Consider the following 57,671-nt stretch of genomic DNA (forward strand, 5'->3'; position numbering starts at 1 on the left):
GGAATGTCAAGACCAGATGTTAGAAATGCATACCCAGAGTATATTAATTCAGATAAGAGTGGATATGAGTATGATATAAATACTACATCTATCCCAGCGGGAACTCAAAATATAAAAGTACAAGCAATAGGAAATGATGGAACTATACAGGAGAGTACTAGTATAGTAAACTTAGAGAAACGTGCAGCCTATACATGGCTAGATGAACCAATAATTAACAGTCCAATAAATGGAAATATAAAAGTAAGAGGCTGGGCAGTAAATGCATCAGGAGTAAAAGAAGTTAAGATATATGTTAATAAAACATATATAGGAAGTGCTAATATTGGTATTTCAAGATCGGATGTAGGAAAAGTGTATCCAGAATACATTAATTCTAGTAATAGTGGATATGAGTACACTGTAGATGTTTCTAATATAGCTCCTGGTATTAAAGAATTATCTATACAATCAATAGGTAATGATGGTTCTTCACAAACGTATACGTCCAATGTGAATATAATTAAGCCAACTCCTAAAACTTATATTGACGAACCAACAATTAATTCGTCAGTTAATAATGATTTGAAGATAAGAGGGTGGGCAGTAAATGCATCAACAATAAAGGAGATAAAATTATATTTAGATAATAACTATGTTGGAAGCACTGGAGTAGGGCTCCCAAGATTAGATGTAGGGAAAGCATATCCAGAGTATAGAAATGCAGGTATAAGCGGGTATGAATATACAATAGATACATCATCTTTGAATCAAGGAATTAAGACGATTAAGGTTCAAGCAATAGGCTATGATGGAACTCTAGATGAGACAACAGTTAAAATTAATATTGTTCATAGTACTACTACTTATATCCCTTATCCAAAATCTTTTAATTCATATGTAGATATTCAAATGGAAAAGAAACCATTAATACAAGATAGAACTGCTTGGAGAGAAGCAACAAAAGATGAGATTTCTTATTATATGAATCCTTTAAATTTTGTTAATGATTCTTATGGAAAGTATATGTTTTTAAAGCTTACTTATAGTGAAGGAATACAAGCTTATCAATTAAATAATGTTTTAAAAGGGAAAGGTGTGCTAGATGGGAAAGGACAGGCATTTATTGAGGCTGGAAGAAGAGCAAATGTCAATCCCATATATCTAGTTGCACATGCATTACTTGAAACAGGAAATGGAACTTCTGCTTTGGCTGGAGGCGAGATTACTGTGGACAAGATTCATGAAGAGTTTGGAAATGTAAAATCACAATCAAAAACTGTCGAACCAAGAGTAATATTTAATATGTATGGAGTAGGAGCTTTAGACAAAGATGCTAATCTGTGGGGAAGTGAAAAAGCTTATAGTGAAGGATGGTTTACAGTAGAAGATGCTATTATAGGTGGTGCGAAATGGATTGGAGATGGTTATATAAATAGTACAACCTATAATCAAAATACATTATACAAAATGAGATGGGATTTCTCAACTAGCTCAATGTGGCATCAATATGCTACTGATATTGAATGGGCATATAAACAGACTGTTAGAATAAAAAGTATAATTGATTCTATGGATAATCCTGTAATTCATTTTGAAATTCCAATATTTAATTAATAAAAGATAAAAGTGTGATGAATCATCACACTTTTATCTTTTAATATTCTACTGCAGAGGGATATTAAAAGATTTTAAGATAATCTTGTAAACTTAACATAAAAGAGATATCATAAACTATGCTTAATAATAATAAAATTATATTTTACATACTATGTGAATTTATATAACAACTGCGAAATGAGTTTGGACAATTGCTTACAAATTTAATATAATGTAGATAGTATTTGGAGGTAAGTTGAATAATCATGTAAAAGGATGTATAAAACTTGAAATTTATTTTAATTATTGAAAAGCTATAAAATTGAAAAAAGAGATTGTTTCTATATATAGGTATAGAACTTAGCAAACCAGTTTATTATCTGGTAGTCATGATTTAAGGGAGGAAATATTGATGAATAAGCTTAGAAGAGCTAGTATTTTACTAGTAGTACTGTTGGTAACCACTATGATAGTCTCGTGCTCGAAATCTAAAACAATTAAATTAGATACAACTCCAGAGGAAGCAACTAAAATGTATTTAGATAGAGTATTTAAAAATGATAAATCTATTAAAGATGAATTAGGATATAATGATGCAGAATATATAGAACTTTTTATGCAACTAGATAAACAATTGGTAAATAAACTTTCAAAAATAAAAGTCGAAGAGTTTGCTGTTACACGACAAGTAAGATATAGAGTAAGAAGTGAATTTTTTACTGGATTATCTAAATTACAATATGAAATATTACCAGTATATCTAAAAGAAGATACTGCAAAAGTTGAAGTTAAGATTAATGCATTTGATTTTAATAAAATAAAGGAAGATAGTTTAGCTAAAATTGAAAAAGAACGTTCTGAAAGCATTTCAATGACAGACAAAGAATATGCAAATTTACTATTTAAAGCTATTGGAGCAAATTTTGAAAAAGGAATTTCATCTGAAGTAAGTACATCTGTTGAAGTTTATCTAACTTTAGAAGACGGTATTTGGGTACCATTAAATAGAGACCTCATGAATGTCATGAAGATGGTTTTACCTGTTTAACATACTAAAATTAAGTATAAGAAATACATATTATTATAAATTTAGAAGCAAATACTACAACGAAATAATCAAAAAAACTTTTATGCGGTTCTAAAAAGGGTAAAATGTTATCCATTTTAGTTTTTCTGAATTAATTAGAAAAATATCTGAAATAGCTGAAAAGTAATCAGTTTTTGCTAATAATTTAAGTGAGATGGTTAAGAGATTTAAAGTTTAAAAGTATTTTTAAAGATAGTAATGGTCTATTTTCGGCTATTGCTATCTTTTTTTATAGTTTGACTTAAAATTTTCCCTATGATAAATTAAAGGTGTTAAGTTTGTGGCTATATTCAAACTTCTTAAATTTCATTTTACAATCTGAATTAAGAGAGGATGTAGTTATGTTAAAAGATGATATTCTTAAATATTTAGAGGTAAAGACAGAGAGTTTTATTAAGGGACATGAAAATGAAGATTATACTGCAAATAAGATCTCTGAGGTATTTAAGGTTAAGAGAAATACTGTCAGCCATTATATTAATCAGATGGTAGAGGAAGGTCAAGTAATAAAGATAAATACTAGGCCGGTGTATTTTCTTCATAGGAGAAAGTTTGAGGAGTGTTTTTTTAAGGTATCGAGAAATATATATTCAAGCTTTGAGGAGCTTTATTTAGAAGAGCCTATAATAGATAGTTACGATATATTTAATAATCTTATAGGTGCTGAAGGAAGTTTAAAAAAGGCTATAGAGCAGATAAAGACATCTATATTTTATCCAAGTGATGGACTTCCACTTATGCTTAATGGACCAAGTGGAGTAGGAAAAAGCTATATAGCGGATTTGATTCATAGATACAGCATAGAGATGGGTGTTATTTCGGAAGATGCACCATTTATAATATTTAACTGTGCCCAATATTATAATAATCCAGAACTATTATCTAGTAACTTATTTGGATATGTTAAGGGTGCTTTTACTGGGGCAGAAAAAAATAAAATAGGTATGCTGGAAGCGTCAGATGGCGGAATATTGTTTTTAGATGAGGTACACAGATTAAATGAAGAGGGACAGGAAAAGCTGTTTACCTTTATGGATCAGGGAGTATTTAAAAGAATGGGAGAAAGCGAAGAATGGCATAAGGCAAAGGTTAGGCTTATATTCGCAACTACTGAATCTCTAACAGATACTTTCCTAAAGACCTTCTTAAGACGTGTTCCTATATTTGTTACAATACCTGGTTTAGATGAAAGAGGAAATAAGGAAAAGCTTCAGTTTATCTATAATTTTTTGATTGGTGAAGCTAAGAATTTTAATAAAACTTTATCTATATCAAAACCTGCTATTGAGTCATTGCTTTCTTATAAGTTTAAAGGAAATGTGGGAGAGCTTGAAAATGCTATAAAATATACCTGTGCTTCAGTATACTCTAGAAATGTTAAAGCTGAAAAGGTTGTGATTAGGCTTAAGGATATGCCAGAGAAATTACTGCATGAGGTAATAGAGCTAAAGAGTTTTAATATTAATAAAAGCAGCGATGAAACCATAATAACACCAAATACAAGGCTTGAGGAACTATTTGAAAAAGAAGAGAGTATACTACAAATTATTAAAAATACCTATAAGCAAATTTTTAGTTTATATAGTGATTATAAAAGAAAAGATGAAACTGTAGAGTTCTTTGAGAAGAATGTTTTTAATGAAATTTATGCTTTAATTGATACCTTAGTTTTTGAGAAGTCTTATACTACTGAAAATACTATGCTTCATTTTACAACTTCTAGTCTACAGGATGTTTTTAGATATATGGAGGCAAGTTATAATGTAAAGTTTAATGGAGATAGCATTTACACTATAGCGTACTTTTTATATTCTAAGGGTTCTGAAATAATAGAGTGGGATAAGGATTCAGAGAAGCTTAAGGAGCAGTTGTATAATTATATACTTTCCAATAATAATGAGGAGTATCAGCTAGTGTCAAAGCTTATAAAGCTTATTTCTAGCAAGATGGATATAAGCTTGAATATGGAGGAGGAGATTTTTCTTTCTTTTTATTTAAAAAGCTTAAATATTGAAAAACAAAACAATTATCCTAAGGCTGTTATACTTGCCCATGGTTATGCAACAGCTAGCAGCATAACTAATGTGGTGAATAGGATGCTTGAGAAAAATATATTTGAGGCTTTTGATATGCCTATAGATATATCTATTAAAGAGATATCCTATAAGTTAATAGAATATATAAAGAATAATGATGTTTCAAAAGGGCTTATTATACTTGTGGATATGGGATCACTTAAAGATATATATTCTAAAATTGAGGATTATATAAATGGACCTGTTATAATCATTAATAATGTTTCTACTCAAATGGCTTTGTATGTTGGAGATATGTTAAGGAGAGAAGTCTACTTAGAAGACATAATAACAAAGCTAAAGGAAAATAATAAAACTGAGTATGAAATAATCTATCCAGTAACCTTTAAGGAAAAGGCAATAGTAACCTCCTGTGCTACTGGTATAGGGACAGCTAAGAAGATACAAAAGCTATTGGAGCAGAGTATACCTAAGGATTTAAGTATAAATATAGTTGTACATGACTACGAAAGGTTAAAAGCTCATGGAACAAAGGAAGCAGTTTTTCAATTATATGATGTTTTAGCTGTGATTGGAACCATGAATCCTGATATTGATGAGATAAATTATATATCTTTAGAGGATTTAATATCTGGAAGAGGTGAAGATAGACTTATTAAGTTATTTGATGGAATAGCTGACGAGAGGATTATAAGAAATATTAATGATAATATAGTCCGTAATTTCTCTCTTGAGAGTGTTGTAAGTTTCTTAACTATTCTTGATACTAATAAGATATTAGAACATGTAGAACAATGTTTAAGCAATCTTGAGGTTTTTATGGGTAAAAGACTTCCTAATGATAAAAAGATAGCTTTATATGTTCATACCAGCTGTCTTGTTGAGAGATTGATAAGGCAGGCACCTATTAAGGATTATCCTGATATAAGCGAGTTTTCAAAGTGTCAAAAAACTATGATTGATTATATACAAAAATCCTTTAGTGTCATAGAAGAGATTTATAATGTCAAAATTAACATTGAGGAAATAGGGTATATTTATGATATACTTTCGGCTAAAATAGAGAGTTTAGAAGAGTTTTAGAAAATTTAAAAGAAGGCGTGCCACTATATTGGCACGCCTTTTGCTATATATAATAATTGTAAAATGAAATAAGAAGTAGAAGTTAGAAAGTAGTAATTAATGATAGAAAGGATGAAGTTTAGTTAATGAGGAGTTTTTTGTTAGCTACCCATGGATATTTTGCAGATGGAATATATAATTCCCTAAAGATAATAATGGGGGAGCAGAATAATGTGTCTACGTTATGTGCATATGTAGATGGAAAAAATGATTTAAAGAAAGAAGTTCTTAAGATAATAAATAAGATGAAAGAAGATGAGGAATTAATAGTCCTGACTGATATTTTTGGTGGAAGTGTTAATAATGAGTTTATGAATTACATTGGGCAGGGAAAAATCCATCTTATTTCCGGGTTAAATCTACCATTGTTAATAGAACTAATATCAAGGCAAGAGGAGGAGGATATTGAACTTTTGATAGAAGATGTTTTGGTGGGCAGCAAAAAAACTATTCAGTACTGTAATAGTATATTAAAGTTTGCTGAAAAAGTTGAAGATGAGGATTTTTAAAGTAAGTATTTTAAGAAAGTGAGGGATTCATATGATAAAGCTATTAAGAGTAGACCATAGATTATTACATGGACAGGTGGCATTCTCCTGGACTAGTTATTTACAAGCAGATTGTATCTTAATTGCAAATGATAATGTTGTTTTAGATGATTTGAGAATGACAACTATAAAACTTGCAAAACCAAGTGGAGTAAAGCTTGTTATAAAGAATATTGAGGATTCAATCAAAGCAATAGTTGAAGGTAAAACAGATAAGTATAAGCTTTTTATAGTTGTTGAATTTTTAGGGGATGCAGCTAAGATAGTTAAAGCTGTAAAGAATATAAAAAGTATAAATCTTGGTGGAACTAAACCAAAAGAAGGAACTATATCTATTTCAAAGGTTGTTCATCTTACAAAGGATGAAATTAAGATGATAGAGGAATTAAATAATGATGGTATTGAGGTTGAGGTTAGACAGGTTCCTAGTGAGAGTAAGGCAAAAGCTATGAGTTTGATAAAGAATAAATAAAGGAGGAATTATTATGGAAACATTATTAATTGGCTTAATTGCAGTTTTCGGTTATCTTGAGTATTTTTTAGGGACACAAATGATTCAAAGACCTATAGTAATGGGTACTTTAGTAGGCTTGGCATTAGGAGATTTGAGACAAGGACTTATAATAGGCGCTGCAATTGAATTAGTATTTATGGGAGTAGCGGCTATAGGTGCTGCTATACCACCAGAGGTTACTGCAGGGGGAATACTTGGAACAGCCTTTGCTATTAAATCAGGAGCGGGAGCAGAAGTTGCACTTGCTTTAGCATTACCTATAGCAACAATAGGTTTGTTAGCTAAGAACTGTATATATTTACTTATTAGACCTATATTAGCTCATAAAGCTGATAGGTATGCTGAGGAAGGAAATGCAAGAGGCATTGAAATGATGCATCTCATGTCAACTTTCGTATTTGTAGTATCTATGAGTTTGATAGTTACAGTATCTTTTAATCTAGGAAGCGGAGTTGTTGAATCTTTCTTAGCAATGGTTCCTAAAGTGATTATAAATGGTTTATCTGTTGCTACTGGATTATTACCAGCTGTAGGGTTTGCTCTTTTAGCTAGAATGATTATGACAAAACAAGTAGTTCCATTCTTTTTCTTAGGATTTGCTATAGCAGCATATTTGAAGGTACCAGTTATGGGAATAGCAATCATGGGTGTTATTGCTGCACTTATAGTTACTAATAATAGCAACAATAATGTAGATAAGGGGGTAGTGGAAGATGACAACGAATTCTAAAGACAATAAGAAAATAACAGACAAGGATTTAAGAAAAGTATTTTGGAGATCTTTTACTCTTGAAGGATCTTGGAACTATGAAAGAATGGCTCATTTAGGATATGCATATTCTATGATACCTGTTCTTAAGAAATTGTATGACAAAAAAGAAGATTTAAGTAGAGCACTTAAAAGACATTTGGAGTTTGTAAACATAACACCACAAATAGTTACCTTATTACTTGGAATATCGACTGCAATGGAAGAACAGAACTCTAATGATGAGAATTTTGATGAAAGTTCAATATCTTCAGTTAAGACTGGACTCATGGGACCAATAGCTGGAATAGGAGATTCTTTCTTCTGGGGAACTTTAAAGATAATAGCAGCAGGTGTTGGTGTTTCCTTATCAGCTCAAGGAAGTATATTAGGACCGATATTATTTTTACTTATATTTAATGTGCCTCACTGGATACTTCGTTATATATGTATGTTTGGAGGATACAGATTAGGAACTGGCTTACTGAGCAAAGTTGAAGAGTCAGGATTAATGGGAAAAGTAACTTATGGTGCATCAATATTAGGGCTTATGGTTATAGGAGCCATGACAGCATCTATGGTAAGCTTTACTCTTCCTTTTACTGTAGGAAGTGGGGATACAGCAGTAGCATTACAGGACATTTTAGATGGTATCATGCCGGCTTTATTACCATTAGGTTTAACAGGGTTAATATACTATCTTTTAGGTAAAGGAGCTAAGGCAACACATATTATTTTAGGACTTATAGTAGTAGGAATAGGAATCGCAGCATTATCATAGCTAATAGTAACTTTTTAAAAAGGAGAAGATTATATGAATGAAACTATGTATACCTATATTTTAGAAGAGGAAGAGGTTTGCAAGAAAGTATTAAAAGAAAGAAAAGAAAAAACAGCTCCTTTTCTAGAAATTCTTAAAAATAACAACAGCAATAAGCTTGTGTTTTTAGCTACAGGTTCTTCAGTAAATGCTCTTAATTGTGCCAAGTATTATATAGAAAATATGCTTAACATAGAAGTACAAATAAAAATGCCTGGTACATTTATATATTATGATAAGGTTTTTGATAAGGATTCTATAGTTATTGCAATATCTCAAGGTGGAAAAAGTACTTCAACTATTGATGCTTTAAAGAAAGCTAAAGAAATGGGAGCAAAGGATGTTTTAGTTGTTACTGGAAATGTTGATAGTCCTATATGCAGCTATGTTTCTAAGGTAATTGACATAAACTGTGGAGAAGAAAAGGTAGGTTACGTAACTAAAGGATTTACAGCTACAGTATTAACTTTAATGCTTATGGCTTTAGAGGGAGCTTATTTAAAAAATAAGATAGATGAAGAGATATATAATTTAGAAATTATGAAGTTAGAGAAGGTAATAAGCAAGATACCGGACAGTATTAACAAGAGTAATGACTGGTATGAAGCTAATAAAGAAGAGTTTGTATTAGCTAAAAGAATGAAAACTGTAGGATATGGTCCAAGCGTTGGGGTTGCTTCAGAAAGCAATACTAAAATAGCTGAAACTGTTAGGATTCCTATATCATCCTTTGAGCTTGAAGAATATACTCATGGCCCTTATTTAGAATTAAAGGATGATCATTATATGTTTTTCCTAAAAACTTGTGGGGATATGAAAGAGAGAATAGATAAATTAGAAGAGTATTCAAAGAGGACAAGCAACTACTGTTACACAATAACTTATGAAGAAACTGCTCATGATAAAAAGACACTAGCACTAGGTTATGATGAGGATGAAGATTTTAGTACATTATTATTTGTTATCCCAATACAAATTTTATCTTATAGATTAGCTGAAGATAAGGGGATACCTTTAGGGATAAGAATCTTTACAGATTTTCATTCATGCTTATCAAGTAAGCTACAATAAAATAACTAGGAGGAAAGAAAATGTTTAATTTTGATGAGAAACACTATTTACAATTAGGAAAGGATGCCTACGCACTAAGACCTGAAGTAGAGAAATTAGCAGATGATATTTCCAAAAAGGGTTTTGAAAATTTATTTTTCATAGCATCAGGAGGCTCACTAGCAGTTACACAAACTTTTGAGTACATCTGGAAAACTAAATCTAAAATTCCTGTTTATTCAGAGATAGCAGCTGAGGTTATATTAAAGGAAAATAAACAATTAACAGAAAAGTCTCTTGTAATATTACAATCAAAATCAGGAGATACAAAAGAAACTGTACAAGCTGCTAAGTATCTTAAAGAAAAAGGAATACCAACTGTAGGTATTGTAAGAGTATCTGGCTCTCCTCTTGATGAGTTAGTAGATTATTCAATAGTAGAGAAAGTAGAAAATTTTGCTGGTAGCGATCCAGAGAATATGATTTTATATTTCTTATTGTTCCGTTTACTACACAACAATGGAGAATTCCCAGAGTATGAAAGATTTGCTGATGAGCTTAAAAATCTTCCAGAAGCTATGGTAAAAGTAAGAGGACAAGCGGATAAAAAGGCAGAAATCTTTGCTGAAAATTATAAGGATGAAACTTATCAACTTTGGATTGGAAGCGGAAGCCTATGGGGAAAAACTTATTCTTATGCAATGTGTGTATTAGAAGAAATGCAATGGATAAAATCAAAATCTATACAAGCTGCTGAGTATTTCCATGGAACTCTTGAAATAGTTGAGGAAGACACTTGTGTAGTACTAATAAAAGGTGAAGACGAAACTAGATTAATATGTGATCGTGTTGATAACTTCACAAAACAGTACACTAAAAAGTTCACAGTAATTGACACAAAGGATTATGAAGTAAAAGGTATAAGTGACGAATTTAGAGTAATAATAGGTCAAATGATAGTTACTGCTGTAGTTGATCGTATAAGTGTGTACTTAGAGAAAAAGAGAAATCATTCTCTAGATACAAGAAGATACTATAGAGTTTTAGAATATTAATATATTGTATGAAATAGGGTAAGAGAAAGAGGCGTTTTGAAATGCAATTAGCATGTCAAAACGTCTTAAATTTTTTTATAATAAAATAAACAAATTTAGAATTATTTGGTATAATATTGGTATAAAAAATAAAATATGTATTTTTATGTAAAAGGAGGGGTTGTTGTGGAGTATTTTAATTTAACACATCCACAGAGAGGTATATGGGAAACTGAAATGGTCGTTAAGGAAACTCCTATTGGGTGTATAGGAGGAACTATATTTTTTAATGAGGAGGTCAATGTAAATGTTTTAGAAAAGGCTATTAATAAACTAATAGAGGTTAATGATTCTATTAGGATTCATATTAAAATGGTTGATTTTAATCCTGTGCAGTATGTTTCTAGTTATAGCTTTAGGAACTTTAAGATGGTTGATTTTTATGGTAAATCTAAAGAGGAGCAGGAAAAGTGGGTTAATAAGAATATGAGGGCTCCATTTAGTTTATATGAAGAAGATTTATTTGATGTTGTTATTATAAGAGCTTTTGATGGGGAGATTGGGTTTTATCTTAAAATTCATCATATTATAGCTGATGCTTGGACTATGGCTTTAATTGGCTCTCAAGTTATGGAGTATTATAAAGTCTTAATGGAGGGAGAAGAGTTAGCTTTTGAGGTTAAGCCTTCTTATATAGAGTATGTGGTTAGTGAAAATAATTATCTAACTTCATCTAAATATGAAAAAGACAAGGAGTATTGGGATGAAAAGTTTAAATATAAGCCTACTTTTTCCTCAATGAAGACAAGGGATAAGGCTTCTTATAGTACTTTGGCAAGTAGAAAAACTTTTATTATTAATGAAGAACGGTTAGATAAGATAAAGAATTTTTGTAGAGAAAACTTAATTTCTCCTGGGGTTTTATTTGAAGCGGCTATAGGAATATATATCGAGAGATTTTTTGATATTAAGGATGTAACTTTAGGAGTTCCTGTTTTAAATAGAAGAGATAAAAGAGAAAAAGCAACAAGTGGAATGTTTGTAAGTACTGTTCCTATGAGAATAGAAATAGATAAAAACAATACCTTTTTGGAGTTATGTAAGATCATAGGGAAGGAACACAGGCAGGTATTTCGTCATCAAAGATATCCTTATAGTGTTTTGTTGTCTGAGATAAGAAAAAAACATAAGATTAAGAATAATCTTTATGATATTAGTGTGTCTTATCAAAATGCTAAGATTGTTAAGTGTGATGAAGGTGATAATTTTAAGACTAAGTGGTATTTTAATGGGCATTTGTTAGAGTCTATTTGTTTACATATAGATGATAGGGATGACTTAGGTGTTTTGGTTTTGAATTTTGATTATTTAGTGGAGTTATTTACAGAAGAGGAGATTGAGGATTTATATAATACTTTAATGCTTTTTATTAATCAAGGAATTGAGATTATGAGCTTAAAGCTTCATGAAATGGAGTTAGTTAATGATAAGGAAAGGTATAATCTTTTATATGGGTTTAATAATACTTTAGCTGATTATCCAAGGAATAAATGTATACATGAGCTTTTTGAAGAACAGGTAGAAAAAACTCCTGATAATATTGCTCTGGAATATGAGGGGAAATTTTTAACCTACAAAGAATTAAATAATAGAAGTAACAATCTTGCTTTAATTCTTAGAAGTAAGGGAGTGGGCTCTAATGTAATAGTGGGATTGTTGTTAGAAAGGTCATTTGAAACTATTATAGGGATTTTAGGAGTTTTAAAAGCAGGAGGGGCTTATCTACCAATAGATCCAGATTATCCTGAGGAAAGAATAAAATATATGATAGAGGATAGTGGAACTAAAATGGTGTTATCTTCTGCTAAGTTTAAAGACAAGCTTTTAAATGTTCAGTGTATATGCATGGATACTCTTAATAAATGTGAAGAAGAGGTTTCTAATTTAGACATAAGTTATGATTCAAAAAATCTTGTTTATTTAATCTATACATCTGGTTCTACAGGTAAACCTAAGGGAGCTATGATAACTCATAGTGGAGTTGTTAATTATATTTTGTGGGCAAAAAAGATTTATTGTGATAATAAAGCTGTTAACTTTCCCTTATTTACTCCATATTCTTTTGATTTAACAGTTACCTCAATTTTTACACCAATTATATCAGGGGCAGCCATAATAATATATAGAAATGAAAATATAAAGAGAACTCTAGATAAAATTATTGAGGAGGATAAGGTGGGGGTAATGAAGCTTACTCCAACTCATTTAAACCTTTTTAAAAATGTGCACACTAATAAGGTTAATAAACTAATTGTAGGCGGGGAAGATTTAAAAACTGAAGTAGCTAAAAAAGTATATAAAGAATTTAAGGGAAATATAGAGATTTATAATGAATATGGACCTACAGAAACTGTGGTTGGATGTATGATTTATAAATATGATTATTTTAGAGATAATAAGGAATCTGTTCCAATAGGGGTTCCTAGTGATAATGTTATGATTTATATTTTGGATAAATACATGAAGCCTGTACCAGTAGGTAAAAAGGGAGAGATGTATGTATCTGGAGCTGGGGTTGGAGCAGGTTATATAAATAACGAAAAAATAACGAAAGAAAGATTTATTGAAAATCCTTTTGTCTTAGGTGAGAGAATGTATAGAACAGGGGATTTAGGAAAGTGGACAAAGAGTGGGGATATAGAATATTTGGGAAGAATAGATAACCAAATCAAAATAAGAGGCTTTAGAGTTGAGGTTGGAGAGATAGAGAAAAAGATTGAGGGATATGAGGGGATAAGTCAAGCTATAGTTAATGTTTATAAGGATAAAAGTGGAAAGAAACATTTATGTGCCTATTATGTTTCTAAAGAAGATATAGAAACACAAAAGGTTAAAGGCTTTCTTAAGGAAACTTTAGCTGAATATATGGTTCCAACATATTTTATAAAAGTAGAGGCTTTTTCTATTACTCCTAATGGTAAAGTTGATAGAAATAATCTTCCAGAGCCAGAAATTAATAATATAAGAACTAAAGCCTTTGTAGTTCCAAGAAATGATTTAGAGAGAAAAATAGCTAGGATTTTTTATGATTTGTTTGATACTAAAAACATAGGTATTGATGATAATCTCTTTGATGATCTTGGTGGAGATTCATTAATAGCTATTCAACTGCAGATTTTAGCTGAAAAGCAAGGTATAAAGGTAGAGATAGAAGAAATCTATAAATATCCAACTATAAGAGAACTTGCCTCTGGATTAAATGAGGGAAAGAGTGAAGTTAATGAGTACGATGACTTAGATTATTTGGATATTTCTAATAGATTTAGGAAGTTTAATAATAAAAAAGAGATGAAAAATGTCTTATTAACTGGGGCAAGTGGATTTTTGGGAACGCATATATTATTTAAACTTTTAAGTAGTTATAAAGATGTTAAGGTAACCTGTTTAGTAAGAGATGAAAAAAGATTTTATAGTTCTCTAGAATATTATTTTGATAAACCAGATGTAGTTAATATGAAAAGGAGAATAAGCTGCGTAAAAGGTGACATAAGGGAAGATAATTTAGGACTAGAATTAGATATATATAATAAGGAAAGAAATGAAATAGATACAGTTATTCATACAGCTGCAAATATTAAGCATTTTGGGGTTTATGAGGACTTTTATAAAACCAATGTTAAAGGAACAGAAGAAGTTATAAAATTTTGCTTAAAGTCAGGAGCTAGGATGTATCACATATCTACTATGAGTGTTTCAGGACAAGGGATTATAAAACAAAGTCAAAAGATGCCAGAGTTTAGTGAAAACAATCTTTATATAGGTCAAGCTTATAAGGATAATGTATATATTCACACTAAATATTTAGCTGAAAAAGCTGTTATTGATTCAATGGAGAAGGGCTTAGATGTTTGTATTTTAAGAGTTGGTAACTTAATGTGGAGAGAGGGGGATGGGAGATTTCAGAAGAATCCTAAAGACAATGGATTTATAAATAGAACCCTTGCAATCCATAAACTAGGAGTTACCTGTAAAGAACTCCAGAATTCCATAATTGATCTTACTCCTGTTGATAAATGTGCAGAAGCAGTGATTAAAATAGCTAAATTTACTGAAAGCTGTGGAGTATTTCACTTAATAAACCATAATGAAATAAGTTATATAAAACTATTTGATATGCTTAATAAGAAATTAAACACAATATCAACGTTAGATTTCTACAATATTGTTAATGCTAATAAAGAAGAGGACAAGGTTGGAGTTTTATATCTATATTTAAATGGAATAAAGGAAAATATGAATACTTTAAGTGTAAATATAAAATTAAACTTCACTAAAGAGTTTCTTAAGGGAGTGGGGTTTGAATGGAACTGTGTGGATGAAGAGTATATTAAGGGGGTTGGGGTGTTTTAGAAACGAGAAGTCGAGAATAAATAAGTTTTTAAGAGTTGCTTTGAAATATTAAGCAGCTCCTGTCGATAGTAAAACTTATTATTTAATATAAATAATTTTGCTCATTATGGTATAATGATTTAAGTATTTACGGATTTATTCTATTTGGAGGTAAAAATGCATAATAAATTAATTTCTATTGTAGTTCCAATGTATTATGAAGAGAAGGTTGCTGACGAATGTTATAAAAGATTGAAAAAAGTAATGAATGATAATGAGATAAATTATGAGTTTATATTTGTTAACGATGGGAGTAAGGATAAGACATTCGAGATTCTTAATAAGATAGCAGAGGAAGATAACAATACTAAGATAATAAGTTTTTCAAGGAACTTTGGACATCAAATTGCAGTTACTGCAGGAGTAGATAAAGCAAAGGGAGATGCTGTGGTTGTAATAGATGCTGATTTACAGGATCCACCAGAACTTATTCCTAAAATGATTGATTTGTGGAATGAAGGGTATAAGGTTGTTTATGCTAAAAGAAAAAAGAGAAAGGGCGAATCTTTCTTTAAACTTTTTACAGCAGGCATGTTTTATAGAATTTTAGATAAGATGACTGATATAGATATACCTTTAGATACTGGTGATTTTAGACTTATGGATAGGGATGTTGTTAATGTTCTTAAAACAATGAAAGAAAATAATAGATTTGTTCGTGGAATGGTTAGCTGGGTAGGTTTTAAGCAAACACCTATTGAATATGAAAGAGATGAGAGATTTGCAGGGGAAACTAAATATCCATTAAAGAAAATGATAAAGTTTGCATCAGATGGTATAATATCTTTTTCAGCAAAACCACTTAAACTTATGGGATCTTTAGGGGTGTTTTGTGTTTCCATATCATTAATTATATTTTTGTATGCTTTAATTAGAAAATTAACCAATGATGTTAATGTGGTATCTGGATGGGCATCTATAATGACTGCGGTAACTTTTTTAGGGGGAGTCCAATTACTAAGTATATCAGTTCTAGGTGAATACATAGGAAGAATATATGATGAAAGTAAAGGAAGACCTCTATATGTAATAGAGAAGGAAGTAAATATAGAATAGTAGCTTGAGGTGGTAAATTGTTGAATTCAAAAAATAAAATAAATCTAATATATTATTCTATAATTTCTTTTATAGAGAAATATTATTTTATATTTTTTACACTTATAATGCTTGTAATAGGATATATATGCTTTAAAAACCTTGGAGCACTTCCTGTACAAGATTGGGATGAAGCTAGACACGGCATTAGTGCATATGAAATGTTTAAGAACAATGAATATGTAGTAAATACATATAATTATACCAATGACTATTGGAACTTAAAACCGCCAATGAGTTTTTGGGCTATAATAATGTTTTTTAAGATTTTTGGAGTTTCTATATTCTCTATGAGATTATATTCAGCTGTATCTATGTTTATAACTATTTGTATTGTAGGATTATTTATAAGAAAAAGATATGGTAGACTTGAATCAGTAATATCCTTAGTTTTATTTGCAGCATCTTCACCACTATATTTAAGTCACATGGGTAGAAGTGGTGATGCTGATGCAATGTTTGTATTATTTTTCACCTTATCTATGCTTTCCATGATGTATATAGAAAAGACAAAAAAAGCATTATATTTTTCAGGACTCTTTTTTTCCTTAGCTTTTTTAACAAAAAGCTGGCATGCTTTTTCAATAGTAGCTATAGGTGGGTTATTTTTAATATTTAGTGGGGAGATAAGTAAATTAAAAATAAGACAATGGATAGCATTTATGACTTCTTTTGTAGCACCAATTTTAGGGTGGATAGTTGCTAGAATTTATAAAGATGGAACTTATTTTTTAACAGAGATGGTTAGATATGATTTGTTAGAGAGGAGCAAAAATCCACTTGAAGGACATACAGGTTCTGTATGGTTTTATTTTAAAAGCATTTTAGATAGTAATAGAGTTTTAATGATTACACTTACAGTAATTATGGCTATATCATTAATATTGTATTATAGAAATATTAAAATTAAAGAGTATGATACAATAGCGCTTATATTATGGATAGTAGTTCCTCTTGCTGTGTTTACTTATGCAAAAACTAAGATAGCGTGGTATATACTTCCGATATATATACCTTTGTATATTGTTGCAGCAAGAGCAATAGGGAAAATAATAAAAGATAGAAGGTCGTTCTTAATTATAAAACTAATTATAATTATATTAATATTAGGAGTATCTGCTAAAGAAATTAAATTTAATATATCAGCGGTTAGAAATCCAGGTGCTGACTTGATACAAAATTTTATATCTAAAAATGTTGCTGAAAATAAGGGGATTCATAGCTCTAATGCATATATAGAAATTGAAAATAATCAATGGTCTCAAGGCAGGCTTTTAGTAGCAGAGTTTTCAGCAGATTTATTATGTAAAAATGGAGGAATTGAAGAATTTATGAAAGAACAAAAAGATAGCATTATAATTATAAGTGAAGATAATTATAATAAAAATAAAGACAGGGTTACTAGTTTGGAAATACTAAACCAGGATAATGGTCTATACTTATTAAAAAATAGATAAATTAAATATTTATTTATTGTAGAAGGTGGAGTAATGACAAGTATAATAAATCTTATTAAAGGAAAAAAGGAATTCATAAAATTCGGTATTGTAGGTGTATCAAACACATTAATAACCTTTGTTGTTTATAATATTCTATTAAAACTAGGAATTAATTATTTAGTAGCTAATATTATAGGGTATATATGTGGAATGATAAATGGATTTATCTGGAGTAAAAATTGGGTATTTAAAGTTAATAATGAGTCTAAGATGTATTTTATAAAGTTTGCTTTGGTCAATTTATTATCTTTAGCAGTTAGTACAGGGATTCTTATGGTTTTGGTTAAACAGCTTAGCTTTAATACTACTATAGCTCAATTAATAACTACTTGTATAACTGTAGTTATCAATTACTTATTAAATAAAATATGGACATTTAAAGTATAAACTTTTACATATTTAAAGTATAAAAGTTGAGGGGTATTATTTAGTTATAGCCTTCAACTTTTTTTATTTATGTATAAAATATATTTAAACCTTTTTCCTATTTCAATCGTATTATTAGTGAAGGGGGAAGTGAAATGATGGATTCTTTTGTGCGCACAAATAAGGAAGTTTCAGAAATATATGAATTAAAAAATTTTGAAAGTTTAAAGCCTAGTTATGGAGCAAAACAAAGAATGTTAGAAAATGTACTGAATAATTCTAATGACAAAACTCCATATATGTTTATATATGCAAAAAGAGCAATTCCGCTATTGATTTTAGTTCTTGTGTTTGGTGGAACATTAGTATTTTATAATTTAAATAAAAAAGGTTACGTAAATGATGATTTTATTATAGAAGACAATATTGCAAGAGTTACAAATCAATTTAAAATGGAGAATAAGACCTATAATATTTTATCAGAAAGCGAAAAATCTGAGTTTAAATTTCCGAAAATAATTAATGATAAAGATATTGGGGATAAACTTACGACTATTTCTACAAGTGTTGATGAATCTTTAATAGGAAAAGAGGTTTATAGATATATTCCAGCTGGTTGTGATGGAATTGTTGCTGTAAAGGTAGATAATGAATATAAACTTTTTAAATTCTTTTGGTTTGATAGTTATATAAATAATAAGGATGAAGATACAAAGGCTTATCTTGAGCTTTATGGGATAAATAAGGGTGAAGATATTTCAAAAATTCAATTTATAAAAAACGGAAACAGTATAATAAATGAAATTACTGATAAATCTAGGATATTGGAATTTTATAATTATTATTCTATAATCCCAGATTCAAGTGATAAATATTTTAATAAATTATTTAACTACAAAAAATCTAAAGAGCAAGTTGTACCAGAAGTAAAAAGTGAACCTAAAGAACTTCCTCCGGATTATAAAGATAATACAAGTTCAAGTAATACTATTACATTTAATAATATTGAAGAAGTTAAAGATATACAAATACCAATTGAAGTAGATATGATTATGAATACTAATGAAATTAAAGATACGCAAAATTCAACACCAAGCTATGAAGGTTCTGTGGGAGATGCTTTAGGAAATTCAGTAACTATTGGAATCTATAATCAAAAAGGTGTGTATTTTACTTCAGAATACTATCCAAATATAAGTTTTATTTCAAGACATGAGGTTAATACGGATTTTAAAAAAATTTTAGATGAATATGTTAAGTAGGATAAAAAGAGTTGCTGTTTAAGCAACTCTTTGTTGCATTATATACTTGTATTTTAAGCGTATTATACTAATATAAGGAAAATGTGTTATTATATTAATAGTAAAGTTATGGAGAAATAGAAGAGAGAATATAAGCTATGAGGAGTGAAATATATGAGGAAATCAGCATTAAGAATAGTTAGTTATTTATTGCTATTTGGACTTATTTCTGTTGTTGGAGGATGTAGTTTAAAAGAAAATACTACTAAAGCTGTGGTGAATGAGATTAAAAAAAGTGATATTATGCTAAAAGATATCTCAGAAGATCTTGAAAGTTTTCAATATTATAAAGCAGAAGAAAAAGATATTACAGATAAGTATGGAGAAAAGTTGTTGACCCCTAAATATTTACCAGAAAGATTTAAAAGTTATGGCGTATATTTAAGTGATTCAGTGAAGGAATTACCTGTGGTAAAGCAAATATGGTATGATCCAGATAAGCTTGAAGTTTTCACAGTTACTCAATCTAAAAAGAATTCTGATCCAGATAGAGAAGATGAAATACATTTTACGGATATGAGAGAAGATGGAAAGAAAATAAGTGATGAATGCACTTGGGCTAAATATGTGACTACTTATGGGTTTAGTCGTGGAGGAACCTTTGGGTATGGGCATATGTTTGTAAATGATGAAAATAATAGAGATGAGTATAATAAAATATTAAAATCTTTAACTCAATAGTTTAAAAGGAGGTATTGTAATAGATGAGAGAAGATATGAAATACAATGATGGACTATATCAACTTAGAGAAAATCAAATAGATTTAATAAAAAGAATTATGATAAATAATAAAGAAGCAATCCCTGGGGGAGTAGTTTTTTATGGGGACTCTATAACTGAGTTATATGATATAGATAAATTTTATACTGAAATAAATATTAAATATAATTCTGGAGTAGGGGGATTTACTTCAGAAACTCTTTTGTGGATTATTGATGAAGGAGTTATTAAATACAAACCTAAGGTTGTTGTGTTAGGGGTAGGGACTAACGATTTGGGTAATGCAAGCATGAGAAGCCCTAGAGATATTTCATATAATATTCAAGAATTAATAAGGATGATTTCTAATAATCTTGAAGGAGTAGAAATAATAGTTTTATCTGTTCACCCCTGCGATGAAGAATCAAATGGTCCAAAGGCAGGTAAAGTTTTAAGAAGTAATAGAATAATAAAAGCTTTAAATGAAGAGATAGAATTGATTTGTAAAAGATTTGATAATGTAAGCTTTAAAAATGTCTTTGATGTTTTATACAATAAAGAGAGTGGTAATATATATGATGAGTACACAACAGACGGATTACACCTTACTGAGGAAGCATATGTTAGGCTTACTAAAGAAATTAAACCTTTAATAATTGAAAAAAGTTTATCTTGAAAAAATATATAAAACCATTTATACTTAAAACAATTAAATATAGATTCTAGGAGAAATTCTAGGAGAGGTTCGTAACCATCCCTCTATAAAAAACTAGGAATTAGCTTAAGCATTTATTTGTGTTTGGCTTTTATTACTTGTGATTTAAGAACCTCTAGGTATATTCCTAGAGGTTTTATTAGTTATGATTAATTTTAGGGATGGGAGACCATCCCTTTTATTTTTATAAAAATTAGGAGAGTGTAAATGAAAAGAAAAGTAATAATTGATTGTGATCCAGGAATTGATGATGCTCTGGCCTTAATTTTAGCCATAAAATCTAATGAATTAGATATCTTAGGTATAACTATAGTTTCTGGAAATGTACCTGCCTTGCAAGGGGCTAAAAATGCTAAAAGGATTTTGAAGCTTTTAGGTAAAGAGGAGATAAAAATATATGTTGGAGAGGAATATCCTTTAGTAAGAAAGTTAGTTACAGCAGAGGATACACATGGATTGGATGGCCTTGGAGAAACTAATTACAACTTTAATGAAGATTTAATAGAGTACGGTGGTGTAGATTTTATTTTAGAAAAGGCTAAAGAAGGAGATGTAAGCATAATTGCTTTAGGACCTTTAACTAATCTTGCAAAAGCTATAGAAAAAGATAAGGAAGCTTTTAATAGTTTAGAAGAAATAGTATCTATGGGAGGTGCTTTTAAATCTCATGGAAATTGTTCACCTGTGGCTGAGTTTAACTACTGGGTTGATCCAGAGGCTGTTAAGGTGGTTTTAGATAACTTGGAGATTCCTTTTACTATGGTGGGATTAGATGTAACTAGAGAGGTGGTACTTACCCCAAACTATATTGAACTTATTAACCAAATAGGTGGGGATATAGGAAGGTTTGTTGTGGATATTACAAGATTTTATGTGGATTTTCATTGGAAACAGGAAAGAACATTAGGTTGCATAATTAATGATCCTTTGGCTGTGGCTTATTTTATTGATAGAAGTTTATGCAAGGGCTTTACTTCTTATATGGATATAGTTACGGATGGAATTGCTGTAGGACAAACTGTTGTTGATGTAGCCAATTTTTATAGAAAAAAGCATAATGTACGAGTATTGACTGATGTAAATTCAAAGGAATTTATGAAGTATTTCCTTAATACTCTTTTTGAAGATTATAAAGAAGAGATAGAAAAAATAGTAGACAATAATTAATTAATAGGAGATAGAAAATGAAAAATAATAATACTTTTAAATTAGTAATAATGGCCTTAGGTGTTGTATTTAATATAGTAGGAGGATTTATAGCTGTAGGGCTAAAACTACCTATATATTTAGACACCATTGGAACTTTTATGTCCGCATTTTTCTTTGGACCAATAGCTGGAATATTAACGGGAGCTGTAACTTCTATAATTAATGGAGTTAGCTTTGACCCTGTATCTTTATATTTTATGCCGGTTCAAATAATAATAGGTTTAACAGCAGGATTGCTTTATAAAAAAGGTTTGTTTAAAGGAAAACTTGCTGTTTTAGGAACCTTGGTCGTGACTTTAATTGGGTCAGTTATGGCTTCATTAATAGCAGCCTATGTTTTTGGTGGAATAACTTCATCAGGAAGTTCATTTATTGTAATGTATTTAAAAGAGGCAGGGGTTAATGTAGTAGCAGGGGTATTTTCAACTCAGATTATAAGTGATATTTTAGATAAAGCTATAGCTGTAGCTTTAGTACTTAAAATAATGGATATAATCCCAAGGGACTAAAAGAGAGAAGTTATGGAGAGATATAATAAAATACCTAATAAAAATAAAAGAGAAATAGTATTACTTAAAGCATTTCCTTGTGTATGGGGAAAGTGTAGTTTTTGTGATTATATTGATGATAATGGACAAGATGAAGAGGAAATGAATAAATTAAATAGAGAGGTATTAGATAAAGTAACTGGTGAATTTGGGGTTTTAGAAGTAATTAATTCAGGAAGTTGCTTTGAGATACCTAAGGATACCTTGTCTTACATCAAAGAAATAATAGAAAAAAAGAAGATTAATAAGTTATTTATGGAAAGCCACTGGTGTTATAAAAATAGACTTGAAGAGATGAAAGAATACTTTAATATTCCTATAATTTTTAAAATAGGGGTAGAGAGCTTCGACTACGATTTTAGAAATAAGATACTAAATAAAAATGCAAGATTTATAACACCAGAGGAAGTAGCAGAAAAATTTCAATCTGTATGTTTAATGGTTGGAATAAAAGGCCAAAGCAAAGAGATGATTAGAAGAGATATAAACATTCTAATAGAGTATTTTAAATATGGAACTATAAATGTATTTGTAGAAAATACTACAGAGATTAAAAGAGATGAAGAATTAGTGAATTGGTTTAAAAAAGAATATTCACATTTAAATGAGAACCCGTATATTGAGGTGCTTTATCATAATACGGATTTTGGTGTGGGAGATTAAAGAGAAAACTGTTACAAGATTTAGCAGTTTTTTGTTTTTAATTAATAAATTCGACATAAATTTTAAGCGCATAAGTTCTTTATGATATATAATAATAGTATTATATAAATATTATGATTGGATATTAGGAATGAAAAAGATTTTAAAAGATAAAACGGATATATTGATTTTTATTACAGTTACTTTTGTAATAAGTACAACTATTTTCTTTATTGCACAATCTAGAAGTACAAATAACATAAAGATTAAGCAGGGATATCTAGATTTAAGTAATGTTAATTTACAGGAGAGCAATCCATTATCAGTAAGTGGGGAATGGGAATTTTATTGGGATAAATTCCTTTATCCAAAAGACTTTAATAATGATATAAAACCTATTTATAATATCGTGCCTAAATCCTGGACTAAATATGTTGATGAAAATGGCAAAAACTATCCATCTAAAGGAAAGGCAACTTATAGACTGAGGGTTAAATTAGATAAAGCCAACCAAAAACTTGGAATAAAGTTTAATAATATATGGGGAAAAGCTAGAGTTTTTATTAATGATAATAATGAAAGCGATATTAAGGCTGTTGAATATACAGATGGAGATAGACTTTTGACATCTGATTTTACATTATTTGATGTAAAAAGTGATAATTTTGATGTAATAATACAGATAGAGAATGAGAATGTTTTAAAAAGTGGTATATTAAAAGTTATCAACATAGGTTCAGCAGACGAGATTATTAATCTTAGGGAAAAATACTTATTTACAGATATATTTTGTGTAGTAAGTCTTTTTATGATGTTTTTGTATTTTGCTAGTATTTCTATACAGAGAAAAGAATACAACTCAAGTTTTTTATTAGCTATGTATTGTTTATTAAATTTTATTTTTTTAGCATTAGCTGATGATATGATAATTTTAAAGATTTTTCCGAATTTATCTATGGACGATCTTTTTAAAATTGCCTTAATATTTCAGATGTTTTCTTCTTATTTGTTATTAAGATATGTTAAATTTAACTATTTTATAGATATTTCAAAAAAGATATTAAAACTTTATGAGTTATTGACCATAATATATGCTTTTATAATATTATTTACGCCTCTATCTAGAACCATTGACCTCGGAAGGATACAGGCGGTTCCTGGAAGTTTTCTATTATTATATTTTCTTTATTGCTTAATAAAAAGTTTAATTCAAAAACATGAAGATTTAAAAACAAAGTTTTTAGTTTTATTTAGTATAATATGTTTAGCTTTTATTGCGGTTTATAATACCTATAATCAAAAACAACTAAGTTCTTTATATATTATATATATGTTGACTTTTGTAATAAGTCAGGGAGTAGTAATTTCAAATAGATATCATAATTCAGTAAAAACTATTGAGGATTTATCTAATAAATTGAAAATATTGGATAAAAGGAAGGACGAGTTTTTGGAAAAAACCTCCCATGAACTTAAGTTGCCATTACAAGGTATAGTGAATATAGCAAAATCTCTTATGGATGGTGTGGCTGGAAACTTAAATTCTAATCAAAGAGAAAATGTTGAAATGATATGGAATATAGGAGAAAAGTTAGATGTTTTAGTTGATGATATTCAGGATTACTCTAATATTACTAACGGATATGTTATAAAGGAAGAGAAACCAGTAAATATAAAAAGTCAGCTGATTTTTGCTATCAACATAGCTGCATATACAATCAAAGATAAACCGATAGTTATAGAAAATAGAGTAAAAGGCTCTGGTGCAATTATATTAGGTGATGATAAAAGAGTAAGACAAATTTTTTATAATTTGATAGATACTTTGCTTATTTACACACTTAGAGGGAAAATTATAGTTAGTTTATATATAAGTAATCAAGAGGTTATTGTTGATATTATTAATGAAGAACTTTTTATTGGTGAAAAAGATGATATATTTAATGGTGTTAAGTGGATAAATGATGAAAATGCAATATTTCATGAGAAAAAGCACTCGGATATAGGACTTTTTGTAGCTAAAGAACTTACTAAACTTCATGGCGGAGATATTAAATTTAAATCAAGCCAAGAAGAAGGCACTAAATTTAGTGTGATTTTACCAATAGCAAATAATCTTAGTAGTGAAGTTATAAGTTATGAGGAGAAAAGTTCGTATTTAATGATTGAAGATATTAAACATGCTAATATTCCTTTAGGAGATAATTCTATATTGCTTCTAGAACCCAACTCAGTAAATAGAAAAGTTATAACCAATTCTTTACTTATTGATGGACACGATGTTAATAACTTGGCATCTGTTAAAGACTTTATTGAAGTATTAGACAAAGGAATAAAGGAAGATTTATTAATAATAAACTCTATACTTCCTGATATATCTGGATATGAATTAATAACAGAGGTAAGAAAAAAATATAATAAAATGGATTTACCTATTTTAATAATAGTTGATAGGTCATATTCCGAAAATGTTTCTTTGGCATTAGATTTAGGGGTTAATGATATAATCGTAGAACCTTATGATATGAATGTTTTTAGAATGAGGGTTAATAATCTTATAAAGCTTAAAGAATCTTTTAATGCACTAATTAACTCAGAGATGGATTTTTTAAAAGCTCAAATAAAACCACATTTTATTTTCAATGTTTTAAGTGTAATATCTTCTATGATTACTAGAGATACTAAAAAAGCTAAAAAGATACTATTAGATTTTAGTGACTATTTAAGGTATAGTTTTGATTTTTCTTCTGGGGAAAGTTTTACTCCTATAAAAAAGGAGATAGATTTAGTTAAAACCTATGTAGCTATTGAAAAAGAGCGTTTTGGAGATAGGCTAAATATAGAATATAATATAGATGAAAATATAGATATCAAGATACCATCATTGGTAATACAACCAATAGTTGAAAATGCTATAAGACATGGGATACTTAGTAAAATAGATGGAGGAAATATTGAATTAAGTATTTATAAAGATGGAGAAGAGGTTATTATAAGGGTAAAGGATGATGGGGTTGGTATAGAATCCCATAGATTAGCTAATCTTCTTGATGGAAAAGATGAAAAAGCTGGAGTAGGAGTTAAAAATATAAATAGCAGGCTTATAAAAAGTTATGGTTCAGGATTAAACATAGTAAGTAACTTAAATCAAGGAACAGAGATTGTTATAAGAGTTCCACTAGGTGATTTTAGAATTTAGTTTAGGGGAGAATTATGATTAAAAGTATTATTGTAGATGATGAACAGTTCACACTAGATGAGATACGGGATACTATAAAGGGTTTTAATGAATTAGAAGTTGTTGAAGCTACTACCAATCCTAATAAAGCTTTAGAAATGATTAAAAAACATGATATACAACTAGCTTTTTTAGATATTGAAATGCAAGGTATAAGTGGAATATCATTAGCTGAAAAGATGATTGAGATAAAGCCTAATATTGAAGTTGTATTTATAACAGCTTATGATAACTATGCTTATGATGCATTTGAAGCTAATGCTATAGATTATGTCTTAAAACCGATAAGAGTAGAAAGGTTAGAAAAAACAATAAAGAAAGTATTAAAAATTATAAAAACTCAAAAAGAAATAAAGAAAGATGAATTAAAAGTTAGGTTCTTTAAAAAATTTCGAGTTTTTAATGAGGAAGAATCAGTAAGATGGAGAACCTCAAAAGATGGAGAACTTTTAGCTTACCTAATAGAGAACGTAGGGATTCCTATACATAAAGAAAAACTAATTGATAAGATATGGGCTGATGTTGACTTAAAGAACGCACTCATATATCTTCAAAGCTCTATATATAGAATTAGAAAACTTTTTTCTAAATATGGTTATGAAGATACTATAAAGTATGCTAATAATTCTTATATTATAAAAGATATCGATATAGATTGTGATTTGTGGAGATTTAATAAATATTTAAATAAAAAATATATATTATCAGATGCTAATATATATGAATATGAAAAAATATTCGAACTTTATATAGGTGATTATTTAGAAGAAGATGCATATGTATGGGCTATGGATATGCAAGAAAACTTAAAACATAAATATTTAAAACTGGTTACTAATATTGGAGCTTATTATATGGAAAAAAATGATTTTAATAAAGCTATAGAATATTTGGAAAAACTTATAAAAGTAGATCCATTTTATGACGAAGGTATAAAACTATTATTTAAGTGTCACTATGTTAAAAAAGAAATTCGTGATTTGAAAAAGCAATTTGCCAAATTAGAGAATATAGTTAAAGAAGAGTACGGTGTACATCTAACTGAAGATGTAGTTAATTACTACAATACGTTGGTTAAAAAATAATATCAATTGTTGTCCTATTAAGATGAATTTTAATATCTTAATAGGATTTTTTATTTTTGCATTCAATATTAATAGATAATTAATATTGTTTAGAATTTGTTTAGAATAATAGAGTAATATAGATTATGTAAAAAGAAATTACGAAAGGGGGAAAGTGGATGAGTAAATTGACAAAAAAGAAGATTTCATCACTATTAGTTTCTGCAATATTTACTTCAAACCTATTTAATGGGATTATAGCAAATGCAGCAGAAAATAATGATGTCGAAATTTCTTTAAAACCTCAATTCAATGCCGACATAGTTCTAACAGTTGGAGACAGTTCTGTAGATTCAACTAGTTTTGAAAATGACTTGAAGGCAAAACTTAGTTCGCTTGGTGTACAAGATTCTAGGATAAAAATTTCTGGTTTAAAATCAGAAGCGGTAAGTGCGGAAGATACTTTCGCGTGGAATATTTATGATCACAAGGGTAACTGGGGAGAAGATAATTATCCAAATGGAGATGGAAAACCAAATCCAGCAGATAATCAACATATAATTGTAAAAAATGATGGTAAAAACATTGTTTTTTATGGATATGGACAACCTGGTTATAAAGACTTTATGTTTATGCCAAACGAATCAAATTCAAAGAAAAGTTTTGAATTTGAAATAAATGAAGCTGGTATAAACTATCACAGTATGGAGGGTGGCGGATTCTTATTCAATACTAATATTGATGAGGACGGAATCTTAAACGGATATGCAATACTGTTTTTACAAGCAGGAGTAGGCGTGTATAAGATGACAAATATAAATGCTAACGACTTTCATAATGAGCAAAGTAGAGGATTTTATGATCCTTATGGATGGTATGGAACTTATCCAGGAATTACTCAAATAGGTAGTCTATATAGCAAAGATGAATCTCAAAACCATACAATAAAAATAGAAACTACTAAAAACTCTATAAGTATGTGGGATAATAGCAACAAAACTATTGATAACTTACAACTTGATAGTGAATATGGTAATGGGTTTGGACCTATAGCAAGTTACTCGTCACACAATTGCAATATTTTATCATATTTTGAATTTAACAATTTAAGTATGAAAACTACAAGTTACAAGAAGTTTAAAGACCTAATTAAGGAACCAGAATGGGAAATAGCTTCTAAAAAGTTTGTTGTTAACTTAAATGATACTTCAGACTCAGATTTCCATGAAGCTACTGCATATGGTGAAATCCAATCTAGAATAGCTAGTGAAAACTTACATTATGTAGGCTGGGGAACTAGTGCTAATGAAGCAGAAGCTAAAGATTTAGTAGCTAAAAATAATGGCAATGGTATTTATGTTGATAATACTAAGTATAGTGATTCTATTGATAAAATAGCTACATACATATATAATGTGTTAAATCAAGAAAGTAGCGGAGCTACTAAAGTATTGATAGGACAACCTATTGATGTTGCGGTTACTCCAAGTGAATACAAAGAAAATACTGCTAATGAGGATTACCCATTAGGAGGATGGAAATTTAATCACGATGATACATATTATGAAAATGCTATGGGAAAAGCAACTTTTGATGGTCAGTATATGAATAGTTTAGAGGCAACTTTTGATAAACCTGGTAAATACGACATTACTTTTCGAGATAATGTGGTTATGCCTAATACAGTTTATGCTCACAGACTTCCAATAGCTTCATTTGATTTTGATTTACAAAATGACAATGGAACTTATACTGTAGCTTTTACAGATAAATCATTTGATTTAGATAGACAAAGTCAAATCGATAGAGGAATAGCAGAGGTAAAATGGCAATGGAGAGAAGTAAATTCATCTACATGGATTGATGGACAAATTCCAAGTTCTTTAGATGCAAATAAGCAATATTTAGTACAATTAACAGTAAAAGATTATGATGATGCTTGGAGTAATCCTTCCGTTAAATATATCTCAACTGTTTCAGATTCTACTAAAAAATCAATTGCAAGCTTTATTATTGCACCTGAAGTTCTTTATACTCCGATTAATAAAGATATAACAATTGTAGATAGTAGTTATGATCCTCAAGGAAGAGAAATAACTGAAAAAGTTTGGAAAGTATTTAAAGATGGACAAGAGATTTACTCAGGTTCAACTCCTATGACAGATTTTTCAGGAAAATCAGCAGGAGATTATACTGTAACTTTAGTTGTAAAGACAGCTGATGGTTATTCAGACAAATTCTCTAGAACATTTACTGTGAAAGATGTTGAGCAAGAAGCTAATAACGCTAAAGATAATGTAAATATAGGTTATGAACAAGGGGATAATGAGAATAGTGTAACAAAGAATATAACATTACCTACTACAGGACCTGATAATACATTAATTAGATGGACTTCATCTGATCCAGCTATAACTAAATATGGAGAAGTTACTAGACCTAATATTGTTGAAGGAAATAAGACAGTTACTTTAACTGCTACTGTATACAATAATGGAGTAACATCAACAAAGACTTTCACAGTTATAGTTAAGGCTGCACCAAATAATGTTCCTGTATTAACTGATGGAAGCAAATCCTTAGAAAAAAATACTGATCTGGGATTTAAGTTAGCAGATTTCGCCTCACTTTATAGTGATAGTGAAGGAAGTGATTTAACTAAGATAAAAATCACATCAATACCTCATAATGGAATCCTAATTTATAATGGAGCATCAGTTAATGTTAATGATGAAATACCAACAGACGGATTAAACACTCTTATATTTAGGCCAGCTTCAGAGTTTGTAGGAAGTGCTGAATTTACATACGAAGCTTACGATGGGTATGGATATTCACTTCCAGCTAAGTTTACTGTAAATGTTCAAGACAGTATTCCAGCAACCGTTAGCGATGTAAAGATTACTTCAAACAATGCTAATTCTTCAAACTATGCCAAAGAAGGAGATACTATTACATTAACATTTACTGCGAGTGAAGAGCTAAGTGAGAATCCTAAGGTAACTATTTTAGGAAAAGAAGCTACAGTTACTAAACTTTCAGGTAACAATTATCAAGCTACTTATGTAGTTGAAAAAGAAGATACTCAAGGAGTTGTAGAATTTGAGATAGGTTCTATAAAAGATAAGAGCAATAATGTATCTCAAGAAGTAACTACAACTACTGATAACAGTAGTATTATAGTAGAAACAATCCCACCAACTGTATCTAATATAGTTGAAGGACAAAGCTACAAGCCAGGTGTTATTCCAGAAGTTACTAAGGGTACAGTATTTTTAGATAATGAAGAATTTACTTTAGGAAACAAGATAGAAACTGAGGGCAACCATACTTTAGTTGTTGTTGATAAAGCTGGAAATACCACTACTGTTAACTTTAACATTGATGGAACTGCTCCTAAACTATCAGATATTACTGATAATGCGTATTACAATAAACCAGTTGCACCTAAATTTAATGAAGGTACAGCCACACTTAATGGAAAACCATATACATCTGGAGATGAAATATCAGAAGAAGGAACTTATCAACTAATAGTAACTGATGAGGCTGGAAATGTAAGTACAGTGAACTTTGTAATTGATAAGACGCCTCCAACAGTTAGTGATGTTCTACAAGATGGTCAATACAATAAAGATGTTAATGTAACCTTTAATAAGGGGACAGCAACTCTTAATGGAAAACCATATACATCTGGTACAAAAATATCAGAAGAAGGAACTTACGAACTTGTTGTAACGGACCAAGCTGGAAATGTAAGTACAGTGAACTTCACTATTGATAAAACTGATCCTATTATAGATGGAGTTAAAAATGGTGAAAGCTATAATAAAGATGTTGAAGTAACTTTTAATGAAGGTACAGCAACACTAAATGGGAAACCTTTTGAAAGTGGAAGCAAAGTTACAAAAGAAGGGCAATATACAATTATAGTTGTAGATAAAGCAGGAAATATTTCTACTAGAACTTTTGTAATTGATAAAACAGCTCCTGTAGTTAGTGGAGTTGAAGATGGTAATCACTATAATAACAAAGTGAATGTAAGCTTTAATGAAGGTACAGCAACACTAAATGGAGTACCATTTACTAGTGGAACAGAAATAACACAAGAAGGAACTTACACACTTGTAGTAAAAGATAGTGCTGGAAATACTACTACAAAAACTTTCACAATTGATAAGACAGCTCCAGTAGTTAGTAATCTTAAATCTGGAGAAACTTACAAAGAAGATATGACACCACAATTTAATGAAGGAACTGCAACTCTAGATGGAAAACCATATGAGCCAGGTACTCCAGTAACTGAAGAAGGAAGTCATACTTTAGTTGTAAAAGATAAGGCTGGTAATACTACAGTAGTTAACTTTACTATTGATAAGTCAATGCCAAAAACATTAGATCTTAAAGGTAAGGTTCAAACTTCAAACGGACCAGTAGCAAATGCTAAAGTAACACTAGTTGACGCTGATGGCAAAACTATTGGAACTACTACAACAGATGAAAATGGAAACTATACATTCAAAGATCAAAAGACAGGTTTATACAAGGTTATAGTAAATAAGGATGGACTTGAGCAACAGACACAAGTAAATCTTCAACCTACTAAACCAACAGATAAAGAAAAAGTTCAAGATGTTTATGTATCTAAGTACAGAGTAACAGTAACTGCTTCACCTAATTCAATAGTAGGAGACGGGGAAGATTCTACAACTCTAACAGTACAAGTATTAGATGAAAATAATAAACCTGTACCAGGAAAAACTGTTACTATAAATGTAACTAGTGGTACTCTTAAAAATGGAAACACAATTATAACTGATGCAAATGGAAATGCATTATTTACTCTACAATCTTCAAAGGTTTCTGGAGACGACATGTTAACAGTAACAGTTGGTGCTAAAGTAGATGGATTAGATGTTCCAGTGACTAATAATGCAATAGTACATTTTGCACCAGGAAGCATTAAGGGGGTAGTTGTAGATAATACAACAGGGAAACCAGTTGCAGGAGCTATAGTCGAAGTATCTAAAGACTTTGATAACAATGGAATTCCAGATTTCTATGCTAAATATGTAACAGGAAATGATGGTAAGTACAAGATAGCAATTCCTAAGGGAAATGTTAAATACGATGTTAAAATTACTAAAAACATTACCATTGGAAATATATCAAAAACTGTTACATTTAATCAAAAAACTAATGCAGGCTCTGTTTCTTCAGAAGGTAAAGAGAGTTATGATAGTGCAAACACTGCAACTGGATTACTACTAATAAAAGATCCTGCTGGAAATGTTAAGAGTTTAGATAGTTACACTAATTATAGTATGACTATACTAGATGAAAACGGCAATATAGTTTCAGGGATTTTAGAGGATGAGAACCCAAGCAATGAAAATGGTGGAGTATTCAACTTCAGTGGTTTAGAAAAAGGAAAAACTTATTACGCAGCTGTTTATTATAATCTTCCAGACGGAAGCAAAATAAAGGTTGGTACATCAAAAATCCAAGTTAATAATGATGGAGAATTGAATATTGCTAACTGTTTGATTGACCCATATGGAGATATAACAAACATTGAAAATGGAAATCTAATATCAGGAGCACACGTTAAGTTATACTATGCTGATACTCAAAGAAATAGAGATAAGGGAATAAAACCCCATACACTAGTTGAATTACCAACAGTTAATGATTTCCCTCCAGCAGATAACTTAAATCCTCAATTTAGTGATGCTAATGGTAAGTATGCGTGGATGGTATTCCCACACACTGATTACTATATAGTAGCTACAGCAGATGGATACGAAGATTATACAAGTAGTATAATTACAGTAGAAGAGGAGATTGTTAGACACGATATTCAAATGACTCCTATAAAGAAAGCTGTTAATACTTCTGGTGATAAGTTAGTACAAACTGGATCATTAGTAGATATAAACATATTATTTGCAATAGGATTAATATTAGCTGTTGCTGGTATAGTTTTAGTTAGAAGAAAAGAAACAAAAGAAAATTAAAGCTATATATTTGACCGACCAAATCATTTGATTTGGTCGGTTTTTATCTTTATATCCATTTGGTATAAGAAATTATTGTAATTTTATGCTATAATATGTAAAGGGATTAGTAAGTAGTAAGGGGTGCAGTATGTTTAAGGTTATAATTGTTGAAGATGAATTACCGAATCTACAGCTGATAAAGATGCTTTTAGCTGAAAATAAAAATATAGAAATAATTGGAGAATATCTAAGTTCAAATAAGGCTTGGGAAAATATACAAATAGATAAACCAGATGCAGTATTTCTTGATATAGAAATGCCTGGTATGAATGGAATGCTTTTAGCTGAAAAAATAAAAAAATATGATGAAAATATACAAGTGGTTTTTATGACTGCCTATAATCAGTATGCAGTTGAAGCCTTTAGAATTAATGCGATACATTACATACTTAAACCTATATCAGAAGAGGCAATTGATGATTCTATTGAAAGATTATTAAAAAATAAAAAAGGTGCTGTTGAAAATAAAGCAGAAGAAAAATATTTAGTAGAGTGTTTTGGAACTTTTAAAGTTTTTAATAAAACAAGGGGGAATACAATAAAGTGGATAACATCAAAGTCAGAGGAATTATTTGCATATTTTATATGTAATAGAGGTCAATGGGTGGATAAGTGGAAGCTTTGTGATATGTTTTGGAATCAATCTACGCCTAAAAATGCAGAACATAATTTACATAGTACTATAAATAGATTAAAAAACTCTTTAAAGTCAATAGGTATAGAAAACATAATTGAATATAGCCAAGGTATGTATAAAGCTTATTTAGAAGAGTTTGATTGCGATTTATGGAAGTTTGATGAATTTATGAGAAACAATTCTGATTTTAATATATTTGATTTAGAAAGAATAGCTAAGTTAAGTAATAGTGAACTATTTGAAGGCAAAGACTATACATGGTGTACAGAGTTAAGAGAAAATTACAACAGGTATTATACTGATTTAATAAATAAAATTGTGGATTATTATAGTGAGAGAGCGGATTTAAATAAAACTGAAATGTACATTAGTAGATTATTAGAGTTAAATCCACTAAATGATAATATAAACGAAAAAATTATAGATTTATATTATAAACAAGGTAATTTAATAAAAAGTATTTCTCAATATAAGAAAATAAATGAACTATATAAAAAAGAATTAGGAATTGAATTTACCCTCTCTAATAAAGAGTTATATAAGCGGATAGCTTTAATAGAAGAAGTAACAGAAGTATGATATCTGTTACTTCTTTTTTTTGTAGAAATTTGGCGATAAATTGATAGATCAAAGTGTGAGTTTGTGAGAAATTTGTGAGAATATTGTAGTAAAATAAGGAAAAAGAGATGATATTTATAGGAGGGATATGGTATATGGTTAAAAAAATAGTTAATAAGATGTCAATAAACAAGGCAATATTGTTTTATAAACTATTCAGAGTAGGATTTAAATTTCATAATGGAAAAGGAACTCCATTTATAGAAATATAGGATATATAGTTAAGAGAAGAGTCTTTACAGATTTAATTAGAAGTTAGATTTGTAAAGACTCTTATTTATTATCCCTAGTTTATTTTTAAATTAAATAAAAGCTGTATATAAGAATTTTAAATTAATGTTATAATGAATATAGTATAAAAAATTCTTATATACGGGCAGGGGTTGGCAATGAGAATTATAAATGATAGATACATTGTAGAAAAGATAATTTCTAATGGGGATCATATTAGTAGTTACCTTGTAAAAGATAAAATTAATAATAAGAAGTATGTTTTTAATATCGTAGAAACTAAACTACTAAATGATAGAATAAAGGATAATATTTTATCTAGCATTACTTGGATTAAAAATCTGAATTTTGCTGGAGTAATTAACCTCTATGATTTTATTACAATAGAAAATATAGATGGAGCAAAAAGCGAAGGTAGGAAGTTTGCTTATTTAACTGAAGAGCTTAATGAAGGTGCTAGAAAGATTTCGGATATTAAGCCCAATAATATTGACATAAAGTTAAATGTATTTGCTCAGCTAGTAGTCATTATCAACACCTTAATATTAAAGGGATACGTGTATGATAAATTAGATTTAGATAATATATTTTATTTACCAAATGGTGACGTAAAGCTTGGAGATATCCTATCTATAGAAATAGAAAGGATAAATTTAAGCAATGATTTAATAGAAAACATTCTATTAGTTACTGAAGATAATAAAGAGGACTATTATAAGTTTAATGACTTAACATATATTTTTAATTATATTTTTGAAAATGAACTTCAAAAAAATAAGGATGAGCATAGGTCTTTAAGTAGATTATATAAAAAGCTTATAGAAAAAGCATTTTCAGATTTTGAATCTATTATAGAATATATAAATTTAAAATTTAATAAGACATTTCCTAAATTCGATTATAGTTATTTAAATAGGATAAATACTGAACTACCTATAATAGGAAGAGAATATGAGATTAATAAATTTATTCAAAAAGTAGATGCTGTTGTAGCTAAAAATATTCAGTTTTCTATAACATCTATAAGTGGTGATGAAGGTAGCGGAAAAACAAAATTATTAAATCATTTCAAAAACATAATAGATAAAAAATTTGATGATAATGTAAATATTATTGATATAGAAGCGCTTGTAAACAAAAGTATCAGTACTGAAGAAAATAAAAGAGTAGTATTTAACTTTCTTCAAGGTATATGGGATAAAAAACAAAAAGAAAAATATGAAAAATACATTGAAGAATTCTTCTATTTAGTAGTAAACTCAAAGGAAATGTATACTGAGGAAGATAAAAATACTTATTTAATAATAATTAATAGAATAACCAAGTTTTTATCAGAAATAGCTAAGAATAAGTTTACTGTGTTATTTCTTGATGATATTGAGAGCAAAACCTATATAGGAAAACTATTTCTGAAGTATCTATGTCTGTCACAAATTTCAATAGAAAACTTCCTAGTAGTAATAACTTATAATGATAATAAGATTAAAAATTCTATGGGGATTGATAATTTTATTCAAGAGTTTAAACTAAATAAAGATTTCGATGAATATAATTTAAACTATTTAAATGAACATGATACAAGAAAACTAATACGAAATATGTTAAATACATCTTTGGATTTATATGATTTTTCTAACAAAATATATAAAGAAACATTAGGTAATCCAATGTATGTAATTGAAATTATAAAGAAGCTATTTGCAGATAAAGTAATATATATTTCTGAAAAAACTGGTAAGTGGAAAGAAAACCTAAAGGACAAAGAGATAGCATTACCTAAAAATATAGAAGAAGAAGTTCAAAGGGAATTAAAAAGGGTTTCTGATGTTTCTTATAATATCCTTAAGAAATTATCTATGTTTAAAAATCCAATAGAAGAAGAACTGTTATATAGTTTAGGAATATTGGATAAAGATAATATGAGAGAGTTTAAACAACTTACAGTTGATGATTATATAGGGGAAAGAATATCTGATAGAGGGATATTATATGGAATGAATAATAATCTTATGAAGAAAATTATCTATAGAAACACCTCTATAAAAGAAAAAAATATATGGCATAGAGAAATAAGTGATTTTTTGGAAGAGAAAATTAAAGAAGGGTATTCATACGAGGATGAGCTTATTTATCAATTAGAAATATTAGAAGAAGACGATAAGTTTGTTAGGTTATGTAAAGAGTGTGGAGAGCGCGAATTTAAAGCGTGGAATAATAATAAGGCTATATACTACTATAACAGATGTTTAGAATCCAAGAGTATAAGCAATGAAGCCTATATTGATATAAGCTTAATTTTGGCAGACTTATATTATAGGGATGGTAATATTGATGAGAGTATTAATTGTTATAAGAGCTTATTGTATATTGTAAAAGAAAAAGAAATTAGAACTTATTGTTATGCAAGAATTGTTGCCATAGGATATAGAGTAGAAGATTCAAGTTTTTTAGAAAAATGTTTAAGTGAATGTAGGACTATACTTGATGAAATTGATTATCATAAAGGTGAAGTAGCTTATTTGCTTGCAAAAGCTAAATATAAAAATTTCTTAGGTGAATATAGAGAAGCAATAAAAATTTCATTATATGCTTTAGAATTTTCAAAATATAAATATATGGATTTAGTAGGCTATATTTGTATATGTCTTGGAGATTCATATATAAGTATAAATGAGAAAAATAAACCAATAGAATATTTTAACTTAGCAAAAAGGTATTTTAAGGAAACATACAATTTTAGAGGAATAATATCATCAGATTTCAATATAGGAAATTATTTTTTTAGGATAGAAGAAGATAACAATGAAGCTCTTACGAATTTATATAATGTTCAAAAGGCAGCTAATAAATATGAGATTGAAGACTTTATTGTCCTAAGTAATGTGTATATAGCAGAAGTATATATTTATCAAAGAAAATATAAAGGTGCATTTGAACTTTTACAGGAAGCTTTAAATAGAACTAGTAGTAATTCCCTAGAATATTACAGGGGTCTGGCATGTTTTATGATTACTGAATGTTCTATAGAATTAAATGAATTCCATTTGGCATATAGATATTTAGAACTAGGAAAATTAGTTATTGATAAATTTACTTCCAAAGGAGTATTTCTTAAATATTTAACAAGTGTAATGGCTAAGTATTATTACGCTATAAGCGACTACGAGAAGCTATGGGAGATTATTGATAACAACATAAATGAAGGTGAATACTCTAACCACATAGCGCTTAAAATTGAGTGTAAACAGCATTTTTATAATTTAAGAAGATGTATATCAGAAGAAGATATAAAAAAGGAAATCAATGAAATCTATAAAAAGAGTAAAAATATAAAAGACACTTATTTTAAGAGTAATTTACTTCTAGATTTTATTATTGCGCTTGAAGAGATGGGATATAGGAATTTAGCAAAAGAAGTTTATGAAAACTTAGAAACTATAGAAAAAGATAATAAACTGATGCTAAAGCAGAAATATATACAGTTGATTTTAGATGATAATAAAACAAGAGTTCCAAGTGACATAGAAGTATTACTAAATTATATGGATGATAAAAAATTACTTTCTAAAGTTTATTTAAAAATTGGTGAAATCCATGAATTGAATAATGAATTTATAGAAGCTATAGAAAGTTATTATAAAGTTATAACCATATTGAATAGGATTATAAAAACCCTTCCAATAAAATATAAACTAAATTATATTAATAGTGGAATATTATTAAAAGTCTACAATAACATAGTTAACTGTTTTAATAATAAATTAAAGACTCAAATATTTGTGAAGAAAGAAGTAATTAAATCCCTTCAAGAGTTTGATGAATTAATGAATGAGTTAGAAATAGATAACTTAATTAAAAATAGGGAGTTTTTATGTAAACTAAAAGAGAATTTTGAAGAAAGTTATTCAAATGAATTTAATAATATTTATGATGTATTAGATGGTTTTAAGAGTGATATTATAAGCAATATAGAAAACCTTATAAAATATATATGCAAATTAACCTTAGCTGAGAGCGCTATAGTCACTATGCAAGATTTAGAAGGTTTAGAAACGATAATATATAATTACAGAGCTATAAACCCTAGGACAAAAGTTGAATTCTTTAAGAGTAAATTTAGTACCGAAGAAGATGGAAAGATAGTAAAAGTGGATCTAAATAGAGCTAATATAGCAGATGAAGATTTATTGCCTAAAGAGATGAAGTCGGCTATATATTTAAAAATAAAAAACAAGATAAGAATAGAATCTAAGGAAAATATTCAAGGATCTATAATACTTTATTCTAATAGACATTTAAACAATATAAATGAACAGTCTTTAAAAGAATTAAAAACCCTAATTCCTTTGTTAGGATTTCTATTAGATAAATATAATTTAACTTTGAATTCTACAATAGATAAATTAACTAACGTATATAATAGAAAATATTTTGAAGCTAGTTTAGCCGATCTTTTAGAAAGCTCAAGAGCGAACAAAAAAGAGTTTTCTATTGCAATAATGGATATTGATAATTTTAAAGGAGTTAATGATAAATACGGACATCATTTTGGAGATAAAGTTTTAAGCTATGTAGCAGCTATAACAAAGGAGACAGTTGATAAAAATGATGTTGTAGGGCGTTATGGGGGAGAAGAATTTGTTATTATATTCCCAGATAAAAATCAATATGAAGCTTTTGAAACCTGTGAAAAGTTTAGAGAAAAAATACAAAAAAGCTCCTTATTAGGGAATGGATTAGAAGTTACTATTAGCATAGGGATTTCTCAGTACCCCATACATTCGAATTCTAGTGATAATCTTATCAAAATGGCTGATGAGGCACTGTATGTGGCTAAAAATACCGGGAAAAATAGAACTGTCATATGGAATAATGAAGTTGGATCATCCAGTAAAATAAATGATAAGCTTGCAGGTATATTGTCTGGAAATACTATAAATGATTATAGAAAATTAAGTGCTATTACAGATATAATAGAATTAGTTAGAAGAAAAACAGAGAAAAAAGATAAAATATATGAGTTTTTAACAAGAGTCATGGAAATATCAGAAGCTCAAGAAAGCACTTTGTTTTTAATAGAAAATAAGATAATTGTGGATGAATTTTCAAGAAAAAGATACAAGGATGGATGGCATAAAGCAAGTGATATTAACAATAATATGATACTTGAGGTTATAGAAAGTAGAGTTGGAGCTTATCTAGTTAACTGGGATGGCGAAGGTAAAAAAAATGATAGTTATTGGATACCAGATTGGAAATCTATTTTAATAGTGCCTATCATTTATAATGGATTTGTAAAAGGAATATTATATCTTACTGTTTCAATAAATGAAAAAGAGTTTAATCATAATGACTTAAATTTTGTTGATACACTGTCAGGAATATTTGCAGCTATAATATAAATTTTAATAAAGCATTCTCAACTTAGTTGTTAAGAATGCTTTTAATATAATGTTAAAATGTATTTAATTGATTATTAATAAAGATTTGTTAGAGTATATTAATAATAAAAATATTGAATGATTCGTTAATTTATATATAAATTGAAAAGGCACACTTATTGAAAAATAAGGTCGCAAAGTTTTGGGTCTAAGGAAGTTAATTCTATGATTGCCAAGCCACCAAAATAACGATATTTAAATTACGTTATTGTGTATTTTGGCACTTACTTTTTGTAAGTGCTTTATTTTTAATAAATATAAAACTTAATTGATATAATGGGAGGACAAAAATGATCACACTTTATGAACCTATTAAGAACTTGCATACGGTAGAAGATGAAGTTGATAAGTGTGTTGGAGAGTTATGTAGTATACTCGGTTATGATGTTGCAACAATAATAAAGTTTTCAGATAAAAATAGTATTGCTATATCGAAAAGAACCCTTATGAGGAAGGGGGCGGAGTATGTAAGTCTAAATAAAGATTGGATAAACATAATTGAAGAATCGTCTAAAACTATACTGAGTTTAGTTAAAAAGAAAAAACAAATCATAATATATGATAAGGATGATAAAAATGAAGACTATGTACCACTAACACCTAGAACTTTTGCTGAAATTTATATTCCTATTTTTTCAGAAGATGGAGTTAATAAAGAATTAATAGCATGTATTTATTTAGCATTAATAACTAAAGTTAATACAATTACAATTACAGATTTAATTGATAGTAAAATAAGTGATGTCATTTATAAACTTCATAGATTATACCAAGTTATATATTTAAAATGGAAAAGAAATGAGGCAATTTTAAATCTGGTAAATATGATGTCAGAGGTAATAAGAGAAAAAGAACCGTTTATACTACTACATCCATATCATGTTGCTCAACTTTCAACTGAGATAGCGAAGAAGTTAAAATTGAAAAATGAAATTATAAAAAGAATATATATATCTAGTGTATTACATGATGTTGGGAAGATTTATTTAGATAAAGATGTGTTAAACAAAGAGGATAAACTTAGTGAAGAAGAGTACAATAACCTTAAGCAACATTCTATCTATGGAGCTAATATAGTTAGCGGGGTAGCCGGATTAAATGAAGAAGCTATTATTGTAAGGTATCATCATGAAAGATATGATGGTAAAGGATATCCGAATGGATTAAGAGGAGAAGATATTCCTCTTGAAAGTAGAATAATATGCGTAGCAGATTCAGTAGATGCCATGTTATCTCATAGAAGTTTTAGAACTGCAAAAACTATAGATTTTGTAATTACTGAACTTTTAAGAAATAAAAAAAAGCAATTTGATCCTAAAATAGTAGATATCATGATAGAAATATTGTTAAAAACAAAAGAGGAATCAGAAAATATTTTATCAGATGCTATAGTATGGAGTACGTTAATAATTAATACAGAAAAAAAGGTTTATTCAATCGAAGGGACAATAGGGAAATACAATTCCTTATTCTTTTTTAAGGCTGAGAAATTCAATTTTATATCTCAAGTAGATAAATCAACAGTCAAAAGCATAAGTATTTATATAAATAAGAACAATAAAATAGTGCAGTATCAAGTTAAATCAAATTACTATGAAGAAAATATAATACATATATCAGATTTTAAAAGTGTACCTTTTACTGAATACTTTAGTGTATTATGGGATTTAGAAGGTCAGATTTTTATAGAAAAAAATATAAAATTTGATGTTAATATATATAAGCTTGGAGGAAGCTCTTTAACATTTAGCATGGACGAAGATAGATTTTCAAGGCACATAGAAGACAAGATAATCTCAATAAAAATTCGTTTCGAAAATGGGGATAATATAGTAGTAAGTGGTAAAATAGCTAAAAACTTTAAGGTGATGAAAAAATATTATTATGAATTTTTATATGTAAATATACCTGAAACGATAAAGGATAAAATCTTCAATCAAATATTTAGACGTCAGCTTCAATTAAAAAACTTAATAAATAGGTCTGATTATTAATTGATGATAAAATGTCATTGTTTTGTGATTTATATTTTGACAAAATATGATTTATATTATAGTATTAATCTATAATATGTCGAATTTTACCATAAGAAGATGATTTAATAAGGTTTGGAATGATTAAAAAAAATTAAAAGTGGATAAAAGTTGATAAAAAGTGTTTAGATTTAAGGTATTTGTACGATTATAATAATATAGATTATTTGTGGTAAGGTGTGAAGTGGGTGAATATGGAGATTTTGAATAAAATCGATAATTTAGATGATATTGTTCTTATAAGGTGCATAATTAAAAGGGATTATGGTGATTATTTTAAGGCGGAAGATTATCAAGGGAATAAATACATAATTGCCAAAAATAAAACTTCTAAAAAATTTAGAAAAGGTACAGATGACACTTTTTATGCTGTAAAAGAAAAAACAGGAGTTATTTTCAAAAAAGAAGTATATCATCCTGTTAGCTCCTCAGAGTACATAGAATTAAAAGAACATTTTGAAAAGGGTATTGGACTAAATTAGTTTAATACCTTTTTTAGTTTACAAAAAGTGAATTTTTATTACTCAGCTTAACAATAAATTTGATATAATAAGTAAAAAGAAGGGGGCTAAGTTATGTTTAAAAATATGAGAAGAAGTGATAGAGAATTATCACAAGAAGAAGCTTTAGTGATTTTAGAAAAATGTAGTTTTGGGGTATTATCTGTTTTAGGTGATAATGAGTATGCATATGGTGTTCCTTTAAATTATGTTTTCTCGAATAACAACGTATATATACATTGTGCAAAGCAAGGATTTAAACTAGATTCTTTAAGAAAAAATCCTAAGGTTTGCTTTACAGTAGTTGGTGCAACAGAAACCTTAGCTGATAAGTTTTCAACTAATTATGAAAGTGCAATTGTGTTTGGAGAAGCTATAGAAATTATTGAATCTGAGAAAATAGAAGCTCTTAAAGCATTTATCTATAAATTTTCTCCAGATTTTAAGGAAGAAGGAATGCAGTACATAGAAAAAGCGTCATCTGCCACAACTGTTATTAAAATAGAATCGCAAAAAATTACAGGAAAAGCAAGAAGATAGGTTTTGATGATTAACAAGTTCATTTCGTGAGGTATATATTATTATAATAGCAGTTTTATTCATTAATTGATTTTAAGCTAGGAGGGATACTAATGACGAAGAAGAAAATAGCTATAGTTCCTAATGTCTATACTGACTATGACAGGATGGGAATAAATTCAGATTACGTTTATTCTATAGCTGAAGCAGGGGCGTATCCTATAATTTTTTCACTTATAGATGATGAAGAGTATATGCAGCTAATTTTAGAAGCCGTTGATGGTATAGTTATAACAGGGGGTGTAGATTTAGACCCTTTAAGATATGGTGAAGAACCTAGGACACTTCAAGGTCCAATTGATCCTATAAGAGATTCATTCGATTTAAAGATTATTGATAAAGCAATTAAATTGAATAAAGGAATATTGGGAATATGCAGAGGACATCAAAGTTTAAATGTGTACTTTGGAGGGAGTTTGTATCAGGATATTAGCTACGGATATGATAAACCATTAAAACATGCTCAACAAGCTAATAAAGATTATGGAACTCATACAGTGGAATTTACAAAAGGAAGCATACTTTATGAGATTTTTGGAGATAAAACAATAGCTAATAGCTATCATCATCAAGTTATTAAAGATTTAGGTAAAGGTGTAATTGCAACTGGTTATACAAAAGATGGCGTTATTGAAGGAATAGAGATTGAGGGATATTCTAATATAATAGGAGTTCAGTGGCATCCAGAAAAGATGTTAGGAAATAAAGAAATGGAAAGATTTTTTAAACACTTTATAGACAGGCTATAAATTTTTAAGAAAAAAATAGAAAATGTAACAATACTTGCTTGGATTATTTAAAAATTAATCGGACAATATAATAGTGTAAGCAGGATAAAAGAAAAATTCTTTTAAAAGCTTATAAAATCCATGAATCCAAAAGGAGGAATCACAAATGTCAACAAGAAGATTAGTACCCGAAGCTAGAGAAGGCTTATCAAAATTTAAAACAGAAGTAGCACGAGAACTAGGCGTTGAATTCTCAGATTATAATGGGAATTTAACATCAAGACAATGTGGCTCCGTAGGAGGAGAAATGGTAAAAAGAATGGTAGCTGAATACGAAAGCCACTTAAAGTAAGTACTAAGGGTTAGTATTTGCAGGAACAATTACCCAGCTTATTACTAAAAATTACTAAAGAATTGGAGGTAATAGTTATGGAGGGAGTTCCACCAGAAAATTAATAAGATGCTACCTGGAGATTTTCTTTACAGATAATTTAATTATTTGTAAGAAAATCTCCTTTTTTCTTTTGGGGAAATCTTGTTCTTTTATTACTTTTAAAATTATGGTAAAATAAGAACAAAAGTTCGATTAAGGTGATGAAGTATGGATAGAGTAAAGATATTACATGGAGCTGATTTTCATTTTGATACACCATTTAAGGAGTTATCAGCGTCAATGGGTGAAAAAAGAAATGAAGATATAAAAAAAAGCTTTGAAAGTTTAATTAATATAGTTAAAGAAGAAGAGGTTTCAATACTACTTCTATGTGGTGATATTTTTGATAATAAATGCATAAAGAAATCCACTTTAGAGTTTCTTAAGGATAGATTAGAAAGTATAAATAAAACTAAAGTTTTTATAGTAGCAGGAAATCATGATCCTCTTAATGATAGAAGTTTCTATAACTTATTGACATGGCCGGAAAATGTACATATATTTTCAAATGACATGGAAGCTGTAGTATTAGAGGATTTGAAAACCGTAGTTTATGGTAAATCATTTAGCTCAAATCATGAAAAATCCTCTCTGTTAAAGGGATTTCAAGTTCCAGTAGAGCATAAAGAATATATTAATATAATGGCATTGCATGGAGAGATAGCTAGAGGTGAACAAGAGAATGAATATAATCCATTAACTCTTGAAGAAATAAGAAACAGTAAATTGGATTATCTAGCACTAGGGCATAGACATGGGTTTTCTAATATAAAAAGAGAAGGGGAAACTTTTTATGCATATAGTGGATGCCCAGAAGGAAGAGGTTTTGATGAGTTAGGGGAAAAGGGGATAATAATTGGTGAAGTTTATAAAGGATATAATAATCTTAAGTTTAGAGCTATAAGCCAAAGAGTGTATGAACTTATAGAGGTGGACTTAACAGGAATTAATTCACAAGAAGAGATATTAAGATTAATTATTAGTTCTGTAGATGAAAATAAGAAAGTTAGAAATTTCTATAAAGTAATATTAAAAGGTGAGGTTTATAGTGAGCTTTCTATAAATATCAAAAAACTTCAATATAGATTAAAAGAAATGTTTTATTATATAAAGATAATAGATGAAACTACTGTGAAACTAGATTATGATATGGTAAAAAACGAAAACTCTTTGAGAGGTATATTTCTTAGAAAAGTATATAAGAAATTAGAAGAGGAACCAGAAAATAAAGAAAGTTTGGAACGAGCACTTAAACTAGCATTTAATGCCCTAAGAGAGGAGGACATTAATTTAGATGATTATTAAAAATATTAAAATAAAGAAGTTTGGTATATTAAAAGACAGGGAGATAGAATTTAAAGAAGGTATAAATATTATAAATGGGGAAAATGAAGCTGGAAAAACTACTTTACAACATTTTATAAAAACATTTCTCTATGGGATGAATTCTAAAAGAGGCAAGTCTATAAGAGATAATACTCGAGCTAGATACGTTATGTTTGACGGAGAAAGAGCTTCAGGAGAAATGGAGATAGAACATAATGGGGAAAATATAATAATTATAAGATCCTTTGGAAGCAGCAAAAAAGAAGATACAATTAAGGTTATCAATGAATTAACTGGAACAGAGGTTGGGGAATTAAACCATAATGAGCCTGCTAAGACTATGATTAACATAAATTCAGAATCATTTGATAACACTGCTTTTATTAAAAGTTTAGGTACTTATTTAAATTCCTCTAAAGATGATGAAATAATGAATAAGCTTACTAATAGCCTTGAAAGTGGGGAAGAAGGGGTTTCTTATTTTAAGGCCTTAGCAAAACTTGAAGCAATAAGAAAAGCTTTAACCACAGCGAGAGGAAATGGTAAAATTGATATTTTAAGAGAGAAAAAAATATCAATTCTAGAAGAGAGAGAACAATTTTTAAAAGCCTCTGACCAGAACCTAGAGGATGAAATGAAGAGGATTAATCTTAGAGGTGAAATATCAACCTTAAGATTGAAGCTTAAGAAGCTTGAAGTATTTAAAAAACATTTAAAGAAAATAAAACTTCAAAAAGAATATAAAGATATACTTCAATATTTAAAGAAAAGTGAAGAGCTTAAAAGTAAAGCAAAAGCTATTGAAGGAGAATTAGAAGCTGAGGAAGGATTAATAACTAAGGGGAAGATAGAAGAACTAAAAGAAGAAAATACTGTTCTTATGAGTTATTATAATTTAGCAGAAGATAAGGCTGAAGAAGGAAAAGAAATTGAAGCTGAGAAATTAGAAGTTGAAAAAATGTTAGAAGAGTTTTCTTCATTAATAGAGCTTGGAGATGAATTAGAAGACAAAATATTAAAGATATCGAAAGAAACAGAAAAGCACAAAGCTCAATTATTAGTGTATGAAGAAAATAAAAAAGAGCTTTTAGAGTTAGAGAGCCGACTAAGTTTTATAAAAAAATCTTTAGGAAATTCAATTAAAATAGAAAATAAGGAAGATGAAATATATGAAGCTTTTAGAGAATACGAAAATAAATTATTTGAATTAAAAGGGAAAGTCCTAGATAGAAAAATAGTAAATTCTTTAGAAGATTTAAAATCCGCTAGTTTAATAAGAAATTTATATTATATTTTAATTGCTTTGGGGATAATTGGATCCATTGCACTGATTTTTATTAAGCCTGTATTTTCAGTCGTACCTTTATTTTTTTCAGGTATTTTTTTGATTTTAAGTTTCAAATATTCTCAAAAGCTTGAGAGTTTAAAAAAGCAAAAAAATGAAAAAGAGTATATAGAACTTTTAGAAAGCAATATAAACAAAATAGAGGCTAAGCTTATGGGATACGGTGAAGAGTTAGGATTAAAATCTTATGAAGAACTACCTAAAGCTGTATCTGAATATAAAAGGTATAAAGATGAAATAAAGACGTTAGAAAGAATGGTAGAAGAAAGAAATAGGCGTCTTAAGAACTACAATATAGAAGAAGTAATTAATGCTCAATCGAGTAATAATCAAATTATCGAGAGAGTACTGTCTTATACTTCAGCTAAAGATATAGAAGAATTAATGGTTAAAATAAAAGAATTAAAATTAGTTAAATCGAGACAGGAAATCGTTATGCATAAATGGAGAACTTTTAATGCCGGATATGAGGCGTTAAAAGAAGATATAGATAATAGAGAAAAATCCTTAAACAGCAAATTAAAAATTCTTAAGCTTGATAAAATTCAATTACATGAACTACCTAAAGAATTAGAGAAGTTAAGTGAAAAAATAAGTGAAAAAGATAAAATTTTATTGGCTTTAAATGGGGTAGAGGATACCTATACGGCCCTTCTAAAGGATAGAGATTTAGAGCATATGAAAGAAGAACTTAAGGAAATGTTGGCAGATTCATTGGAGTATTCTTATGAAAGTGAAGAAGAAGTTGAAGAGGAAATTAAATGCTCACAAAACAAATTATTAGAAGATGAGAAACAGCTAAAAGATGTAGAAAATTCAGTGGCTAATAGATTTTTAGGAATAAGATCTATAATATCAATAGAGGGAGATTTTCAGGAAATTTCAGATAAAATATTTGAGTATGAAAGAGAATTAGAAGCTTTAGAGATAGCCAAGGAACTTTTAGAAGAATCTTTTAAAGAGTTACAGAAAAATATAGGACCTGTATTAAATGAAAAGGTAGCTTATTATTTTAATAAATTAACTAATGGTAAATATACAGAAGTTAAGGTTGGAAGTGAGTATGAGTTATTAGTTAGGGAAGAAAATGGAGATATTATAAAAGGGGATTATTTAAGTAATGGAACCTGGGATCAGGTTTACCTTTCCTTAAGATTTGCACTTATAGATATGCTTTTCGAAGATAAAAAAGTTCCATTAATTTTTGATGATGCCTTTATCCAATATGATGACAGAAGGCTTGAAAACACTCTGAAAATTATAAGTGATTTAAGTGATAAGAGACAGATTATATTATTTAGTTGCCAAAAGAGAGAAGTTAATTTCTTGAGAAATAAAGCAAATATAATAAATCTATAAAGCGGGTTTTTAATATTACACTTAATGAGATATAATAGTAAGTATACTAAATTTTATGAGAAGTGGTGGGATTACATGAGAAGCACAGAGATTTATGAGAAAAATATAGAAAACACACAAAAAGATATTAAAGAAGTAAATAAAGGAATAGATAGAGTAGCTTTATTAAGAGGGGTAAGTTTTATAGTTTTAATTATATTAGGTTATCAGTATTTCAAAAAAGGAAGTCCTATAATCTTAGGTTTATCTTTAGTTATAATAGGGGTGTTTATATATTTAGCTATTACTCATACAAGAGAAAAAGAAAAACTAAGGGAATTAGAATTATTAATAAGTATAAACGATGAGCATTTAAGAAGAGCAGAAGGGTTATGGAAGGATTTTTCAGATAAAGGAGAGGATTTTTTAAAAGAAGATCATCCCTTTACAAATGACCTAGATATATTTGGTGAAAGTTCATTGTTTCAGTGGATAAATACAACGAAAACTTTTTATGGAAGAGTAGCTTTAGCTAAAATATTATCAGATAGCAAACTACCAACAAAAGATGAAGTTAAGAGAAGACAGAAAAGCATAAGGGAATTAGCAGATAAATTAGATTTTAGACAAAGACTTGAGTTAATACCATTAAAGCATAAAAGCCCAATAGAAAAAACAGAGAGTTTTTTAAGTTGGGTTAAAGAAGAAAATAGCTGGTTTTTATCAAGTAATGTAAATCTTATAAGAATAATAATGCCATGTATATCATTAATTACTATATTATTAATTACATTTTTTAAACTGCCTTTCAGCTTATTTTTCTTATCTCTTATAATAAATGCAGGGATATTAAGTTTGAAGAAAAAAGAAATAGAAAAAGCTTTAGAGGAGATTTATTCTTTTAAAAAGAATCTAGCTGCTTATTATGAAGGGATAGAACTAATAGAAAATCAAACTTTTAATGATGAACTTAATAAGTCTATAAAAGAGAAGATAGATTCTAAAGATGGTGTAAAAGCATCTAAAGAGATGAAGGAATTAAGTAATATAGGTGAATTGCTTTTTGATAGAGCAAACATGATTTATTGGCTTTTAAATGCACTACTTATGTGGGATTTTATGCTTATGGCTAGATTAGAAAAGTGGAAAGTAAGAAATAAGGATAAGGTTCAAAATTGGCTTTTAGCTTTAGGAGATATGGAGGCATACTCTTCATTAAGTAATGTATGTTATGATAAAGAACATTGGGTTTTCCCAGAAATATTAGATGAAGATATTATTGAGGGGGAAGAGGTTGCTCATCCATTAATTATACCTCAAGGAGTTGAGAACTCATTTAATTTAAATGGTGAATTAAAAACTGCATTAATAACAGGTTCTAATATGTCTGGTAAAAGTACTTTTTTAAGAACAATAGGAATAAATATGATATTTTCGTATTTAGGATTGCCTATTAATGGGAAGAGTTTTAAGTTAGGCAGAATGATTCCTTATACTTGTATGAGGACAAAAGATAATTTGGAGGAAAGAATATCTTCTTTTTATGCAGAGATTTTGAGAGTGAAAAATATAATTGAAGCTACTAAAAGAGGGGAAAAGGTATTTTTTCTTCTAGATGAAATCTTTAAAGGAACAAATTCTGCAGATAGACATTTAGGAGCAGAAATATTAATAAAACAGCTTATGGATAAAGGTGCTAAGGGCTTGGTATCAACACATGACTTCGAGCTTTGCGATTTAGAGAAAGAAGATAGAAGAATAAAGAATCTACATTTTAGAGAGTATTACGAAAACAATGAAATTAAATTTGATTATAAGTTAAGAGAGGGAAGATCCACTACCAGGAATGCTGTTTATCTTATGAAGATGGCAGGTATAGAACTTCTAGATAAGGAGTAACTAGATATTAAAATCTAGTTACTTTTCTTCTAATTTAATAAATTATAAAGCTAAAAGTGATATAATATTTTATATCATATACGCTTAACAGGAGGAAAAAATGGAATTAAACAAAAGTCAATGGAGATACGTAAACTCTAAGACTTTAGGGCATCAGTTTCTAAAGGGAGGAGAGTTTACAGGTAAAACAACCGCAGCAGTATACAGAATTATAAATTTAGAGAATAATTACAGACTTTTTCAGAATGAAAACATAGTATATGTGGTTTTAAGAGAAGAAGACAAAAAGAATATAGAAGAAATATATGAAAAAGCAAAATTAGATTTAAATTATAGATATGATTCCTTATTTTCTTATTTTAATAAAGGCTTTGAAATACTTACTTTAAATGAATTAATAGAGATATATTCTCAAGGATATATGAGGGTGAAAAAAGTTAACTATAAATTTTCTAATGAGGAGAAGGAATATACACTTTTAGAAAATCTATTAGTTGATTTTAAATTAACATATAAAAAATCTAAACTAATAACCAATACATCATTGGATTTCTTGTTAAAGGAAATAAAATGGATAAAAGCAAGTGGTTTTACTAAAGATGAATATATGAATATAGATAGAAAAGGAAGAGATAAAAGAATTAAGAAAAACTCTTTATCAAGAGAAGGGCTTTATTATTTGAAAGATAAGTATAATGATGCTCTAAGAGAGAATAATCTTATGGATAAGTGGGATAATATATTGTTTGCTTTAGAATTTGGAAAGAATTTTAATAAGACATATACACATATAATCCTCGATAATTGTGAGGCTTTAACCTTAGCTGAAATAAGATTTATTAACTCTCTATTAGTTATGGAAAAATACAGTTCCTTAACCTATGTATTAGGTGAAAATAAAGAATCAAGAGAAAATACATGGTTTATTAAAGGAAGAAAATATAATGTGTTAGATGAAACCAATATAAATAGAAGTTTTCTTTTAAAAAATAGTTACAAGTCTAAAAAACAGAGCTGGAATTCAATAGAAGAATTCAGGTTTATTAATCTAAGAAATAAGATTTTTAAAGATTTTTCTAGAGATACGGCATCTAATGAAAAAGAACTTGTAATTAAAGAGGGAGATCAGTCTTATATTTATAATGAGGGGAATTTAAAAGAATATCCTCTGTTCTCTAATATAGCAGCCGGTGAACCTATTTTAATGAATGAAAATGTGGAAGATAGCTTTTTACTACCAGAAGATTGGATAAGAAATTCAAAGGATGTATTTCTTTTAAAGGTAAAAGGAGACTCAATGGAAAATATCAATATATTAAATGGGGATTTAGTGGTTATAAGAAAACAGGCAACAGCAGATCATAATGATATAGTAGCTGTAGATATAGATAGAAGCTCTACACTAAAGAGGTTAGATATGAGTGGGGAAAGTCCTCTACTAATGCCTGAAAATGAGAAATATGAGCCTATATCTCTAGAAGGAAGAGATGCAAACATATTAGGGGTTGCTATAGGGGTTATAAAGAAACTAGGGTAATTAATTAGGGTAAAGGAGTAAAAATGGGATTTGTTATTATAGATTTAGAGTTTAATAACTTAAGAGAAATAACAAAATATATTCCAAGTTTTTATCAAGAATATACGCAGTTAGGAAATACAATTATTGAAAATGAGATTATAGAAATAGGTGCAGTTAAGCTAGATAGGTATATGAATAAAATAGATGAGTTAAAACTTTATATAAAACCAGCTATATTTAAAATATTAAATCCAAAGATAGCTTCAATGACAGGCATAACACAAGAGTCTATAAATAGAGGTATTGAATTTTCAGAAGCTATGAATGTGTTTAAGGATTTTGTAGGGGAGCAGGATATAATATGTACCTGGTCAAAAAATGATATTGTAGAGATTATAGTTAATGCTAAATATCATAAGTATGATCAGATAGATTGGTTAAATGAATATTTGGATATTCAGGAGTATTGTACTGGAGTTTTAGCTCACAAGAAATCTATTAGCCTTAAAAATGCACTTCAAGAACTTAAGATTAAAGTTGAAGATAATAATAAACTTCACGATGCGCTTAATGATGCAGAATACACTTCTAAAGTATTTAAGCGAGTTTATAATCCCAGAGTTGTTAAAAATCATATTATAAATGACATATATAATATGCCTGCTGTTACAATTAAAAATCTAAAAGAATTAAGCTTAGATTATAACAAAATAAATATGAACTGCCCTAGGTGCAAAAATAAAATGAATACAGATAATCCCCTAAGGTTAATTAGTTGGAGATTTATGGGGACTGATTATTGCGAAAAGTGTAAAAGTAAAGTTCTTCATGAAGTTATAGTGAAAAGAACTTTAAGTGGGGATGAGATATATAGTGAAATAAAAACCTTATTAAATGAAGTTGAGTATATGAATTACTGTTATAAACTAAAAAAAGCGGCTAAATAAATGTACAAACTTATTGAATTGAGAGTATATTAAAAATCAACTATATAATTTAACAAATACGAATAAATTAATTAGACTATAACATTTACATTTTAAATATGCTAAAATATAAATGATGATAATTATAAGTTTGAAAGGAAAGAATATGAATATAGCATTTTTTCTAACGCCTAAAAACGAAGTTGTTTACGAAAATTTAGATGCTACAATGAGGCAGGTAATGGAGAGAATGGAGCATCATGGATATACTGCTATACCACTTATAGACAAGTCTGGTAGATACGTAGGAACATTAACAGAAGGTGATTTATTGTGGAAGCTAAAAAACACACCAGAATTAACTTTTGTTAATACAGAAACAGTTAAAGTTAAAGATATTCCAAGAAGAATAAAACATAAAAGTGTTCAAATAAGTGCATCGATAGAAAGTTTAATTTCTTTAGCTGTAAGCCAAAATTTTGTTCCTGTAACTGATGACAACGGAACCTTTATAGGAATAATTAAAAGAAGTGATATAATTAATCATTGTTATAATGGAATGAAGCAAAATCAATTATAATATGATCCAGCTATCTTTGTAAGTTTAAGATAGCTGGTTTTGTTTGTTTGACAGCATAAGATAATTTATATAATATAATTATTATAACACCCCCATAGGGTGCATGCTTAGGAGGTCGGTTATGAATATAGATAAGAAGAATGCTCTTCAGAGTCTTAAAACTAGCAAAGGACAAATAGAGGGAATAATCAAAATGATTGAAGATGAAAGATATTGTGTAGATATATCCAATCAGATTATTGCAGCTCAAGCTCTTTTAAAGAAAGCAAATAAATTAATATTAAAACAACATATGACTCATTGTGTAAAAGATGCCATAAAAATGGAAGACCATGCTGAAGAGAAAATTGAAGAAGTTTTAAGTATTTTAGATAAGTTAATGAAATAAAACTACATAAATGATATAATAAAAATATTAATTGATTATTATGATTATAAAGGAGAATGATTTTGTTTAGAAATAGAGTTTCTTTAAGAAAAGGGTATACTCCTACTAGCAGCAGTTCACAGTGGAAAACTTGCAATGAATTGTTATATGGGAGTAGTCTATACTTTTTTAAGGAAATACTGCACGTATAAGTGCTAATTCTTGCAAAAAAAAGTTTTACTCCCATAAGCCTTAGTGCAAAAGCATTAGGGCTATTATTATGCAAAAAAATAATAGTATAGCTAAATTTGGGAGGAAACAAAATGAAAAAATTAGAGAAAAATATTAAATTAGATTATGTATATAGATTTATATCATCGGTAGATATAACTTCAGCTATATGGGTGTTATATCTTAGCTATAAAGGTTTTAGTTTAACTCAGATAGGACTTGTGGAAGGTATATTTCATGTAGCTAAGTTTATGTTTGAGATACCTACAGGAGCTATTGCAGATATTTGGGGAAGAAAAAATTCCTTAATAGCTTCAAGAGTTTTGGCATTTTTATCGAGCTTGATTATGATTTTTGGAAACAGCTTTGGAGAAATAGCATTAGGGTTTATTATTTCTGCAGCATCCTTAAGTTTAAACTCTGGTTCTGAAGAGGCTTTAGTATATGACTCATTAAAAGCTTTAGGAAAAGAAGAAGAGTATATAAAAGTTAATGGTATTTTAAATTTCTTAATTGAAGTTGCACAGATTCTTGCAGTTTTTATTGGTGGTGTATTATCAGATATTAATTTCCAACTAAGTTATGGAGTAGCTGCCATTATATCATTAGCTTCACTTTTAATATCCTTAGGTTTTTATGAAAGTAATAAGAGTAACTTAAATGAAAAAGATATTATTAAGATACATTTTAAAGAATGTTTTAGAATAATAAAAAATGAAAAAAGACTTATGAAAATAATGATCTACTTTGGAATATTATTTTCTATAGATACAACAGCTCATTTTTATATGCAGGAGTATCTGAGTTCAATGGACTTTACTAGAAGCGAAATAGCAGGCATATTCGTTATTAAAGGAATACTGTCAGCTATAGGTTCTAAATATGCTTATATATTTCATGATAAGTTAGGTAAAAAAGGAGTTATGAAGTTTGTTTCTATAATTACAGGGATATTACTTATGGTAATGTATCTTAAAGGGGTAACAGCAATAATATCATTTGTATTAATGGGAGCTATGATAGGTGCTGCATATCCTTTAAGTTCAAATTATATAAATGAACTTATACCGTCAGAACAAAGAGCAACATTGATTTCACTTGATAGTATGCTTTTTTCCTTCTTAATGATAGGAATTTTTCCAGCAGTAGGATTTGCAGCTCAGCATTTATCTATGGGATTAACTTTTATGATTTTGGGATTTATATTGATAGTAGAAGTAATTGCAGCTTTTTATTATAATAGAGATAGTAATTAAATATGAGAGGTTAAAATGAAAAGAATATTGCTTCTAAATTCAAGCTTTAGAAAAAAGAATACTTTTAGATTACTTCAAAATATAGGCAATGTACTTAAGGATAAAGGCTTTCAAGTAGAATGTATAAATATAAATCAATATGAAATAAAAGGCTGTAGAGGTTGTGAACAGTGTATCCAAAAGGATAGCCCTTGCTTTATTAAAGACGGGGCCGAAGAATTAATAAAAAAGATCACAGAATACGATGGGATTGTTATTGGAACTCCTGTGTATATGGGAAGCTTTAGCGGAAGTTTGAAGCTACTTATAGATAGAACCTCAAAGTGGTTTCATAGGACTGAAATAGCTGGAAAACCAGTTATACTTGTTTCTACAACTGCAGGCTCTGGCTTAAAAAACACATTAAATTCTTTGGAGAAAGTGTTAGATGGTTGGGGAGTTAATGTAGTTTCAAAAATAGGAAGAACCATATCTAAAATAGATGATCCTCTTGATAAAGGTGAACTGGACAGATTTATAAACTATGTTAATAATGGTAATAGGAGATATAAACCAAGTACAGGACAAATTATCAGTTTTAATATTAAAAAGGTTTTAGCGGAAAACATATTTCCATTAGATAAAGAATATTGGGAAAAGAAAAATTGGTTAACACAAGATTATTATTATAGTTGTAAGGTAAATCCTTTTAAAAAGATTTTGGGAAAGGGCTTTTACAAGATGATGAAAACAAAGATTAAGCCTATTAAATAAAGGAGATTGTTATGAATTTAATCACACTAGAAAACATAAGCAAAAGCTATAGTGAAAAGATACTTTTAGATAATATATCATTAGGGATAAATGATGGAGATAAAATAGGACTTATAGGCATAAATGGTGCAGGTAAGTCAACTTTATTGAAAATAATAGGAGGAAGAGAAGAATTCTTTGAAGGTAATATTTCTAAAGTAAGAAATATGAGAATAGAGTATCTATCTCAAACTCAGGACTTCTCAGAAGGAGCTACAGTATTAGAGCAGGTATTTAAAGGTGATACCGTGGAGATGAAGCTTCTTATGGAATATGAAGATATATTGAAGTATATAGAAGAAGGTCATATTGATAAATATCAAGATAGACTTATATATATCCAAGGACAAATTGAGGCTTTAAATCTATGGGACTTAGAGAGTGAAGCTAAAATTATATTAAATAAGCTTGGAATAACTAACTATCATGAAAAGGTAATGAATCTTTCAGGAGGACAAAAAAAGAGAGTAGCCTTAGCTTCAGCTCTTATAACACCTTGTGAACTTTTAATATTAGATGAGCCTACAAACCACCTAGATAGTGATAGTATAGAATGGCTTGAAGAGTATTTGAATTCTAGAAAGGGTGCTCTTATTATGATAACCCATGATAGATACTTTTTAGATAGAGTAACTAACAGAATAATAGAATTAGATAGGGGAACGTTATATACCTATCAAGGTAATTACTCAGAATTTTTAGAGAAAAAGGCAGAAAGATTAGAACGTGAAAAAACTGAAGAAGATAAAAGAGCAAGTTTAATTAGAGAAGAATTAAAATGGGTTAAAAGAGGAGCGAAAGCTAGAACCACAAAACAAAAAGCTAGACTTCAAAGGTTTGATGATCTTGTGAATTATGAATACATAGAACCTAGAGGTAATGTAGAACTTAGTTTAGTTGGAACGAGGCTAGGTAACAAAGGCGTTGAGCTTACTACTATAAATAAAGCATTTGGAGATAAGGTTTTAATTAAAGACTTTTCTTACAACTTCGTAAAAGGAGATAGAGTAGGGATAGTTGGAAACAATGGTATGGGAAAAACCACTCTTATAAATATAATAAGTGGCAAGTTATCTCAAGATAGCGGAGAAATAGATATGGGGGAAACGGTAAAGGTAGGATGTTTTTCTCAAGATAGCTTAAGCATGGATGAAAATATGAGAGTTATAGATTACGTAAAAGAAGGCGGAGAAATAATACCAGTAGCAAATGGATTTAAAATAACAGCATCTCAGATGTGTGAAAGATTTTTGTTTGATGGAACAATGCAATATACTCCTATAGGGAAATTATCAGGAGGAGAAAGAAGAAGACTTCAGCTGTTAAGAGTTTTAATGGAAGCACCTAATGTCCTTATATTAGATGAGCCTACTAATGATCTAGATATAGATACTCTTCAAATATTAGAGAACTTTTTAGATGATTTTGGAGGAATACTTCTTATAGTATCCCATGATAGATATTTCCTAG

Annotated in this window: 39 protein-coding genes and 2 riboswitches (1 of these 41 running past the window's edge); all 39 genes read left to right on the top strand. The window is 28.8% G+C overall.

Going from position 1 to position 57,671, the window contains the following annotated elements:
* On the top strand, positions 1-1,596 hold a 1,596-nt coding region (locus BUA92_RS06720; RefSeq protein ID WP_175550871.1), incomplete at its 5' end, for an N-acetylglucosaminidase.
* A gap of 394 nt (positions 1,597-1,990) precedes the next feature.
* The gene (locus BUA92_RS06725; protein WP_073018038.1) at positions 1,991-2,626 is read left to right on the top strand and encodes a hypothetical protein; all 636 of its coding nucleotides are present in this window, start codon (positions 1,991-1,993) and stop codon (positions 2,624-2,626) included.
* Between the two features lie 380 nt (positions 2,627-3,006).
* Entirely contained in the window at positions 3,007-5,784 is a 2,778-nt protein-coding gene (locus tag BUA92_RS06730) for a sigma-54-dependent transcriptional regulator (protein ID WP_073018040.1), read from the top strand.
* A gap of 125 nt (positions 5,785-5,909) precedes the next feature.
* Positions 5,910-6,332 (top strand): PTS sugar transporter subunit IIA, encoded by a 423-nt coding sequence (locus tag BUA92_RS06735; RefSeq protein WP_073018042.1) that lies wholly within the window; start codon positions 5,910-5,912, stop codon positions 6,330-6,332.
* A gap of 31 nt (positions 6,333-6,363) precedes the next feature.
* Complete coding sequence (locus BUA92_RS06740; protein ID WP_073018044.1) at positions 6,364-6,843, top strand: PTS sugar transporter subunit IIB; 480 nt, start codon at positions 6,364-6,366, stop codon at positions 6,841-6,843.
* A 13-nt stretch (positions 6,844-6,856) separates the two neighbouring features.
* Positions 6,857-7,615: a PTS mannose/fructose/sorbose/N-acetylgalactosamine transporter subunit IIC gene (locus tag BUA92_RS06745; RefSeq protein ID WP_242950097.1), complete on the top strand. Its 759-nt coding sequence runs from the start codon at positions 6,857-6,859 to the stop codon at positions 7,613-7,615.
* Entirely contained in the window at positions 7,599-8,414 is an 816-nt protein-coding gene (locus BUA92_RS06750) for a PTS system mannose/fructose/sorbose family transporter subunit IID (protein WP_073018049.1), read from the top strand. The genes BUA92_RS06745 and BUA92_RS06750 overlap by 17 nt, the downstream gene beginning before the upstream one ends.
* Positions 8,415-8,447: 33 nt before the next feature.
* On the top strand, positions 8,448-9,524 hold the full coding sequence (locus tag BUA92_RS06755; protein ID WP_073018051.1) for an SIS domain-containing protein: 1,077 nt from the start codon (positions 8,448-8,450) through the stop codon (positions 9,522-9,524).
* Positions 9,525-9,544: 20 nt separating this feature from the next.
* Positions 9,545-10,558 (top strand): SIS domain-containing protein, encoded by a 1,014-nt coding sequence (locus BUA92_RS06760; protein WP_073018053.1) that lies wholly within the window; start codon positions 9,545-9,547, stop codon positions 10,556-10,558.
* A gap of 165 nt (positions 10,559-10,723) precedes the next feature.
* Entirely contained in the window at positions 10,724-14,947 is a 4,224-nt protein-coding gene (locus BUA92_RS06765; RefSeq protein ID WP_073018055.1) for a non-ribosomal peptide synthetase, read from the top strand.
* Between the two features lie 156 nt (positions 14,948-15,103).
* Positions 15,104-16,042, top strand: coding sequence for a glycosyltransferase family 2 protein (locus tag BUA92_RS06770; protein WP_073018057.1), 939 nt, complete (start codon positions 15,104-15,106; stop codon positions 16,040-16,042).
* 20 nt (positions 16,043-16,062) lie between these two features.
* A complete protein-coding gene (locus BUA92_RS06775) occupies positions 16,063-17,538 on the top strand; it encodes an ArnT family glycosyltransferase (RefSeq protein WP_073018059.1) in 1,476 nt (491 codons plus the stop codon).
* A gap of 33 nt (positions 17,539-17,571) precedes the next feature.
* Positions 17,572-17,967 carry a GtrA family protein gene (locus BUA92_RS06780; RefSeq protein WP_073018061.1) on the top strand — a complete coding sequence of 132 codons (396 nt, stop codon included), beginning with the start codon at positions 17,572-17,574 and terminating at the stop codon, positions 17,965-17,967.
* 134 nt (positions 17,968-18,101) lie between these two features.
* Positions 18,102-19,208: a hypothetical protein gene (locus BUA92_RS06785; protein ID WP_073018063.1), complete on the top strand. Its 1,107-nt coding sequence runs from the start codon at positions 18,102-18,104 to the stop codon at positions 19,206-19,208.
* A gap of 153 nt (positions 19,209-19,361) precedes the next feature.
* On the top strand, positions 19,362-19,928 hold the full coding sequence (locus BUA92_RS06790; RefSeq protein WP_073018065.1) for a hypothetical protein: 567 nt from the start codon (positions 19,362-19,364) through the stop codon (positions 19,926-19,928).
* A gap of 23 nt (positions 19,929-19,951) precedes the next feature.
* Positions 19,952-20,623: an SGNH/GDSL hydrolase family protein gene (locus BUA92_RS06795; protein WP_073018067.1), complete on the top strand. Its 672-nt coding sequence runs from the start codon at positions 19,952-19,954 to the stop codon at positions 20,621-20,623.
* A 58-nt stretch (positions 20,624-20,681) separates the two neighbouring features.
* A riboswitch (PreQ1 riboswitch) is annotated at positions 20,682-20,726 on the top strand.
* A 143-nt stretch (positions 20,727-20,869) separates the two neighbouring features.
* Positions 20,870-21,829: a nucleoside hydrolase gene (locus BUA92_RS06800; RefSeq protein ID WP_073018069.1), complete on the top strand. Its 960-nt coding sequence runs from the start codon at positions 20,870-20,872 to the stop codon at positions 21,827-21,829.
* Between the two features lie 17 nt (positions 21,830-21,846).
* Positions 21,847-22,380 (top strand): ECF transporter S component, encoded by a 534-nt coding sequence (locus BUA92_RS06805; RefSeq protein WP_073018071.1) that lies wholly within the window; start codon positions 21,847-21,849, stop codon positions 22,378-22,380.
* A 12-nt stretch (positions 22,381-22,392) separates the two neighbouring features.
* Complete coding sequence (locus BUA92_RS06810; protein WP_073018073.1) at positions 22,393-23,082, top strand: radical SAM protein; 690 nt, start codon at positions 22,393-22,395, stop codon at positions 23,080-23,082.
* 130 nt (positions 23,083-23,212) lie between these two features.
* On the top strand, positions 23,213-26,260 hold the full coding sequence (locus BUA92_RS06815) for a histidine kinase (RefSeq protein WP_073018075.1): 3,048 nt from the start codon (positions 23,213-23,215) through the stop codon (positions 26,258-26,260).
* Positions 26,261-26,274: 14 nt separating this feature from the next.
* Positions 26,275-27,384 carry a response regulator gene (locus BUA92_RS06820; RefSeq protein ID WP_073018078.1) on the top strand — a complete coding sequence of 370 codons (1,110 nt, stop codon included), beginning with the start codon at positions 26,275-26,277 and terminating at the stop codon, positions 27,382-27,384.
* A 158-nt stretch (positions 27,385-27,542) separates the two neighbouring features.
* Positions 27,543-33,380, top strand: a complete 5,838-nt coding sequence (locus BUA92_RS06825) for an immunoglobulin-like domain-containing protein (RefSeq protein ID WP_073018080.1) — start codon at positions 27,543-27,545, stop codon at positions 33,378-33,380.
* A 130-nt stretch (positions 33,381-33,510) separates the two neighbouring features.
* Positions 33,511-34,638: a response regulator gene (locus BUA92_RS06830; protein WP_073018082.1), complete on the top strand. Its 1,128-nt coding sequence runs from the start codon at positions 33,511-33,513 to the stop codon at positions 34,636-34,638.
* A gap of 428 nt (positions 34,639-35,066) precedes the next feature.
* Entirely contained in the window at positions 35,067-40,310 is a 5,244-nt protein-coding gene (locus BUA92_RS06835) for a diguanylate cyclase (protein WP_073018084.1), read from the top strand.
* Between the two features lie 138 nt (positions 40,311-40,448).
* A riboswitch (cyclic di-GMP riboswitch) is annotated at positions 40,449-40,534 on the top strand.
* A 105-nt stretch (positions 40,535-40,639) separates the two neighbouring features.
* On the top strand, positions 40,640-42,343 hold the full coding sequence (locus BUA92_RS06840; RefSeq protein WP_073018086.1) for an HD-GYP domain-containing protein: 1,704 nt from the start codon (positions 40,640-40,642) through the stop codon (positions 42,341-42,343).
* A gap of 242 nt (positions 42,344-42,585) precedes the next feature.
* The gene (locus tag BUA92_RS06845; protein WP_175550872.1) at positions 42,586-42,864 is read left to right on the top strand and encodes a hypothetical protein; all 279 of its coding nucleotides are present in this window, start codon (positions 42,586-42,588) and stop codon (positions 42,862-42,864) included.
* Positions 42,865-42,957: 93 nt separating this feature from the next.
* Positions 42,958-43,422: a pyridoxamine 5'-phosphate oxidase family protein gene (locus BUA92_RS06850; RefSeq protein WP_073018091.1), complete on the top strand. Its 465-nt coding sequence runs from the start codon at positions 42,958-42,960 to the stop codon at positions 43,420-43,422.
* 92 nt (positions 43,423-43,514) lie between these two features.
* The gene (locus BUA92_RS06855) at positions 43,515-44,210 is read left to right on the top strand and encodes a gamma-glutamyl-gamma-aminobutyrate hydrolase family protein (protein WP_073018093.1); all 696 of its coding nucleotides are present in this window, start codon (positions 43,515-43,517) and stop codon (positions 44,208-44,210) included.
* A 145-nt stretch (positions 44,211-44,355) separates the two neighbouring features.
* Positions 44,356-44,541 carry an alpha/beta-type small acid-soluble spore protein gene (locus BUA92_RS06860; protein WP_021800593.1) on the top strand — a complete coding sequence of 62 codons (186 nt, stop codon included), beginning with the start codon at positions 44,356-44,358 and terminating at the stop codon, positions 44,539-44,541.
* 249 nt (positions 44,542-44,790) lie between these two features.
* Positions 44,791-45,927: a metallophosphoesterase family protein gene (locus BUA92_RS06865; RefSeq protein WP_073018095.1), complete on the top strand. Its 1,137-nt coding sequence runs from the start codon at positions 44,791-44,793 to the stop codon at positions 45,925-45,927.
* Complete coding sequence (locus BUA92_RS06870) at positions 45,917-48,652, top strand: AAA family ATPase (protein ID WP_073018097.1); 2,736 nt, start codon at positions 45,917-45,919, stop codon at positions 48,650-48,652. Before BUA92_RS06865 ends, BUA92_RS06870 begins: the two co-directional genes overlap by 11 nt.
* Before the next feature lie 75 nt (positions 48,653-48,727).
* Complete coding sequence (locus tag BUA92_RS06875; protein WP_073018099.1) at positions 48,728-50,530, top strand: MutS family DNA mismatch repair protein; 1,803 nt, start codon at positions 48,728-48,730, stop codon at positions 50,528-50,530.
* Positions 50,531-50,630: 100 nt separating this feature from the next.
* Complete coding sequence (gene lexA / locus BUA92_RS06880; RefSeq protein WP_073018101.1) at positions 50,631-52,067, top strand: transcriptional repressor LexA; 1,437 nt, start codon at positions 50,631-50,633, stop codon at positions 52,065-52,067.
* Positions 52,068-52,090: 23 nt separating this feature from the next.
* Positions 52,091-52,996: a 3'-5' exonuclease gene (locus BUA92_RS06885; protein WP_073018103.1), complete on the top strand. Its 906-nt coding sequence runs from the start codon at positions 52,091-52,093 to the stop codon at positions 52,994-52,996.
* Positions 52,997-53,141: 145 nt separating this feature from the next.
* Positions 53,142-53,555 carry a CBS domain-containing protein gene (locus BUA92_RS06890; RefSeq protein WP_073018105.1) on the top strand — a complete coding sequence of 138 codons (414 nt, stop codon included), beginning with the start codon at positions 53,142-53,144 and terminating at the stop codon, positions 53,553-53,555.
* Positions 53,556-53,676: 121 nt separating this feature from the next.
* Entirely contained in the window at positions 53,677-53,943 is a 267-nt protein-coding gene (locus tag BUA92_RS06895; RefSeq protein ID WP_073018107.1) for a metal-sensing transcriptional repressor, read from the top strand.
* Positions 53,944-54,245: 302 nt separating this feature from the next.
* Positions 54,246-55,409 carry an MFS transporter gene (locus BUA92_RS06900; protein WP_073018110.1) on the top strand — a complete coding sequence of 388 codons (1,164 nt, stop codon included), beginning with the start codon at positions 54,246-54,248 and terminating at the stop codon, positions 55,407-55,409.
* A gap of 15 nt (positions 55,410-55,424) precedes the next feature.
* Entirely contained in the window at positions 55,425-56,162 is a 738-nt protein-coding gene (locus BUA92_RS06905) for a flavodoxin family protein (protein ID WP_073018112.1), read from the top strand.
* An 11-nt stretch (positions 56,163-56,173) separates the two neighbouring features.
* Positions 56,174-57,671: the 5' portion of an ABC-F family ATP-binding cassette domain-containing protein gene (locus tag BUA92_RS06910; protein WP_073018114.1), read on the top strand. The gene runs 416 nt beyond the window's last position; only the first 1,498 of its 1,914 coding nucleotides appear in the window; it begins with the start codon at positions 56,174-56,176; its stop codon lies off the right edge, out of view.

The sequence above is a fragment of the Clostridium intestinale DSM 6191 genome, from assembly GCF_900130055.1.
Taxonomy (GTDB): domain Bacteria; phylum Bacillota; class Clostridia; order Clostridiales; family Clostridiaceae; genus Clostridium_T; species Clostridium_T intestinale.

What these genes read in the sequence shown, in the direction of transcription:
- BUA92_RS06725 (WP_073018038.1), top strand. Translation starts at nt 1,991, where the DNA reads ATGAATAAGCTTAGAAGAGCTAGTATTTTACTAGTAGTACTGTTGGTA.
- BUA92_RS06730 (WP_073018040.1), top strand. Translation starts at nt 3,007, where the DNA reads ATGTTAAAAGATGATATTCTTAAATATTTAGAGGTAAAGACAGAGAGT.
- BUA92_RS06735 (WP_073018042.1), top strand. Translation starts at nt 5,910, where the DNA reads ATGAGGAGTTTTTTGTTAGCTACCCATGGATATTTTGCAGATGGAATA.
- BUA92_RS06740 (WP_073018044.1), top strand. Translation starts at nt 6,364, where the DNA reads ATGATAAAGCTATTAAGAGTAGACCATAGATTATTACATGGACAGGTG.
- BUA92_RS06745 (WP_242950097.1), top strand. Translation starts at nt 6,857, where the DNA reads ATGGAAACATTATTAATTGGCTTAATTGCAGTTTTCGGTTATCTTGAG.
- BUA92_RS06750 (WP_073018049.1), top strand. Translation starts at nt 7,599, where the DNA reads ATGACAACGAATTCTAAAGACAATAAGAAAATAACAGACAAGGATTTA.
- BUA92_RS06755 (WP_073018051.1), top strand. Translation starts at nt 8,448, where the DNA reads ATGAATGAAACTATGTATACCTATATTTTAGAAGAGGAAGAGGTTTGC.
- BUA92_RS06760 (WP_073018053.1), top strand. Translation starts at nt 9,545, where the DNA reads ATGTTTAATTTTGATGAGAAACACTATTTACAATTAGGAAAGGATGCC.
- BUA92_RS06770 (WP_073018057.1), top strand. Translation starts at nt 15,104, where the DNA reads ATGCATAATAAATTAATTTCTATTGTAGTTCCAATGTATTATGAAGAG.
- BUA92_RS06780 (WP_073018061.1), top strand. Translation starts at nt 17,572, where the DNA reads ATGACAAGTATAATAAATCTTATTAAAGGAAAAAAGGAATTCATAAAA.
- BUA92_RS06785 (WP_073018063.1), top strand. Translation starts at nt 18,102, where the DNA reads ATGATGGATTCTTTTGTGCGCACAAATAAGGAAGTTTCAGAAATATAT.
- BUA92_RS06790 (WP_073018065.1), top strand. Translation starts at nt 19,362, where the DNA reads ATGAGGAAATCAGCATTAAGAATAGTTAGTTATTTATTGCTATTTGGA.
- BUA92_RS06795 (WP_073018067.1), top strand. Translation starts at nt 19,952, where the DNA reads ATGAGAGAAGATATGAAATACAATGATGGACTATATCAACTTAGAGAA.
- BUA92_RS06800 (WP_073018069.1), top strand. Translation starts at nt 20,870, where the DNA reads ATGAAAAGAAAAGTAATAATTGATTGTGATCCAGGAATTGATGATGCT.
- BUA92_RS06805 (WP_073018071.1), top strand. Translation starts at nt 21,847, where the DNA reads ATGAAAAATAATAATACTTTTAAATTAGTAATAATGGCCTTAGGTGTT.
- BUA92_RS06810 (WP_073018073.1), top strand. Translation starts at nt 22,393, where the DNA reads ATGGAGAGATATAATAAAATACCTAATAAAAATAAAAGAGAAATAGTA.
- BUA92_RS06815 (WP_073018075.1), top strand. Translation starts at nt 23,213, where the DNA reads ATGAAAAAGATTTTAAAAGATAAAACGGATATATTGATTTTTATTACA.
- BUA92_RS06820 (WP_073018078.1), top strand. Translation starts at nt 26,275, where the DNA reads ATGATTAAAAGTATTATTGTAGATGATGAACAGTTCACACTAGATGAG.
- BUA92_RS06825 (WP_073018080.1), top strand. Translation starts at nt 27,543, where the DNA reads ATGAGTAAATTGACAAAAAAGAAGATTTCATCACTATTAGTTTCTGCA.
- BUA92_RS06830 (WP_073018082.1), top strand. Translation starts at nt 33,511, where the DNA reads ATGTTTAAGGTTATAATTGTTGAAGATGAATTACCGAATCTACAGCTG.
- BUA92_RS06835 (WP_073018084.1), top strand. Translation starts at nt 35,067, where the DNA reads ATGAGAATTATAAATGATAGATACATTGTAGAAAAGATAATTTCTAAT.
- BUA92_RS06840 (WP_073018086.1), top strand. Translation starts at nt 40,640, where the DNA reads ATGATCACACTTTATGAACCTATTAAGAACTTGCATACGGTAGAAGAT.
- BUA92_RS06850 (WP_073018091.1), top strand. Translation starts at nt 42,958, where the DNA reads ATGTTTAAAAATATGAGAAGAAGTGATAGAGAATTATCACAAGAAGAA.
- BUA92_RS06855 (WP_073018093.1), top strand. Translation starts at nt 43,515, where the DNA reads ATGACGAAGAAGAAAATAGCTATAGTTCCTAATGTCTATACTGACTAT.
- BUA92_RS06860 (WP_021800593.1), top strand. Translation starts at nt 44,356, where the DNA reads ATGTCAACAAGAAGATTAGTACCCGAAGCTAGAGAAGGCTTATCAAAA.
- BUA92_RS06865 (WP_073018095.1), top strand. Translation starts at nt 44,791, where the DNA reads ATGGATAGAGTAAAGATATTACATGGAGCTGATTTTCATTTTGATACA.
- BUA92_RS06870 (WP_073018097.1), top strand. Translation starts at nt 45,917, where the DNA reads ATGATTATTAAAAATATTAAAATAAAGAAGTTTGGTATATTAAAAGAC.
- BUA92_RS06875 (WP_073018099.1), top strand. Translation starts at nt 48,728, where the DNA reads ATGAGAAGCACAGAGATTTATGAGAAAAATATAGAAAACACACAAAAA.
- lexA (WP_073018101.1), top strand. Translation starts at nt 50,631, where the DNA reads ATGGAATTAAACAAAAGTCAATGGAGATACGTAAACTCTAAGACTTTA.
- BUA92_RS06885 (WP_073018103.1), top strand. Translation starts at nt 52,091, where the DNA reads ATGGGATTTGTTATTATAGATTTAGAGTTTAATAACTTAAGAGAAATA.
- BUA92_RS06890 (WP_073018105.1), top strand. Translation starts at nt 53,142, where the DNA reads ATGAATATAGCATTTTTTCTAACGCCTAAAAACGAAGTTGTTTACGAA.
- BUA92_RS06895 (WP_073018107.1), top strand. Translation starts at nt 53,677, where the DNA reads ATGAATATAGATAAGAAGAATGCTCTTCAGAGTCTTAAAACTAGCAAA.
- BUA92_RS06900 (WP_073018110.1), top strand. Translation starts at nt 54,246, where the DNA reads ATGAAAAAATTAGAGAAAAATATTAAATTAGATTATGTATATAGATTT.
- BUA92_RS06905 (WP_073018112.1), top strand. Translation starts at nt 55,425, where the DNA reads ATGAAAAGAATATTGCTTCTAAATTCAAGCTTTAGAAAAAAGAATACT.